The following is a 56,047-nucleotide window of genomic DNA, read 5'->3' as shown; positions in this document are numbered from 1 at the left end:
ACCAGCCATGACCGTGACCGACGAGAGGCCTGCTGTGCAGATCGACTTCCCTGACCTCCAGGAACTGACCTTCGAGGTGCTGCCCGGCGACATCGGCGTGCTGCGCATCAACCGCCCCGACCGGATGAACAGCCAGACCATCCGCATGTTCCACGAGCACGGCGAGGCGGCCTTCGTGCTGCGCGATGCTCCGCTGCGCGCGCTCATCATCACGGGAACGGGAACCCGGGCGTTCTGCGCCGGCTTCGACCTCGACGAGGTCGGCCAGATCGCTGAGATGGGAGTCCGCGAGTTCCTGAAGTTCCAGGAGGCCGCGACCGGTGGCATCCAGGGCCTGCACTTCCTGCCGTTCCCCGTCATCGCCGCCATCCACGGGCCCGCCACGGGTGGCGGTCTGGCGCTGGCGCTGGCCGCCGACATCCGGCTCTGTGACCCGGCAGCCAAGTTCAGCGCCGCCTTCGTGAAGGTCGGCCTGTCGTGCGGTGAGCTCGGGACGTCGTACCACCTGACCCGGCTGGTGGGTCCCGCCATGGCCGCCGAGATCGGCTTCACCGCGCGGATCGTCGGCGCCGAGGAGGCCGAGCGGATCGGACTGGTCAACCGCGTCGTGCCGACCGACGAGCTCTTCGACGCTGCGGTCGCGATGGCGCAACAGATCGCGGAGAACTCTCCGGCGGGTGTGCGGATGTCGAAGCGGGCCATTCAGCGCAACATGGAGATCTCTTCCTATGCCGCCGCCCTCGAGCTGGAGAACCGCGGCCAGGCGCTGATGACGCGCACGGCCGACATGCCCGAGGCGCTGGCTGCGTTCAAGGAGAAGCGGGCCCCTCGCTTCACCGGCGAGTGAGCCTTCGATGAGTGACTGGAACTGGTCTGCGGAGCAACAGGAAGACCTGGCCGTCTTCCTCGAGAAACGCGGCCTGACATCAGGGCCGGTGACGACGAAGCCCATTGGCGACGGGCACTCCAACCTCACCTACCTGGTCTCTGACGCCAGGGGCAGTCAGGTCGTGCTGCGGCGCCCGCCACCGCCGCCGACGCCGCCGGGCGGGCACGACATGTTGCGGGAGGCCCGGATCATCGGCGCCCTGGCCGACACGCCCGTGCCGGTGGCAGAGCTCCACGCCACGTCCGTGGCGGGCGAACTGCTGGATGTGGACTTCTACGTCATGGGCTTCTCGGCCGGCCCCGTGATCACCACGACCAGTCCGGCGCCGCTCGACGACCCCGCCGTACGTCGCCGCCTCGGGGAGTCCCTGGTGGACACGCTGGCCGACCTCCACGCCGTCGACTGGCAGGCCGTCGGCCTCGGTGGCCTGGGACGGCCGGAGGGCTTCAACGCCCGCCACCTCTCGCGGATGGCCCGTCTGGTGGCCGATGCGGACGGAAACCCGCCCGCGCACTTCGCCGCTGCCGAGGCCTGGTTGCGCGAACGCGTTCCCGCTGAGTCGGGCGCCACGATCGTCCACAACGACTTCCGTATCGGCAACGTGGTCTGCTCCGCCGAGTCGCCGGGGACGATCGCAGCAGTCCTGGACTGGGAGCTGGCCACCCTCGGTGACCCGCTCTTCGACCTGGGGTACTTCCTGGCCTCGGTGCCGGTCGGCGCTCCGGTCAATCCGACGCAGGAACTGAGCACCGCCCTGCTCGAGGACGGCTACCCCACGCGGGACGAGCTGGCCGCGCGCTACGCCGAGCGCACGGGCGCCGACCTGTCCGCCCTGAACTGGTACACCGCGGCGGCGCTCTGGAAGCTGGCGGTGCTCTACGAGTACGGCCGAAGGCGTGCCGTCCGTGGCGTCGGCGACCCGTACTACGCCGACCAGGCTCTCGTGCAGGCGTTCCTGGTTGATGCGCACCGCACAGCGGGCCTGCCCCCGCCTCCCGAACCCGAGCAAGAGGAATCCCCATGAGCACGCGCTTCCACGAGACGTTCCACGACCGGATCATCCGGGCCGAAGAGGCCGCGGGGCTGCCTGATCGGTTCTTCGACCGGTTCGTCTTCAACGTCCACCCGACCGATGCGACCGCACCGTCGGTGCTCTTCGGACTGGGTCTGCACCCTGTCCGGGACACGGTCGACGGCTTCGCGATCCTGTCGACACCGACCGAACAGCGCAACGCGCGCTACTCAACGGAGCTGTCGGCCACGGCCGTCGGAACGTGTGGCCCCTTCAGCTTCGAGGTCGTGGAACCCAACAAGACGTGGCGCGCCACGTTGGGCGAGAACCCGACCGGGATGACCTTCGACCTCACGTGGGAAGCCCGTACGCCCGCGTGGTGGGGTGACATCGACGTGACGAACTCGTCCGGCGAGACCACGTCGTTCTCGCACCTCTTCCAGTCGGGGTGGGCAACCGGCACGTTGACCATTGACGGCGTCGAACAGCAGGTCGAGCGCTGGTACAGCCAGCGCGACCGGTCCCGCGGCGTACGCACGATGGCCGGTGGCCAGGGCCTGCACATCTGGTACCAGGCGCAGTTCGAGGACCGCTCCGTCGGCTTCCTCCTGGTCGAGTCGCGCACCGGTGGCCGGATCCTGCTCGAAGGTGCGGTCATGCACACCGACGGCACCCTTGACGAGATCGTCGACGTCCGCCACGACCTCGTGTTCGACGACGAGCTCGACCTGAAGTCGGGAAGGGTGCAGGTCACCACTGCCTCCGGTGCGGTCTACCCGATCGACACCGACGCCTCTGCTGGTGGCGGTTACATGGCCGGAGGTGGGTACGGCGGCCACCACGGCAAGGCGCTCGGCCGCGACCACGTGGAGGGCGAGGTCTACCCGCTCGACGGCTCGGTCACCCAGCGGACCCTGGACTCCTCGCTGACGGACCGGCTCTGCTCGTTCGACTGGGCGGGCAGCCCCGGCTCCGGCATCTTCGAGTTCGCACTGACCCGCTCGTCGTCGTACAGCTATCAGGCGACGCTGGTCTGAACCGGGTCGTCGGTCGGACCGGGTTGACTGACCGACATGGACCTCGAACTCAACGGCTCAGGCGCGCTCGTCACCGGCGGCAACCGCGGAATCGGCCGGGCGGTGGCGGTCGCTCTGATCCGCGAAGGCGCCTCCGTCGTCATTCTCGGCCGCGACGAGGAGACGCTGGCTGCCACGGCTGCCGAGATCGGCGCGGCCGGATTCGTGGCTGCGGACACGACGGACGACGGCGCCGTGCGCCAGGCTGTGGCGGAGGCCGCTGACCTCCTCGGACGTCTTGACGTCGTGGTCAACTGCGCTGCGCCACGCGCCCTGCCCGACCAGGTCCCCGGGCTCGCCGGCCTGGTCGACGAGGACCTCTTGCGCCACGTGGACACCAAGGTCCTCGGCTACGCGCGGGTGGCGCGCGCCGCAGCGCCGTACCTCCGCCGCGCCGGCGGCGCGATCGTGAACGTCAGTGGCATGAATGCCCGGTCGACCGGGTCGATCGCGGGCTCGGTCCGCAATATCTCCGTCGTTGCGTTGACCAAGAACCTCGCCGATGACCTTGGGTCCGACGGCATCGCAGTGACCTGCGTCCATCCGGGGTTGACGCTGGCCGATCCGCACCAGGGCGACGCGGGCCTCGTCGATGTCGCGGCGCGCAATGCCCTGGGGCGGCCGATCACTGCTGCCGAGGTGGCCGACCTGATCGTCTTCCTCGCGTCGCCGCGGGGGCGGCCCGCCAATGGCGCCGTGATCACGGCCGACGGTGGTCGGCCTGGAGGCATCTGGGCCTGAATCCCATTTTGGTTGGACAATTTCGTGCATTGGGGGTTGATAACTGTCAAACGTCAGTCTAGGTTCATGTGCACCGGTCAGTGGTGTACGTCACTTTGCATCGGTGAATGGTCAGACCAGACGACGTTGATGGAGGAAGCCGATGAGTTCCACGGATTTCGCGGGTGAGTTCGCCGGCCAGGGTGTTGTCATCGCCGGCGGAACCTCGGGCGTCGGCCTTGCGACCGCCATCGAGTACGTCCGGGCGGGCTGCACGGAACTGGTCGTCATCGGCCGCAACGAACAGCGTGGCAAGCGCGCCGTCGAGGCCGTGCTCGAGCACGCACCCGCCGCCCACGTCGAGTTCATCTCCGCTGACCTCAACGACCCCGAGTCGGCGCTCGAAGCGGCCGAGACGGCGCACCGCCTGCTCGGCCGGATCGATGTCCTCGTCTGCTCGACCGTGGCGCCGTACCAACCGACGCTGCTGCACGACATCGCCATCGAGCAGCTGCGCGAGATCCTCGTCCAGCAGGCACTGGGCCCGCTGCTGATGAACCGGGCGGTGCTGCCCTACCTGCGCAGCCAGGGCTCCGGCGCGATCGTCAACATCGCCAGCGACGCGGCGAAGGTGCCGACGCCCGGCGAGACCGGAATCGGTGCCGCGATGGCCGCGATCGTCACCTTCTCCCAGACCCTCGCCGTCGAAGCGAAGCGCGACGGCATCCGCGTGAACGTCCTGACGCCCTCGCTGATCACGGACACCGCGTCCTTCGACCGGGCGATGTCCCAGGAGTTCAGCAAGAAGATCTTCGACAAGATCTCCCGCCAGGCTGCGCTCGGCATGACCGAGCCCAGCGACCTGGCGCACGCGGCGCTGTTCCTCACGTCGCCGCGCTCGCGCCGGATCACCGGACAGGTGGTCAGCGTGAACGGGGGGATCTCCGTTGTCTGAGCCGACCCTGGTCCGCAAGCGGATCCGCAGCGCCGAGGACGTCGCCGAGATCGAGGCGACGTACGACGCCAGCGACCTGCTGCCCGCGCAGACGATCCTCGGTTGCCTGCAGTACGTCGCCGCGCAGCACCCGGACAAGCCGGCGATCATCCAGATCGAGGCGCCGGACTTCCTCACGCCGAACCGGACGGTGACCTATCGCCAGCTCGTCGCGGACGTCGAAGCGACAGCCGGGCTGTTCCGCCGCATCGCCGGAAACGTCGACTCGGTCGTCGGGCTGATGCTGCCGATGGTGCCCGAGGGCCTCAGTGCGCTGTGGGGCGCGCAAACGGCCGGTGTCGGCGTACCACTCAATCCGTTCCTGGACCTCGCGCCCGTTGCGGCGATCCTCCACGAGACCCGGGCGACCGTGCTCGTCACGACGCGTGGCCTGCTCGAGGCCAAGGGCGGCATCGCCACTCTCCGGGCGGAGGTGCCCTCGCTCGTCGAAGTCCTGTACGTCGACGACGCCGATCCCGCGCTGGACCTCAGGAGTCGGGCCGCCGATCACGGCGGCCACCTCGACGCCGAGGCAGATCAGGACCCGCGACGTGACGCCCTGATGCAGCCGACGGGCGGCACGACCGGAACGCCGAAGCTGGTGCGGATGAGCCAGGCCGGACAGCTCCAGGTCGCGTGGAATGTCGCTTCCCTGATGGGGAACGAGCCCGATGGCGTCACCGCGCATGGGATGCCGAACTTCCATTGTGGCGGCACCATCTCCCTGGGCTTGCGCACCGTCATCTTCGGCGGCACCCTGCTGACCCTCACCGAGGTCGGCTTCCGTTCCCGCGAAGCGGTGGCGTCCTTCTGGGACATCGCCCGCCACTACCGGGTCACCTCGTTGCTGGCCACGCCGACGACGGCGCTCGCCCTGTTGCACGGTGACGGCGGCGCCGATGGGTGCGTCGTCCGAGACTTCCACTGCGGTGGTAGCGCGGTACCGATGGAACTGGTGCGCGCCTTCCACGATCGCTTCGGGATCTGGCTGCGCGAGAACTGGGGCATGACCGAGATGCACGGTACGACGACCGGCCACTTCAACGACGGAACCCAACCCCGGGTGGGATCGGTCGGTCGACCGTTGCCATTCGTCAGGGTCAAGGCCGTTGAACTCGACGCAGACGGTCACTGGCTCCGGGACTGTGCGCCGGGTGAACGCGGCGTACTCCTGACCGCGACCCCGACCGTGATGTCCGGCTATGCCAACGCCGAACTGGACCGCGACTACTTCCCGAGCGGAGTGCCCGGCGAGATGCCGGAGGACTGGCGGTGGGGCAACACCGGGGACCTTGGCAGCGTCGACGAGAGCGGCTACATCTGGGTGTTCGGCCGCGCCAAGGACCTGATCATCCGGGGCGGACACAACATCGACCCACGCGCCATCGAGGACGTCCTCGCCGAGCATCCGGACGTCCACCTCGTGGCCGCCATCGGCCGCCCGGACCTGGCCAAGGGCGAGTTGCCGATCGCCTACGTCGAGGCCCGTGCCGGGGCGACCCTCGATCCCGCGGAACTGCTCGAGTTCTGCCGGACCCACGTGCACGAGCGCGCCGCCGTACCTGTCGAGGTCGTCGTCATCGACGAGATCCCCCTGACCCCGGTCGGCAAGGTGTCCAAGCCAGTCCTGCGGGCCCACGCGGTGACCCGGGCTGCCGGGGACCTCGCCCGTTCCTTCGACCCGAGCGCCGAGGTCAGCCTCGACCAGTCCGGGTCCCGCCTCGTCGTCGACGTCGTCCTGCACGACGCCGCGGTCGAGGACGACCTGCGTCGAGCGGTGACAGGCTTCGAGTTCGCCACCCGGATCCGGCTGGCTGAGGTGGCCCGATGAGCGACACCGATGACTTCCGCGCGGCAGTCCGCAAGATGGCTGGAGCGCGGATCAAGCCGATGGCGGCGGAGGTCGACCGGACGGGAGACCTGCCCGAGCACGCGCGGGCGGCGTTCCGTGACATGGGGCTCTCCGGCCTTGCCTTCCCCGAGCACCTCGGCGGCTCCGGAGCCGACCTGCACACCCAGGTCGCGGCGGTCGAGGAGATCGCCCGCGTCTGCGCCAGCTCGGCGAGCGTGTTGCTGACTCCCTGGGCCGCGATGACTCCCGTCGTCCAGTACGCCGATCCGGAACTTGCCGCGAAGGTGGTGCCGGCCGTGGCCCGTGGGGAGGAGCTCGCCAGCTTCTGCCTCACCGAGCCCACCGGCGGGACCGACCTTGCAGCGCTCAGGACCCGCGCGGAGAAGGTCGACGGTGGCTGGCGACTCAATGGCGCGAAGCGCTTCATCTCCAACGCCGCCCATGCCAGCTGGTATGCCGTCCTGGCCCGCACGGGCGAGAAGCACTACGGGGTCTTCCTCGTGGAGGCCAACACCGAGGGCCTGGGCTTCGGCAAGCCCGAGGAGAAGATGGGCATGCACGGGTTCCCGACCGCAGACCTGCACCTCGACGACTGCGTCGTTCCCGACGACCGCGTCGTCGGCGACCCGACCCAGGGCTACCGCTACATGATGGACACCCTGACCTACACGCGCCCATTGATCGCCGCCCATGCACTGGGCATCGCGCAGGGGGCCTTCGAAGAGGCCCTTGCCTACACCTCCCAGCGCGAGCAGTTCGGCAAGAAACTGGCCCGATTCCAGATGGTGCGCGGGATGGTCGCCGAGATGGCGACGTCCATCGAGGCAGGACGTGCCCTGCTACGGCGGGCGTGCGACCTCGCATCGGACAACACCGGCGAGGCGCGTGCCGCGGTGTCGATGGCCAAGCTCTTCTGCTCCGACACCGCCATGTCCGTGACCACCACGGCGGTCCAGTTGCACGGCGGCAACGGCTACATGCGCGACTACCCCGTCGAGCGGATGATGCGCGACGCCAAGGTCACCCAGATCTGGGAGGGCGCGAACGAGCTCCAGAAGATGCTCGTCGCCAAGCACGCCTACTCCGCCCACGAACAGGTGCGCTGACCCGGCGCCGCCGCCGTTTCCTCCCTCGCCACCGCGGACCCGCCCGGGTCCCCGGATGGTTCACCCTGCCCACCCCACTCAGACCCATCTGTGTCCCATCCACTGGAGGCTCCATGTTTGTCCAGGTGCTGAACGGCCTCGCGTTCGGCGTCCTCCTCCTCGTCCTTTCCTCGGGACTGGCGTTGATCTTCGGACTCCGCGGTGTCGTGAACTTCGCTCACGGCGCCATCTACATGCTGGCGGCGTACGTCGCCCTCTCGATCTCTGACCGAACCTCGTTCTGGATCGCCCTCGTCACCGTGCCGATCCTGTTGGCCGTCGCGGGACTGCTGGTTGACCGCTACGGCCTGCGCTTCCTGGTCGGGCGCAGTCCGCTCGACATGGTGCTGCTGACTTTCGGCATCACCTTCGTGGTGGCCGATGTGGTGCAGACGGTGTGGGGGACCGAGGCTCGTACGATCGACCCGCCTGCCGTGCTCGCCGGAACGACCGACCTCGGGCTCGCGACCTACCCGACGTACCGCTTGTTCGTGATCGTGATGGGACTTCTTGTCTGCGCCGGCCTGATGGCCTGGCTCAAGTTCTCCCGCACCGGTCTCTTCGTGCGTGCTTCCGGCGACGACCGGGTGACCGCGGGAGCGATGGGTGTCAACGTCGACCGGGTCAGTGCCACCGTCGTGGCCCTCGGGTTCGGCCTCGCCGGTCTGGCCGGCGTGCTGGCTGGTCCGTACCTGACGCTGTCGCCCGCCATGGGCACCGAGATCCTGATCACCACCTTCATCGTCGTGGTCGTCGGCGGTCTCGGGAGCATCGGCGGGCCCATGATCGCCGCGCTGCTGATCGGCATGGCCAACGCGCTGGCCACGGTGCAGCTGCCCACGCTCGCCGCGTACGTGCCCTATTTGCTGATGCTCGTGGTGCTGCTCCTGCGACCGCAGGGCATCGCCGGAAGGAGGACGGCGCTGTGATCAGCTCCCCGACCGACATCACCGCTGGCGACGTCGCCGAGCCGCTGGCTGTCACTCCGCCGCCGACTCACGGCCCGACCGTCGCCGAGACCTTGCGGCGCGCCAATCGCTCTGCCCGCTGGCAGGTGCTGGGCTGGCTCGTCCTCGCCATCGCCGGCCTGGGGGCGCCGTGGGTGATCAGCCTCTACCAGCTCCAGCTGGCCCAGCAGGCGATGATCATGGGCCTCCTCGCCCTCAGCATCGGCTGGCTGTTGCGCCAGACCGGCCAGCTCAGCTTCGGTCACGCGGCCTTCTACGGCATCGCGGGCTATGGCACTGCCTACGTCGCGCAGCATGCCGACCTCCCTATCGGGCTGACCCTGCTCGCCGGGATCGGCGGCGGAACCCTTGCCGCCCTGGTGGTCGCGCTGGTGACGATCCGGGTCCCCGGCATCGCCTTCGCGATGCTCACCCTCGCCATCGGGATGCTCGCCTGGGTCGCCGGCGGACAACTGCACTCGATCACCCGCGGGGTCGACGGCCTCAACGTCCAGCTCGACGGTGCCCTCCTCGGCAAGGACGTCGTCATGTACGGCAACCCGGTCGAGGCCTGGCCGCTGGTCTGGGGCGTGCTGATGACCGTGATGGCCGCGCTCTGGGTGCTGAGCCGCAGCACGTGGGGTCGGCGCCTCGCCTCGATCCGCGACAACGAGGAGCGGATGCGCTTCTCCGGCTACGCCACCTACTGGCCACGGGTCGTGGCGTTCACTGTCTCGGGTCTCGTCGCCAGCATCGCCGGATCGCTCAACCTGGTGACGACCAGCTTCATCTCGCTCACCGCGCTGTTCTGGTCGACGTCCGGTCTCGCCCTCATCGTGGCGGTGATCGGCGGGGTGCGCAGCGTGCTCGGTCCACCCCTCGGCGCCGTGCTCTTCATCCTGCTCCAGAACTACCTCGCCGGCAGCGGCAACCACTACCAGGCAGTGCTGGGCGCCGTCCTGATCGTCGTGGTCCTGGTGGCACCGGGCGGCTGCGTCGAGATCCTCGAACGAGCCTTCACGGCGGTCACCTCCCGGTTGCGCGTCCGGCGCGACCAACCCGATCCATCCACCGTCCCGCACTCGACTCAAGGAGGCCGTCGTGCTCAAGCTCGATGATCTGACCTTCGCCTACGGCAGCGTCAAGGCCGTCAACCAGGTGTCGCTGGAGGTGGCCGAGGGTTCCATCCACGGACTCATCGGTCCCAACGGTGCCGGCAAGAGCACCTGTATCGACCTGATCTCCGGTCGGCTCCGACCGACCGCGGGGACGGTGCACTTCCAGGGTCGCGACATCACCCGGATGGCGGGACCACGCCGCCGCCACATCGGAATCGCCCGCTCCTTCCAGCGGATCAGCGTCTACCCGGAGCTCACCGTTGCCGATCAACTCGACGTCGCGGCCCACCTGGTGGGGGAGCGTGACGTGGACGCTGTCGTCGCTGCCCTGGCGCTGGGCCCCTGCCTGCCCCACACGCCCGCCGAGATCGGGTACGGCGAACAACGCCGCGTCGACATCGCGCTCGCACTGCTCGGCGCACCGGCCCTGGTGCTCCTCGACGAGCCGGCGGCCGGTCTCTCCCGGGAGGAGAGCATCGCGTTGGCCGATCACCTGGCTGCCCTGGTGCGCGAGCGCGGCATGACCGTCGTCCTCGTCGAGCACCACCTCGAGGTCGTCTACCGCGTGTGCGACCGGCTCACCGTGCTGGCCCAGGGCGCAGTGATCGCGGACGGCGACCCGCAACAGGTTCGTCGTGACCCTGAGGTCATGGCGGCGTACCTGGGAAGGAGTGCGGCATGAGTGACGTGCTGACCTTCGACGGCGTGCGCGCCTACTACGACGACGCGCTCATCCTCGACGGGCTGTCCTTCGCGGTCGCCGAGGGCGAGTCGTTCGCACTGCTCGGTCCCAACGGGGTGGGCAAGACCACCAGCCTCAACTCGATGTTCGGCATCGCGCACCTCAAGGGCGGGACCATTGCCGTCGGCGGCAAGCCGCTCCGTGGCAAGTCCCCGCACGAGGCGGCCTGCCTGGGTGCGGCGCTGGTCCCGCAGGGGCGATGGATCCTGTCCTCGCTCACCGTCGAGGAGAACCTCCAGATCGGGTCCGCCCCGAACCGGAAGGGACCGTGGGACCTCGCCGCGGTGTACCGGATGTTCCCCGATCTCAAGGAGCGCCGCCGCTCGCTCGGCACGCACCTGAGCGGTGGCCAGCAGCAGATGCTGGCCATCGGCCGTGCCCTGATGTCCAACCCGCGTGTGCTGCTCCTCGACGAACCTTCCGAGGGACTCGCGCCGGTGGTCATTGATCTTCTCGGAGACTGCCTCGCCGACCTCAAGATGGCAGGCACGTCGATGTTGCTCATCGAGCAACGCCTGGACCTCGTCACCCGACTCGCTGACCGGTACGCCGTACTGCTCAAGGGCGAGACGGTCGCCGAGGGCCGCATCGAAGACACCTCGAGCGAGACGCTTCGCGATCTCGTCGGGGTCTGACCCACCCCTGGCCCGGCCGTCCGGCCGACCTGATTGGAGAACCTGATGAAGAACACACGAGTCTGCCTCGGTGCTGCACTGACCGGGCTGATGATCAGCACCGCGGCCTGTTCGGGAGGGGCGGCCAGCACGACTGAGCAGGACGCCGACGGCCCGATCCGGATCGCGGTCGTCACCCCCGAGTCGGGGCCGTACGCCGCGTACGGCGCGGAGCAGCGCGAGGGCATCCAGTTCGCCGCGGACGAGGCCAACGCCAACGGCGGCATCGACGGACACAAGATCGAACTGGAGTTCGCCGACGACCTCGGGACCGCAGAAGGAGCGCTCGCGGCAACGCAGAAGCTGGTCCAGGAGAAGAACGCCCGGTTCGTGATTGGCCTGGTCTCCTCTCCTGAGATGGCCGCCGTCACCCCGAAGCTCGAAGCCTGGGACGCCCTGATGATCGGCACCCAGGGGCAGAGCGACGACCTGACCGGCAAGTCGTGCACGTCCCGGTACTTCCGCGTCACGGCCAATGACGCCATCGGGGTCAACACGCTCGCCTACTGGCTGACCGAGGAGGACGAGTCGCAGTGGGACAGCATCGCGGCCGACTACTCCTTCGGCCAGACCAGCACGGCCGGGGTCGAGAAGACCATCAAGGAGGAGGGCAGCAAGCTCAACTCCAAGCTCTTCTCGCCGCTGGGCACCGCGGACTTCGGCAGCTACCTGAGCCAGCTCAGCGGCAAGGGTGGTCTCGTCGTCTCGCTGGCCGGCGGCGACGCGGTCAACTTCCTCAAGCAGGGCCTCCAGTTCGGCGTCCTCCAGAAGTACGACACGGTGCTCGTCAACACCGGTCTCTCGGTGGCCACCCTCAAGGCCCTGGACGACGAGCGCCTGATCGGCGCGCTCGGCACCAACTCCTGGATGCCCACGGCTGACAACGCGGAGACCAAGGCATTCGTCGACGCGTACACCGAGAAGAACGGCCACGGTCCGGCCGAGAACGTCGGTAACGGTTACCTCGGCATGCAGACGCTGTTCGCCGGCATCGAGGAGGCCGGAAGCATCACCCCGGGTGATGTCGCGAAGGCCCTCGAGGGCCTGACCTACACCTCGATCCAGGGGGAGGTCACGATGCGCGCCGAGGACCACCAGATCGAGGCGCCGACCTACGTCGGAACGGTGAAGAAGGGCGACGACGGCAAGCTCGCTTTGGTGGCGACCGCCGCGATCCCCGCTTCGGAGAACAACCCGGAGCCGAACCCGGCCTGCCAGCTCGACTGACCAGGAACCGGAAATGACGAGGGCGGAGGTGACCAGATGAGCATCAGCGATGCACGGGTGTCGCCTCCGCCCGCGCCGGTCGTCGGAGCGGCGCTGCTGCAACCGCTTCGCGTCCCCAAGGCCAGCGACGTCCTGGCTGAGGAACTGGCAGGCAGGATCAGCCGGGGCGACCTTCGCGAGGGCGAGGTCCTCCCGCCGGAACGGGAAATGGTCTTGCAGACCGGCCTGAGTCGCACCTCGGTGCGCGAGGCGCTCCGGGTCCTCGAGATCAGGGGATTTGTGGAGATCCGCTCAGGTCGTGGAGGCGGCGCCTTCGTACGCCGGCCGAGCGGCCACGACATCGCCAGCACGGTGCGCCTGGTGGTGCGTGGTACGCAGGTGTCCCTTGCGGCGCTGCTCCAGACACGCGCAACGATCGAGCCCGCCTGTGCCGGCCTCGCTGCTGTGCGGCGTACCGAAGTCGACCTGCTCGAGATGGACACGAACAACCTCGTGATGGCAGAAGCGCAGGACGTCAACAGGTTCCTGCGGTCCAACGTCGACTGGCACATGGCCGTGGCGCGCGCCGCGGGCAACGAATTGCTGTCGGGCCTGATGGAGGCGCTGGCCGAGTTGATCTATGACTCCACCGGCTACGCCGGCAGCGTCGATGGACACGTTCGGGCGGAGACCTGCCGAGCCCATCAGGCCATCACTGCAGCTATTCGAGCCGGTGACAAGGAGTTGGCCCAGCGGCGGATGACCCGTCATGTCGAGGCCTACGTCAACGTGGTCGCCGACGGAATCTCCGTCGGCGACGGCGTCGTCGGCGGTCTCGACTGGACGGGCCACGCGCACTAGGTGGACCCTCCGACGAACAGGTAGCCCGGGCTGATTCGATGTCCTCTATGTCCGATGCACTTGTGTTGCCGAGCCAGCGGGGTGCGGACTCCCTGCTGCCCCCGCCGAGCGCGCGCTCGCTGCTGCTGACCCTGGCGGGTGAGATGCTGCCCGATCGTCCGGAGGGCGCATGGACGACCGCGCTGCTCAAGGTCCTCGGTGGCCTCGGCGTCGAGGACCACGCGGGACGCCAGGTGCTGGCGCGTTCAGCCGCGTCGGGCTGGCTGGAACGTGAACGGGTCGGGCGGGCCGTCCGATGGCGGCTGGCAGCTCACGGCCGTGAGCTGGTCGCGGAGGGCGTACGACGTTCCGAGACCTACCTCGGGACCGACGACACGTGGGACGGCAGCTGGCTGTTCCTCTGGGTGAGCGTTCCCCAGCAGCAGCGCACCACCCGCAAGCGCCTGTACGGCGGGCTCGACTGGCTCGGGATGGGCAATCCGACCCCCGGCCTCTGGGTCACGCCGCACAACGAACGGGCGCCCGAGCTTCGGCGCCTGGTCACTGACCTCGGCCTCGAGGACACGGCGGTCGCCATCACCGGGCCGACCGTGGGCGTGGGTCTGACCGACGCCCAGTTGGTGGAGCAGTCCTGGGACCTCAGCGAGCTGGCTGCTCAGTACCGCCGCCTCCTCGACCAGGAGAGCGCCGCGAAGGAGCCGACGGATCCGGACGCGATCCTGCTGACCTATCTCGACCTGCTCAACCTCCAGCAGCGGTTCATGCGTCGGGACCCGCAGTTGCCGGCGACCCTGCTGCCCGAGTGGGTCGGTCACGAAGCAGCGGCCCTCCTGGCTGAGCGACGGCACGCCTGGGAGAAGCAGGCGCACGCCCGCTTCTGGGAACTCGTCGACGAGTCGGCCTGAAGCTCAGAGGTTCTGGGCGGACACGGTGGTCACGCAGGCCACCTTGCCGTTCACCCAGCCGGTCACCTCGGTGATCCAGAACGTCCGACCGGCGTGTCGGGTCTCGGCCCGGAAGAGCACCTCCGACCCTGCGGGAATGCCGCGGGTGTGGGCGATGTGGATCGAGCTCGTCGGCAGGTCAACGCCGGCCGCCATACGGCTCAGGACGGCCGTCACCTCGGACGCGCAGAGGGACACCCCGCCGTGCAGCATGTGCCGGGGATTCTCGAGGTCCGGCGTGATGTTGAGCAGGGTCGTATGCCCGTCGACGGGCTGGAGGCCGATGAGTTCCGCCACGTCGGTCGCACCGGTGCGCACGTGGTACGTCGGCGGCTCGAGGTCGAAGGGGTTGTCCGGGATCGCGCGGCCCCGCTGGCGGCACTGCGCGATGCGGACTCCGCCGTCGTCGGCGACCCAGCCTTCGGTGAACGCCGACACCGTGGTCGCGTGGACGACCCGGGCACTCGCCGAGACCGTGCCGCTGTCAGGAAGTGAGCCGATCAGGTCCAGCCAGATCTCGGCACTCACCGACCATGCGCCGTCGACCAGGCCGTGGATGACGGCGTACCCGGTGACGTCGTCGACGAGCACCCCGAGGGCACCGACCGAGGGGCGACCGTCAGGTCCGACGAACGGCCGACCCGTCGGCATCGTTCCGTGGACACCGTCGGGTCCGAGCGAGACGGCCCCGACGCCGAAGGCGGCCTCGGGGCCGACCGGGAGGACGACGAGCGGCGCCGTGGGTGTGCCGCTCATGCGACCGAGACCCCGCCGTTGACGCTGATGGTCTGGCCCGTGATCCGTGCGGCGGCAGGGCCGCCGAGGTAGACCGCCATCGCAGCGAGGTCGTCGGGCTCGGCGACCCCGAGGTGTGCCTGGGTGGCAGCCTTCTCGAACAGCCGCTTGCTGAAGCCGTCGCTGAGGACGTTCGCGGCGGTCGTGGTTCCCGCGATCAGCGAGGGGGTCAGCACATTGACGCGGACGCCGTTGCGTTTGGCCTCGAGTGCGGCCACCTTCGAGAACATCACGATCGCCGCCATCGCGCCGCCGAGCGCGGCCTCGCCGGGCGTCGGCACCTTCGCCGCGTCGGAGGCGATGTTGATGATGCTGCCGCCACCCTGCTCCTGGAGGTACGGCAGGACGATGCGGGTGAGCAGCATGGGCGGCAGCGCCTGGCCGACGAGGATGGCCTCGAGGTCGGCCGGGTCGGTGCGGTGCAGGAGGTCGGGCCGATAGGCCGCCGTCGTTGAACTCACCAGGACGTCGAGGCCGCCTAGGAGTGCGTGCGCTCGGCCGACGGTGTCCTCGACCTGGGCAACCACGCCGGCATCGCACGCCAGGAACTCGACCCGGGCCTCCGGGCAGTGGTCGGCAACCTGCTGGCGAGCGGCTGCTCCCCGCCCGGAATCCCGCCCCAGGAGGGCGATTCGTCGTACGCCGGCATCGGCGAAGGCGCGGGCGGTGGCCAGGCCGACGCCCGATGTGCCGCCCGCAATGAGGACCGCTATGTCGGCGTAGGTTCGGACGAGGGGAGTGGGCATGGGAACCTCCTGTTGATTTCTACAGAAAGGGTAACTGAGTTCCCTTGCGTGTCCAGTGTTCTGTGTCTAGCGTAGGCGTGACACAGGTCACTCGACTCGGCGGGCGACGAACAAGGTGCTGCATTCAGGAGAGACCAATGTTGGAGACTTCCCACTGGCCCGCGGAGCCGGGTGAGGTTCGCGCTGTCACCGTGTGCGACCTGCTGCGGCATGCCGCCGAGACCGTGCCCGAGCGCCTGGCGCTCGTCGACTGCGTGGCCGATCCGGCGGAGCGCCGGACCTGGACGTATGCGCAGTTCGTGGGGGACGTGGAGCGCGTGGCTCGCGCCCTGACCCAGCGCTATGGACCCGGTGAGCGGATCGCGGTCTGGGCGCCGAACAGCGCCGACTGGATCGTCCTCCAACAGGGCGTAGCGATGGCCGGCATGGTCCTCGTCGCCCTCAATCCGGCCTACCGCACCCGGGAGATGGCCTTCGTCCTGAAGCAGTCCGGCGCGCGCGCCGTGTTCTGCGTCGACGACTTCCGTGACTTCGACATGCGCGCGATGGTCGAGAGCATCCGCGGGGACCTTCCCGAGTTGCACGACGTCCACTCGTTCAGCGACTGGGCGGCTTTCCTCGAGAGCGCAGATCCCGCAACGGTGCTGCCGGAGATCGACCCCGAGGACATCATCCAGATCCAGTACACCTCGGGCACCACGGGATTCCCCAAGGGCGCGATGCTGCACCACATGGGCCTGGTCAACGAGGCCACCTTCGTCGCCGACCGGGCCGCTTTCGATGACGGCGACGTCTACGTCAACGCCATGCCGATGTACCACATCGGTGGCGGCGCGGTGACGTCCTTCGGTGCCTGGGCCCGACGCGGAACCTTCGTGCTCCTGCCCGGATTCGACCCCGCCCAGTTGCTCGAGGCCTTCGAGTCGTACGGCGGCACGCACACGCTCGTCGTCCCCACCATGTTGATCGCGCTCCTCGACCACCCGGACTCCGCCACCCGCGACCTCACCTCGGTGAAGACCATCCTCAGCGGCGCGGCGGCCGTGCCCGCTTCCCTCGTTCGTCGTACGACGACGCAACTCGACTGCGGTTTCACGATCTTGTTCGGCCAGACCGAGACGCACGGCGTGATCAGCCAGACCCGCGTCACCGACGCGCCGCAGGACCAGGCCGACACCGTCGGTCAGCCGCTCCCCCAGCTCGAGGTCAAGATCGCAGACGCCGAGACGGGCCTGCCGGTTCCCCTCGGTGCCGAGGGCGAGATCTGCGTGCGGGGCTACCAGAACATGCGCGGCTACTACGAGATGCCCGCGGAGTCCGCGGACACGATCGATGCCGACGGCTGGCTGCACATGGGTGACGTCGGCTCGATGGATGACCGTGGATTCCTCAAGGTGACCGGCCGGGTGCGCGACATGATTCTCCGCGGTGGGATGAACCTCTATCCGGCCGAGATCGAGGCGGTGTTGATCGAGCACCCGGCGATCGAGACGGCCGCTGTGATCGGCGTTCCGGATGAGCGATGGGGAGAGCAGGTCGGGGCCGTGCTGCGCCTCCGCGCCGGCCACGAGCGGCCCACCGTGGCCGAGTTGAGGGCGTTCGTGCGCGAACAGATCGCACCGCACAAGACACCGACGTACTGGACGTTCGTCGACGAGCTGCCGATGACACCCACGGGCAAGATCCAGAAGTTCCTGCTCCGCGACCAGGCCGCGGCCGGCGCCCTCCAGTTCGACGAGGTGCGCCAGCCGGCGTCCTAGACGTGATCGACGAGCTCGCGGAGGTTCATTGCAACGCGGCGGCTCCGGGCGAGCGTATCCGCCCGCAGGCATGTCAGTGCGATTCACCCGGGCGCGGCAGTCCTGCCTTAGCTGGTGGATGGCCGGCGGCGAAGCGCCGGGGAGTCACCGGTGAGGTGCTGCCTTGCTGGGTGCTGCCGCGCACGACCATCGACATGAGCGCGCGCGTCAACATGGTCGAGAGATCCCTCAGGCGGCGAGGCCGTTGAGCACGATCGTCGCGGTGTGGAGGTCCGGACGCAGGTCAGAGTTGCCTCCGGCGGTGGGGCTGGTGACTCGTCTCGTGCCGGTCTGATCGACCAGGTAGTAGGCCCCGTAAGGATCTCGCCAGATGACGATCCCGGGGAAGGGTTGTCGTGCTTCCCAGCCTGCATGGGTCTTGATCCGGTGGTGGGTCCTGGTCATCGGTCCGAGGTTCCCGACCCTGGTCTCGCCACCTTGGGAGTAGGGGAGGGTGTGGTCGATGTCGACCTTGCGGCCGGTGTTGGCGGCGAAGGGGAAGATGTCGCCGCCATGGACGAGGTGCACTGCGTCGCGGAGACGGCTCGGGATCTCGTAGGAGTCGACGGGTGCCTGACCGGCAAGATCGATCACCGGCGCGATGCGGACCTGTCCGGCGATGTGTTCGATGAGCTGGCGGACCCAGGCGGTGGTCACGGGACCGTGGCCCTCCATCCGGGCGATGGATCCGATCCCGTCCTGGTCGCCATAAAGGTGGAGGTTGATCTTCACCTTGGGCTTGATCGGACCAGCGTCGAGATCAACATGCGCGTCCGGATTCGTCATCCGTGCGAACGCAGCCAACCGCCGCTCCATCAAGGTGGTGCCGGGCATCTTGTCGTCAAGGGCCTTCGCGACGGCCGTGATGGCGACGTCGGAGCTCATCAATGCGGCGACATGGTCGCGAACGGTGAGGGTCGCGATGCCGTGCTTGTTGACCCGCGACAGGCGCACGAACCGGTCCTTCTCGGCCGCTTCTTCCCTCAATCTCGCGAGCTCCGGCGCCGAAGCGGCGACCTTTCCCTCGACGAGCGCTTCGAACCGGGACCACGCCAGGCGCCCGTCGGCGGACTCGGCCACTTCGCCGTCGACCCAGGCGGCCTGTTCAGGCGACAGGTCCCGAGTCGCTTGGGCAACGTGGCGGGCGTGCCCGGCCCTCGTTGAACCGTCCCGCACGCCTTCCGCCAGCTTCGGCAATCGGTGGTGGATGTCCACGGAGTCTGCGATGAGCTTCTTCGCCCCATAGGGCGAGGTCTGGATGCGTGCCGCGAACGCGGCAGCGGCGTACTCAGTGATCAGAGGCGTCCCGACAGCACCGGCTGGTTTGGCGCGCTCCCGACCGCGCTTGTCCGTGGGCGGCAGCGCGTCGGGATTGTGCCGGACTGCCCACTGGTACGCGGCCTTCAGGATGTTCCGTTCAGCATCCAGGCGCTTCGCGTGCTCAACCTCAGCGAACACCAGGAGCTGCTCGGCAGACATGTCCACCAGCTCGTCCTGCTCGATCGCGAGGCCACCAACGCTCATACAGGTATTGGATCACCGACCTCCGACACTGCCGCCGGATCGAGGTGATCTGTCCACAGGCTGCGCTCCCACCTCGACCGGCGTGGGCGTTCAGCCGCCGAGGCGGACGGGCAGTCCGAGGTCCACGCTCGTACTGCTGCCGGTCCCGGTCAATGTTCCGTCGCACGACCCGCACGAGTGCGGTTCGCTCGGCCGCGGGAACAGGTGGTCGGCGCCCGCCACGTCGTCGACGACGACCCGACCGCGCTTGTCCGCGTCCCGAGCCAGCAGCGCGGCGCCATACGCACCGGTGATCTGCGGGTGTGCGGGGACGAGCACCTCGGTGTTCAGCGCGCGGGCCAGGAAGGCCACGGCTGCGGGGTTCTGGGCAACCCCGCCGGTGAGTACGACGGGCGTGTGGCGGCCCACCTGCGCAACCAGTGCGAGGGTGCGTGCCGCGATGGCGCGGTGGACCGAGGATGCGATATCCGCGATCGGTGCGTCCTGCGCGAGCAGCGAGACGATCTCGGTTTCCGCGAAGGTGGCGCACATCGTGGAGACCTCGAGGTCGTTGCTCCCGGTCAGTGCCAGGGCGCCGACCTCCTCGAGGGGCACGTCGATGGACTGGGCCAGCACCTCGTAGAACCGCCCGGTGCCACTCGCGCATCGGTCGTTCATCGCGAACTCCTGCACCAGGCCGTCGTCGTCGACGGTGATCGCCTTGGAGTCCTGGCCGCCGATGTCGATGACCAGGCGCACGCCCGGGACCATCGCGGCGGTGCCCCGCGCGTGGCAGGTGATCTCGGTGAAGGACCGCTGCGCGCCCGGCACCAGTCGCCGGCCGTAGCCGGTCGAGATGGTGCCGGACAGGTCGGCCGTCGTGATCCCGGCAGACGCGAGCGCCTCGTCGACCGCCTTCTGCATGCCGGCGCGCGACACCGCGCCCATGGCGATCGTGCTCGATGACACGATCGCCCCCTCGCCGTCGATCACGACGGCTTTGGCTGTCGTCGAGCCGAGGTCGGCGCCGAGATAGAACGGGCCCGCGGTCATGACGCCTGGGTTCGCTTGACGTCGATCCCCTCGAGCATCGCGGCGAGCCGGCTCTCGAGGATCTCCTCCTTGTAGAAAGAGGCGTCCGCGACGTCGCCCTCGAAGAAGATCGACGGGATGCCGAGGTTGTTCTGGGCCGACCGGGCCAGCAGCCGCTGGGGGCCGGTGAACGCCCGGCAGGTGCGGGTCGAGTGGAAGACGATGCCGTCGACGTCGTACTCCTCGCAGTCGCGCAGGGTGAGGTAGTCGAGCGTCTTGGTGCCGTGGTTGGTGGGGCACAACAGGTAGTGCTGGGCCATGCCGAGCAGCGGGTCCTCGGTGTCGATCAGCTGCGGCTCCTGCCAGAACGCGTTGGTGATGTAGCGGCCGGCAAGGACGGCGACGCCGTGCTCGGCGAACTTGCGTGAAAGGAAGCCGAGCTTGTTCCAGTTCATGATGCCGTCGAAGTACACCCGGTACTTTTCGTTCTCGACGCCGGAGATGCCCTTGTCGACGCGGTCCTGGATCTCGTCGCGCACCGACTGGAAGTAGTCGACGAGCTCCTGGTTGCCGGGCAGGAAGTTGATCGGGGCGATCGCGGAGATCCAGTCCCAGAAGGTCGCCGGCGCGGGCTTGGCCTTGCAGAGTTCGAGGCCTTCGCGGCGCAGCTCGGCGGCCTTCTTGATGTAGGTCATCGACTCGCGCAGCATGTCCCAGTCGAACGGGTTGCCGGTCTTCTCCTCGAGCCACGTTATCAGGTCGAGCAGCTGGTCGCGCACGTAGTGCGACGCCGACTCCCACTCCTCGCCCTTGAGGTAACCCGAGTCGGGCTTGTTGCCCCACAGGAACGGGTGGGAGATGTTGAAGATCGGCACCTCCTTGTCGAAGACCCGGTAGGAGATCTCGTCCCACTGCTGGCCGGTGCTGCAGCCGGCGTAGTTGTTGACGAAGAAGTCGGGGGCGGGCAGTCGGGAGGCGAGCTCGGCCTGGTCGTGCGCGCCGACAACGCCGGTGTTGATGCCCTCGTCGCCCTGCACGGTCAGGACTGCGCAACCCAGGTGGGTGCGGGAGTACGAGCAGAGCTCGGCGTTGTAACCGTGCTCCGCGCCGGCGAGTTGAGCCGGGCCCTCGAGCCCTTGGGCGGCGAGGCGGGCAGCGAACGCCTCGCCGTGGCACCAGGCCACACCGGCGGCCTGGAAGATCGGGTTCAGGGCGCCGCCGTTGTACCAGACGATCTGCTTGCCGCGCTCGCGCGCGGTGAAGAGGTCCTCCCAGTAGTCGGCGACCATCTGACCGCCCTTCTTGGTCGAGGTCAGGCGGTTCGTGCGGTCGGTCACGGGGGTAACGGGGGTGTTCAGGGTGGCTGTCATCGGTGGACTCCTCGGTCGGTCAGGCGTAGGCAGGACGGTTGCGGTGGGTGCGCTCGATCAGCGCCTCGAGCCGGGTGCGGAACGATTCGAGGGGGATGCCCTCGTGCTCGGTCTCGATGAGGAGCTGGGGGACACCGGCCTCGTCGAGGGCGCTGCGCAGTTCGGGGTAATAGAGCATGTGCGGCTCGCAGAACTTCGGCATCAGGTGGACGACGGCCTCCGCCCCGCTACGTCGTACGGCGTCCAGGAGCCAGGCGTCCCAGTCCACGTCGTGCTGCACACGGGTCGGGCAGGGCAGCGCAGTGTTGCGGCCGCCGTACCACTGGGCGAGGGCGTCCATCGGGGCAAGTGATTCGTCCATGCCCGTCTGGAGATATCGGCGCCCGGTCCACAGGTCGTCGTCGACGATCACCGCACCGACCTCCTCGATCACCTCGAGCAGTTCGCGGCGAGGGGCGTGGCAGAGGTGTCCGGACAGGTGCACGCGGATCCGGCCGTCGCGCGTCCGGGGAGCGCGATCGGCGACGACCTGGGCGAGCAGGTCGTGGTGCTCGTCGGGGTCCATGATCTGCGCCGAGGCGACGATGTCCTGCAACTCGACCGGGCTGAACGCAGTGTCCCCAGCAGTGCGTGCGTCGAAGATCTGGCGCATCAGGTCGCGGTCGCGATTGAAGGAGCGGATGCTCGCCGCCAGTACGTCGTCATCGATGGCCGCTCCGGCGAAAGTCTCCACCTCGGTGCGCAGCGTGACCATCATCTCGGTCGTCTTGCGGCCGGCCCACGGGTCGCTCATCGAACTGATGAGCTGCCCCAGGAACACCGGCCGGGTCGGCTCCAACGCTCGTACGACGTCGGCCGAGCCGAGCAACTGGATGCAGTGATCGGCGACGAACAGGGCGTCGTACTGGTCGAATCGACCGGTGGCTGCCTGGTCCGCGAGGTTGCGGGTGTAGCCGCAGTAGAACTCCGGCAGGAACGCACGGCCCTCGGTCACCGGCTCCTGGTCGTCGGGGACGATCACGGCCATCACGCCCGCCGCGTGGGCGAGTTCGCGCGGGAAGTTCATCGGCAGCACTCCCAGCACCTTGCGGTCCGGGTGGATCGATCGCCAGGCCTCGATGTGGCTCCGGGGATCACGGGCCACGGCCCGCAATGCCTCGAGCGCTGCTGCTCCGCTGCTCATCTGGTCCTCGCTCCCACGTCACTTGTGTGACGGATCTGGATATTCAGTCATCGAAAGTGTATAACATGAACCAACGTCCGTGAACCCCAGAGGAGCATTCCGATGACCAACGCCGCAGCGCCGATCAGCAACCGGTGGACCCGCCTGGTGGGCGTCCGACACCCGATCGTCCAGGAGGGACTGGGGCCGTTCCGCACCCCGCGGCTCGCTGCTGCGGTGTCCAACGCCGGCGGTCTCGGCACGGTGTCGATGCCCGGTATGCCCGAGGACATCGAGAGCGGCGCCCGCACCTTTCGGCAGCACATCGAGGAGTGCGCGTCACTGACCGACAAGCCGTTCGCGGTGAACATTCCGGTCGGGGTCGACGCCGCCGGCAAGGTCCTCCCCTTCACCGACAGCTACATCCGGATGGTGCTGGAGGCACGTCGTAGCGACAGCGAGATCGCGCGTCGGCTCACCGTGATGACGACCTCGGCCGGCTTCCCGGGTGACTACATCGGGATGATCAAGGACGCCGGGATGATCCACCAGCACAAGGTCGGCGCCACCCGGCAGGCCATCAAGGCAGCCGAAGCGGGGGTCGACGTCGTCCTTGCGGCCGGCTTCGAAATGGGCGGCCACGCGCCAGCAGCCAAGGTCCACACCTACGTGCTGGTGCCGAGCATCACCGAGGCGGTCGACGTACCGGTCCTGCTCACCGGGGGTGCCCGCGACGGCCGGGGCCTTGCGGCCGCACTGGCCATGGGCGCCGACGGCGTCGCGATGGGGACACGCTTCATCACCAGCCACGACAACTCCGACTGGCACCCCGGCTACATCCAGGCGCTACTCGATGCCAAGGAGGGTGACGACGTCGCGTTCGACGGTGTCTACGGTCCGTGCCGGGGCCTGCGCAATGCAGCGTCCGAGGCCCTGCTCGACCACACCTCGGGCGACGCGCCGCTCGACCCCGTGGCGCTGGTCCGCTGGAAGATCGAGTCGATGCAGCGCGCCCAGACCACCGGCGACACGATCAACAGCATCGTGATGACCGGTCAGGTGGCGTCGGCCATCAACGACCTGGTCGACGTCGCGGAGTTCGTGCCGCGGATGGCGCAGGAGGCGGCGGACGTGCTCAACGGCCTTGCGGCGTCGTTGACCGGAGCCGAGCCGGTTCTGGCCGGAGCCTGACGTAGGCCGACTCCCGGGCCACGGCCCGACCCGCCACCGCGGCGATGCGCGCACGCACCAGCTCGACCTCGCGTACGAAGTCCTCGCGGCGATGCCAGAGCTCCTCGCTCGTGGTTCCCTCCGGCGGGTCGATCAGCCCGCGGTGACGCGCGAGACGCAACGCGGTGCTGAACATCTCGCCGGAGAGTGACTCGGCGCTCGCGATCCGTCGCTGCAGGGCCCACTGCTGGCCGATGGTCAGGCAGCGAGCCACGAACTCGTCGGAGTCGACCCCGATCGAGTCCGCGTCGACCAGCTCGTGGGCAACGATCGCGTAGGCATCGATGAACGGCCGCAGCACCAGATGGGCCAGCAGCGGACGCGTCTGCGCGAGGTAGCAGTTGGCGTCCTCGGCGGTGGGCTCGGTGGCGGGCGACCGGGACGGGTCCATCAGGGTCAGCTCGTTGGCGAGCTCGACCGCGAAGGAGGCCCGATTCTCGAAGAAGAAGTCGAACTTGAGCAGGTCGCGCATCGCCAGCGCGCTCTCCCACGCCGGCTCCCCTTCGGCGTACACGCCGTCGGCTATGCCGCCCAGCACGATCTCGACGATGGCACGGTTGACCAGGGTGTGGATGGCGGTGTTGCGGTAGATGCCGGCGGTGAGGTGCTGGTCGGGCGCGATGCCCCAGACCGTCGTGGCCGCGGTGAAACTGGTCAGCACCCCGGAGGAGACCAGGTCCTGACAGGCCCGCCGGATGGTGGCGCGGTCGGTGAGGGTTGCCGCGCCGGCCGTGCGGGTGCCGCGCGCGGTGAGGTAGTTGGCGAGCGGGCGGACGGTGTCGAGGATCTCGTCGAGGCTGAGTGCGCGGTCGGCGCCGAGAAGTGCGATGCAGACGACGGCGTTCGGCGTCACCGGGGTCACCAGGTTGATCCGGTGGCACACCTCGACGGCGATGCGTTCCACGCGGGTCGTCGTCGCGTCCTCCTCGGTGAGTTCGGCCAGGCGCTGGCGCAACGGCAGTGGTTCGCCGAAGTCGACGTACACGCGACCGAGGCGCTCGGCCAGCCCGCGGAGGTAGCCGACGAACCACTGGACGTCCTCCGGGGTCTTCCCCTTGCCGCGGGCCTCGGAGGTCATCAGCTCGATCTCGCTGGTCGGCAACTGGTCGTAGATGACCGAGACCGGCACCAGGTAGACGTCGTCGGTGTCGTTGTTCTCCACGGCGTCGACGACGTAGCGGAGCAGGCCGAACCGCGGCGGCCGCAGCTTGCCGGTGCGCGAGCGACCGCCCTCGATCGACCAGATCAGGTTCGCGTGCTGCCCGACGAGTGAGGCGATGAACGACCTCAACGTGAACTTGTAGACGGGCAGGTCGCTGGTGGCGCGACGGATGTGGATGATGCCGGTACGACGGGCGATGTTGCCGAGCGGGAAGAAGTCGAGGTTCGCGCCGGCCAGGCCGTAGGGCGTCTTCACGCCCAGGCGGGCCAGGTTCGGCGGGATCACCCACTCGTCGAGGTACGACTTGTGGGAGATCAGGAAGATCAGTGAGTGGTTCCGGTTGAGCTCGCGCAGCGGTGCGGCCGAGTCCTCGTCGATGAGGACCTCGAAACCGCGCAACATCCACTTGCCGAAGCGGTCCCACCAGTCCATCACCGTCGGACTGTGGGTCGCCGACATCTCGCGGAGGTAGCCGCCGGCTTCGGCCAGGACGTCGTCGGCGGGCAGGCCCAGGTCGTCGGCCAGGACCGTTGCCGAGTCCCGGAAGTCCTGCTGCTCCATCAGGGCGCGGCCGAGGCCGTCGACGTCTGCTTCGCGGATGCGACGGATGCGGGCAAGGGTCCGGTTGATCACCACCGGGATCAGCCCTTCTCTGCGGGCCAGTTGGCCAGCGTGTCGACGTACAGGCTGTGGACACGGGAGACGGTCGTGTCGAGATCGGCCTTCGTCCAGTCAGCGGTGGGAATCGGCGGATGGACGACGACCTCGACGACACCGGCACGTGCCGTCTTCGCGTTGCGCCACATCAGTTCGCCGGCGTTGCGGATCACGATCGGGACGACCGGCACCTCGGCCTGCCAGGCCAGGTGGAAGGGGCCCTTCTTGAACGGACCCACCTGAGGGGTGATCGATCGCGTGCCCTCGGGGGAGATCACGATGGAGGTCCCGGAACGCAACTGTGCCTTCGCCTTCTCCATCTCCGCGAGGGACTTCTCGGTGTTGCCGCGATCGACGAAGCTGAAGTCCAGCCACTGCATGATCTGGCCCATCACCGGGATGTCCTTGACCTCCTGCTTGGCGACGCCGCTCAGGTTGGCGCGGAGCAACTGGGCAACGACGACGAGGTCGATCAGAGCGCTCTGGTGGTTGATCAGGAAGACCGCCGGTCGGTGCGACCAGAGGTTCTCCTCGCCGGTGACCTTGACCTGTACGTCGCCCAGCGGGCCAGAGAGGACGGCGAACGCCGACGTGGCGAAGTCCTTGCCCCGGCGGCCGTCTCCGAGCAGCTTGCCGATGGCCATGCCGGTCGCACACGAGCCGATCCAGGCGCCGTACAGCGCTGCGGTGCGCAGGGTGGGGCGCGGGTCGAGGCGCCCCGGCTTGCGCTGGAGGCTGATCGTCGACCAGCCCTGCTTCCTTGCATGCTCGGCGAGAGCGGGCTGCGGGTTGACCGGGTGGGGATGGCCCACGGTCGAGAGGAAGTTGACGTCCTCGTCCCCGTTGCCGTAGGCGAACGAGTCCTCGAGAACGATGTCGTGTGCGGCCGCGAAGGCGCGTACGGCGGCCTCCTTGCCGGGGCCCCAAGGAGCGCGACCGGCGACGCGGCCGGTGAGCAGGCCGCCCTCGGATTCGAGCTCCGTGCACAGCAGGTGCTCGACGCCGAGCTCGCGGGCAAGCGGCTCGACCTGCATGCGGGTGGCCGACGTGCTGATCACCACGGTGTGGCCCTGGGCCTGGTGCGCCTTGACCAGGCGGAAGGTCTCGTGGAAGAGCTGGCCGGCGATCTCCTGCTGGAACAGCCGCTCGCCCAGTTCGGCGATGTCCTCGACCGGCCGCCCTGCCCATCCGGCCAGCCCGCGTTCGAGCAGTTCGCCGAACTGTGCCTCGGTGAGGGTCTCGCCGCCGGCGAGGAGTCGGATGGTGTGGAGCAACTCGCCAGGACCCACCTCGAGATTGCGCATGCGGTGTCCGTAGAGCGCGGCTGCGGAGTAGCCGTCGATCAGGGTCCCGTCGAAGTCGAAGAAGGCGGCAACCGTTGGTCCGGAGACTCCGGACTGCAGGCGCTCGGTCAGGTCCGTCACTTCCACGAGAGCCATTTGGCTGCTCCTTTCCGAGCCGTAGCTCAGTCATTGGACTGAATGATAGAATGCTCAGACCATTTATGGAACCGGGCGAAGAGTGAGGCCGTCGTGGCACAGGGCACAACGTGGGGTGGACCCGAACGGATGAGCGCCTGGGAGGCGCTGATGTGGCGTGCGGAGGGCGATCCGCGGACCAGGTCGACCGGCATCCTGCTCGAGATCCTCGACCACGCACCCGCCCCGGCTGCGTTCACCGCCGTCCACGAGCGCGCTGTCCGGCGGATCCCGCGGCTGCGCGACCGCGTGGTCGAACCGATCGTCCCGGTCACCGAGCCGCACTGGTCACCGGACCCCGTGTTCGACCTGACCCGGCACGTCCGAACGGTCACCCTGCCCGACGGTTCGTCGGAGAGCGATCTCCTCGCCTACGCCGAGCAGGTCTTCGCCAGCACCTTCGATGTGGCCCACCCGCCGTGGGAGGCGATCCTCGTCGACGGTCTGCCCGAGGGGCGAGCGGCCTACCTGTTGAAGGTGCACCACAGCATGAGCGACGGCCTCGGGCTGGTCCAGTTGCTCGACGTCGCGCAGTCCGCCCACCCCGACGAGGATCTCGCTGACGTGGGTCCGGATGCGGCCGGCGCAGACCATGCCGCCGGCCACTACTCCTCCGTCGGTCTGGTCGGTACGACGGTCGCGAACGTCGTACGCGACGCACCCCGGCAGGCGCTCGGTCTTCCCGGCCGGGCGACGCGCTGGGGCAGGCAGGTCGCCGCCAACCCGCGTGGCCTGACCGACTACCTCCTGTCGGCGAAGCGGCTGCTGACGCCGCCCGAGGCTGATCGTTCGGAGCTCCTCGCCGGCAGGGGCACCGGCAACGGCCTTCTCTTCCTCGACATCCCGTTCGCCGACGTACGCCGCGGTGCGAAGGCCGTCGGCGGCTCGGTCAACGACGGCTTCATCGCCGCCATGTTGGGAGGTCTCCGGCTCTACCACGAGCGCCACGGCGTCCTGCCGCCCGCGACCCTCCCGGTCGGACTGCCGGTCAGCCTCCGGGCGGCCAACGACCCGATGGGTGGCAACAACTTCACCGGTGCCCAGATCGTTGCTCCGCTCGGAGAGCCCGACGCGGCCGAGCGGATCAGGATCATCCGCGAAATGGTCCTGACGGTCCGGGACGAGCCCGCGCTCGGCGTCGTCGGCGACCTCTCCACCGTGCTCGCCCGGCTGCCCACCCCCGCGCTCGTCGGCATCGCGGCGACGTTCACGACGACGTCCGACCTGCAGGTGTCCAACATCCGGGGGCTCACACGCACGACGTACCTCGCTGGTGCGGAGGTCCTGGGCATGTACCCCCTGGGTCCGCGGCCCGGCGTCGCCGTCATGGCGGCCCTGATCACCTACCGCGACACCTGTTGCCTCGGCCTCAATGTCGACCCCGAGGTCTTCACCGACATCGACGAACTTCGTGCGTGCCTGCGCGCCGGCTTCGACGAGGTCATCGCACTGGCTGACGAGGTTCTGGCCGACAAGGTTCTGGCTGACACGACCCCGGAGGGCGACTCATGACGATCACCTCGCTGCGCGGTGCCGAGCCGCCCGTACTCGACGACCAGATCCGGGCGGCCGAGGCAGCCACCTATCGCTACTACGGCGTCACGGCGACCGAGGAGCGGGCCCTCATCTCGACGACCGTCGGGTCGACCGGCGTTCGGCTGACCCGCATCGCGGCGCGCACGCCGTCTTCGCAGCCGCCGATCATCTTGCTGCACGGGATCGGCTCGGTGACGATCCTCGCGGCGTCCCTGCTGCCCTACCTCGCCGACCGTGACGTGGTCGCGGTCGACACTCCCGGCCACGGCCTCTCGGACCAGTTGATCCTGCCGAAGGGCGTCGACCTGCGTGCCTTCGCCGTCTCGCTCGTCGAGGGGGTGCGGGCCCACCTCGGACACGACCAGGTTGACGTCATCGGTCACTCCCTGGGTGGCCAGTTCGGGCTGTACGCCGCGCTCGACCTCCCGCACCGGGTGCGACGCCTCGTGCTGCTCGGCGCTCCCGGTGCGGCGCTCGCCGGGGCGAAGCCCGCGGCCGGCATGAAGCTGATGGCGCTGCCCGGCGTCGGCAAGCTGGTGCTGGCGATCAAGATGAGCGACGCGAAGTTCGTCGAGATCAACGAGCAGTACGCCGTCGGGCCGGGCGCGTTCGCGACCACACCGCCCGACCTGATCACTGCTGGCCGATTGATCGCCGGACGCCCCGGCAATGCAGCCAGCATCGCCAGCTACTTCCGCACCCTGCTCCGCCGGGGTGCGATCCGTCCCGAGGTCGTGCTGTCTGCGGCTGAACTCGGTCGTCTCGAGCAGCCGGTGCTCTTCGCCTGGGGCGATGACGACCTGTTCCTCATGCCCGACGTCGCGGCCCGGTCGATCGTCGCCGTCCGCGACGCCCATCTGGTGCGGGCGCGGGGAACGGGGCACGCTCCCTGGCTCCAGCAGCCGGAGCTCTACGGCGCCGCGGTGGCGGCGCACCTGCGCTGAGGCCCCCACGCGGCGTCAGCGCAAGTGCGCCGGCCCGTCAGCTGCGCTTCTGCAGCCAGCTGATGACGTCGGCCGTGATGGCGTCACGGTTGGTCTCGTTGAAGATCTCGTGGCGTGCTTCGGGGTAGAGAGTGACCGTGACGTCGGTGACCCCGGCGTCGCGGTAGCGCTGGCCGAGGAGCTGGGTCAGCTGGCCGGCTCCGGACAGCGGGTCGGCGTCACCCGACGTCACGAGGAGCGGCAGGTCGTCGCGGATGCCGGCCAGTGCCGCCGGGTCGCCCAGGCGGGGGGCGCCCGCGAAGAGCTGGGGTACGGCGGTGTCCGGCAGGTCGAAACCGCAGAGCGGATCGGCGACGTACTTGTCGACCTCGGCATCATCGCGTGACAGCCATTCGTAGCCGGTCCGGTGCTCGAACCCGGCGTTGAACGCTTCCAGCCCGACCGGGCCCTCGGACTTCGCCAGCTCGGCACCGAGGACGTCGAGTGCCGTCGAGCCCGAGAGCACGACGCCGGCGTACTGATCGGAGTGGTCTAGGATCACCGTCTGTGCGGCGAAGGAACCCATCGAGTGGGAGAGCAGGAACACCGGCAGGCCGGAGGTCTCCTTCAGCGAGGCGCCGAACGCCGCGACGTCAGTGACGAGAGCCGTGAAGTCGAAGTGCCCGAGGCCGTCGGCGGAGGCGGCCGACTGGCCGTGGCCGCGGTGGTCGACCGCGTGCACCCGGTACCCGGCCGCGACGAGCGCCTGAGCCAGTCGGTCGTAGCGCTGGCCGTGCTCGGCAAGTCCGTGCGCGATCTGGACGATGGCCCGCGGGTTCTCGAGGTCGGTTCCCCAGGCGTACGTCGCGATGGCGGTGCCGTCGGTCGGGGAGATGAAGGTGGCGTGCTCGGGCAAGGTTCCTCCTGGAGTCGGTCCCGCCATGGTGCCGTCCATCCGGTCACGGACGCACCCCGCCCGGTGCGGTCAGGGTGGAGAAACCACCAGCGCCCCGGCTTCCGCGTCGACGCGCCGCGTCTCCTTCATCAGGAACCAGGTGGTGATCGAGATGTAGCCGCCCCACACCACGACGGGCAGGTAGAAGGCCAGGAGCCCGTGATAGGCGAAGGGTCCGCTCTTGAAGAACGCCGGCCCGGCTGCGAAGAAGATCGACAGGGCGCCGGCCAGCGTCAGCCAGCTGAACCAGCGCGGGATCATCGGAGTGGCCCGCTTGTCCATCAACTCGACGACCGCCGTGGCCACCATCTCGATGGTCAGGTAGATCCAGCCGAGCAGGAAGGCGAACCATGCCCAGTCGTACCAGGCCTGGATGACGTCCGCACCGGCCTCCTTGCGGTAGGCCGCCACGATCCACGCGCAGCAGTTGAAGAAGATGATCAGGGAGATGAACACCCCGGAGACCGCCGTGGTGAACGACCACAGGGGGAGTCGCCCCTCGATCCGGCTCAGCATCAGGCCCATGGCAATTGAACCCGGGGTCAGCAGCCCGGCGCCGATGTAGAAGATCGTGCAGCCGACGAGCACTCCGGTGCGGTGGGTCTCGGTGAACCACTCCTTCGTGGCCTCCGCGCTGAGGTCAGCATGGGCAGGAGCCCAGAAGTGGGCGATGCCGAGCCAGCCGACGACGGTGAGAGCAACGAAGATCCAGTTGCACCACAGTCCGATTCTCATCGAGGTCATGTTCGTTGTGTCCTGCACGACGTCCTGCTTCCTGCGCGTAGGTGTTTGAGAGATGGGCGGTGGCCCAGCTAGGTGGCATGGGGGGAGGCGAACCAGAAGGCGAGGATGATCGTGGTCACCGCCACGATCCAGGTGCCGAACACGGCTCGTACCTGCCACGGTCCGAGGCGAAGCTCCATGAACTCCCTCATCACGAGGGCGACCTTTGCCGCCGCGATGACGAAGGTGCCCACGACGGCCAGTCCTGGGTCGAGCGAGTCCGTGCTCATTCCCCAGGTGGTGGCGCAGGTGAGGATGACGAGGCCGAGCCACGTCACCGTTGCGCGGTGCCGGAGCATCAGGCGGCCCTCATCAGGTAGAGCAGGGGGAAGATCACGATCCACAGAAGGTCGACGAGGTGCCAGAACGTGGCGACGGACTCGGGCACGGCCAGCCGGTTGGCTCCGTACCGGCCTCGGCGTACGCCGACCACGACGAAGACGAGGAGGCCGATGCCGAGCAGGACGTGCACGAGGTGGATCCCGGTGAGCACGAAGTACCACATGAAGAAGTCGCTCGTCGCCGGCGTCGTGCCTGCGACCAGCTTGTCGACGTACTCGAACGACTTGACCGCCACGAACACCGAGCCGGTGCCGACGGCCAGGATCAGCAGGCGTGAAGCGCGCCGCGGTACGCCGTCACGCAGTGCCTGGATGGCCAGGGCGACGACCCAGGAGCTGGTGAGCAGGACGAGAGTGTTCACTCCCCCCAGGTCGGCGTTGAGGCTTTGACGCGCCGCGTCGAACCCTCCGGGGTCGGATCGGCGCGCGTCCAGGAAGCTGGCGAAGAGCAACGCGAAGACGACGGAGTCGACACCGATCAGCACCCAGATGCCCTCGACTCCGGGGAGGCGTCCAGAGCGCGCCCCGCGGTTGGAGTCCACGTCGGTGCTGCCCGGACGGGTCGGGGTGGTGGTCGGCTTCATCGCACCTTCCCAGCGTCGGCGGTTCACGGCTCGGGCTCGCCCAGTCTCGACTCCACGGGCCCGGAAGGGCATCGGCCCCGGGTGGGAAGGTCATCCGTCGATCGGTCCGGGCAGCTTCGCGGGTCGGCAGCAAATGGTCAGCGCCCCGGACACAGCGGCGATGCTGCGTCCGGGGCGCTGGGCGTACGAGCCGATCGGCTCAGAAGATCGCCTTGGCGATGATCTCCCGCTGGATCTCGTTGGTGCCGCCGAAGATCGGCGGCGCCAGGGCACGACGCACCTGGAACTCCATGCCGTACTCGCGGGTGTAGCCGGCGCCACCCATCAGCTGCATGCCCTCGAGGGCCGCGGCCTTGGCGACCTCGGTTGCACGCATCTTCGCCATGGCGGAGGCCGAGGCGAGCTCGTCCTCCTGGCCGTTGTCGATCGCCTGCGCGATGTCGTAGATGAACGCGCGTGTGGTGGCGATGTCGGTGGCCAGGTCAGCGACCCGGTGCCGGAGTGCCTGGAAGGAGGCGATCGACTGGCCGAAGGCCTCGCGCTCGCGCATGTAGGCGACCGCGTCGTCCAGCGAGCGCCGGGCAGCGCCGATGCTGAAGGCGGCGATGATCATCCGCTCCACACTCAGGCCGCGCATCAGGTGCTTCCACCCCTGCCCGGCTTCGCCGACGACCGCGGAGGCCGGCACCCGGACGTCGGTGAAGAAGACGTCGTTGCAGGTGCGTGCCTCCATGGTCTTCACCTCGCGCATCTCGATGCCCGGGGTGTCGCAAGGAACCATCAACAAGGTGAGCCCGGTGTGCTTCGGGCCGGCAGCGTCCTCCCGGACCAGCACCAGCATGTGCTCGGCCACGTGGGCCACGGAGATCCACGTCTTCTGGCCGTTGATGACGTATTCGTCCCCGTCGCGCACGCCCTTGCAGGTGACGGCGCCGAGGTCCGAGCCGGTGCCCGGCTCGGAGAGGGCGATCGCCTCGACCTTGCCCGAGGCGAGGTTGGTGACGATCGTCTTCTTCTGCTCCTCGTTGCCCCACTTGAGGTACGTCTGAGCAGCCGTCAGGCCCGTCGTGTAGGCGAGCAGGCCAGGGATCAGGCCGCGGTGCGCCTCCTCGATGAACACGCACTCATCGACGAAGCCCGCGCCACCGCCGCCGTACTCCTCGGGCAGCGAGACGCCGAGCCAGCCGAGCTTCGCCATCTTGGCGAGCAACTCGAAGCTGGTTGCGTTGGTCTCGTTGTCGGTCAGGGCGTCACGCTGCGCCAGCGTGCCGCACTCGCGCTCACTGAAGTTGTGGACGTGGTCGGCGAACTCCAGCCGATCGCTGTCCAGCCTCATCGCGGGCGCTCAGTTTCCGCGGTACTGCGAGAAGTCAGGCTTGCGCTTCTCGTTGAACGCAGTGATGCCCTCCTTGGCCTCCGGCGTCTCGCCGAACAGCTTGAGGGTGGTGACCGCCGACTGGCCGAGGGCAACGAAGTGCTCGGTGTCCTGGTTGAACGACTGCTTGAGCACCTTGAGCGCGGTCGGGGAGAACGAGTTCATGTTGTCGGCCCACGCGCGGACCTCGTCCTTCAGGTCGGCGGCCGGGACGACCTTGTTGACCAGGCCCCAGTCCAGGGCTTCTTCGGCGCTGAGGCGACGCAGCATGAACCAGATCTCGCGGGCGCGCTTCTCGCCGACGACGCGCGCGAGGTAGCCCGAGCCGAGACCTGCATCGAAGCTGCCGACGCGGGGACCGTTCTGGCCGAAGCTGGCGGTGTCCGCGGCGATGGTGAGGTCGGCAAGGACGTGCAGGACGTGGCCGCCGCCGATGGCGAGGCCGTTGACGGCAGCGATGACCGGCTTCGGGACGTCGCGGATCACGCGGTGGAGGGCCTCGACCTCGAACAGGCCACTGGTCGAGGGGCCGTAGTCGCCGGTCTCCATCCGCTGCTTCTGGTCGCCGCCGGCACAGAACGCCTTGTCGCCCGCACCGGTCAGACAGATGGTGCCGACCTCGTTGCTGGCCCAGGCGCGCTTGAAGGCGAGGACGAGCTCGTCGACGGTCTGCGCGCGGAACGCGTTGAACCGCTCGGGGCGGTTGATGGTGATCCAGGCGAGGCCGTTCTCGACCTCGTAGGTGATGTCAGTGAAGTTGTCCATCGTGGCGGTCCTTCTCGTCGATTGCCGTCATTGGCAGGTCCGGGGTCGGCTTTGGCCTGACCATTTGTAACCATAGGCGGCGGAACGATCGTTCACAAGCCCCGTGAGGTGGATTTCTTCAGGAGCGCTTGAGGGCTCGCTTGATGCGAGTCTGCGCGTTGACCATCTTCTTCATCCCCTTGTCCATGCCGCTGCCGGCCGGCGGCATTAGGCCGATGACGCGCGCCATCTCGGTGGTGTCGAGGTAGGCGTCGAGGTGAACGATCTTGCCGTCCTGGATGACCAGGCGGTCGAAGCCCTGGACCGTGCCCTTGGCGCCGGTGTGGGTGAAGCCGTCGAACAGGCCAGGCCCGGTGAATCCCGCCGTCAGCCGCCAGTGGACAGCGGCGACATCGCCTTCGCAGGTGATGTCGAGAACTTCGACCTTCCAGTCGTGGAAGGCGTCGAAGAATGCGAGGAAGAACCCGCGCTGCTCATCGGGCACCGTCATCGTCCGGAACCCGGGGAAGGCGTCGATCGAGCCCGGCTTCCACACTGCCTGCATGCGGTCGATGTCGCGCTCGTGGACGGCGGTGAAGAACTCGCTCGCCACCGCGCGGTTCTGCTCGAGGGTCGATGAGGGGGCGGTTTTGGACGTTGTCATCCGCTCATCCTGAGGTTTGATCTCGCGGCTGACTACCGATCGAACCAAGGATGTACCGAACGGAGGACGCCCGACGGCCGAGGTGCGGATGCCCCATGGGCCGGGTGTCCGCGAGCCTTGGCGGCAGCGTTCCGAATGAGCGCGAAGCAACGTGACTGAGAGTGAGAAGACCGTGAGAGTCGAACAGGCAGACGTCGTGATCGTGGGGGCGCGCTGCGCTGGTTCGGCCGCCGCTGTTCCGCTGGCGCGGGCCGGCCACAAGGTCGTCGTCATCGACAAGGCGCGGTTCCCCTCCGACACAATGTCGACCCACGTGCTGGTGCCCAACGGTGTGCAGGAGCTGCAGCTGATGGGCGCCCTGCCGGGCATTCTGGCCCTCAACCCGACGAAGGTGCGCCGGCTCACGTTGCACGACGGTGACCTCGATGTCGAGGAGCGCTTTCGTCCGTTCATGGGCATCGACTACGGCGTCTGCGTGCCGCGCGATCTCCAGGACCAGGTGCTGGTCGAGGCTGCCCGTGCGGCGGGCGCCGATGTCCGCGAGCGCACGGCGATGAGCAACGTGGTGTGGCGTCACGGCCGCGCGGTCGGCATCGTCTGCCGCACCAAGGACGACGAGTACGAGATCCAGGCCAAGCTCGTGATCGGGGCCGACGGCCGCAAGTCCAATGTCGCAGGCGAAGTGGGCTCGTACCGGCCCTACCGTGCCTCGGCCAACGGGCGCGGTTTCGCGTTCCGTTACGTCGACGACCCCCTCGGGGATGCGGCCCCCAAGGCCTACGAGATCTACCGCTTCAACGGTCACCAGATCCTGGTCCTCCCGTCGGCGCCGGCCGGTCGCACCCTGGTGGTGAACATGACCGCGTGCGAGAACATCGCCGCCTACAAGGCCGACCCGGAAGGCGCCTGGGCAGCCCTGATCGACGAGGACCCGGTGCTCTCGAAGCGGATGAGCGGCGCCACCAACATGAGCAGCATCCGTACGACGACCGACCTGTCGTCGTACTACCGCGCGTCCACGGGCCCCGGTTGGGCCCTGGCCGGCGACGCCGGTCACTTCAAGGACCCGACGACGGGCAACGGCATGCGCGATGCGTTGAAATTCGGTCGCCTGCTCGGTGAGGCCGCCGCCACGACGCTGGATCGCCCTACGGTCCTCGACGCCGCCCTGCAGGTCTGGGAGGCCGCTCGCGACCGCGACACCATCTCGACCTACCACTGGGGCAACCGCGAGTCCCGGCCCGGAGCAAGCACCGCGCTGGTCAGGGAGGTCCTGCGGACCTTCGCCGGCAGCGACGAGCCGGATCTGTCCGACACGTTCAACCGGGCCCGTCCGATCGAAGCCATTATCACGCCCAAGCGGATGGTGACCGGTCTGGCGCGAGTTCTCCGGTCCGGTCCCGATGCACGGCGGGGTCTGCTCCACGAGCTCAGGACAGAACTGCCACTGGAGTGGGGATCGCGCCGGCACCGTCTTCTCGACGGCTTCCGTTCCACGCGACCGACCGCGACCGAGCGATCAGGCTGGGACGTGGGGACCGCACGCGAGTCGTCGTGGCGCCATGCATCGGACCCGGTGGTGCTACTTCGGGACGCTGTTGCGCCGGATGCCCATCGCGCCTGACAGGGGTAGCGGCCAGGACAGGCCAGCGCCGTCCCGGATGACCTCGTCCATCCGGACGGCGACGTCTTCGGCGAACTCTGCCGGTCGTCGCGTGTCCATCCCGACGCCGACCAGCAGGATCTCCACCGTGCAGGACAGGACCTCGGCGTCGCGGTCGAGGATCAGCGACAGCAGGTGCGCTGCGCGCGCCGACCGGTCGACGAGTGTGGTGTGGACCGTGAACTTCCCGCCCTCGTGCATCTCGGTGAAGTACCGGATGTGGTGTTCGGCAGTGAACACGCCCAGCCGCCGCTCGGCACGGTAGGCGTCGTCGATCCCGATCCGGCGGCACAGGACGTCGGCACCCAGAGCGCCGGCATCGAGGTAGTGCCGGATGTTCATGTGGCCGTTGAGATCGATGAAGTCCGGCGTGACCTCGCCCTCGAGGAGCGTGGGCAGTTCGCGGACGTCGTCGTACGACGGCAAGGCGGTGGTGCTCATTCCCGCAACCTAGATCGTCGTCACGTGAGTTGGGCCCTCGCGTGGGCCGCATCACTGTGGACCGCGACAGTGGCCGGATGGCACGGCCTTTGACCCGAGGTACCGCGCTGGCCCACCGTGGGGCCATGACGCTGGAGATCACTGTTGCCGAGCTCGCCGAAGCCAAGGACCTGGACCTGGGTTCCTCTCCGTGGCAGCGGCTGGAGCAGGACCGCATCGACACCTTCGCGACCGCGACCGACGACCACCAGTGGATCCACGTCGACGCCGAGCGTGCCGCCGAGGGGCCGTTCGGCAAGACGATCGCCCACGGCTACCTGACGCTTTCGCTGGTCCCGTCCATGCTGAAGAAGCTGATGGTCATCACCGACCACGGACGTGGCACGAACTATGGCCTCGACAAGGTGCGGTTCACCGCAGCTGTTCCCGTGGACGCGGACATCCGGCTGACGGCGTCGATCCCCGAGGGCGTGCGGCGCGAGGACGGTGGCGTCCAGTACCGCGTCGCCCTCAAGGTCGAGGTCAAGGGTCAGGACCGCCCCGCTATGGTCGGGGAGTCGATCTACCTGACCTACCCGCTGGCCTGATCGCTGCCTGCGAGGGACAGGGTCGGGCTGTCGGCCTGCTTCTGGCGGTCCAGGAACCGCTCGCGCGTGACCAGGTAGACCGGGAACGCCATCGAGACACCGATGTAGGACAGCACGACGAAGAACCAGCCCCACTTCTGTCCCATGCCGATGCGGACACTGTCGGTGACGACCCAGACCATGAAGACCGCCCAGGCGATCAGCATGTCGATGCTGAGGAAGGCGGCGGTGCCGCCGGCATCAATCGCGTCGCCGAAGAAGTCCAGCGGGTTCAGGATGTTGCCGCCGTCGTCCATCCAGTCGAACGCGTGGGGCCAGGTGAGCACGAGCGCGACGATTCCGGCGATGAGGTACGCCGCGTGGCGGATGTTGGTGGTCATGTCCAGCACGCTACGGACGGCGCAGGTGCGCTGAATCTGCCCGTGGAGGTGGAGTCCTCCACCCTTCGGTCCGCCCATCAGCCGACGGTCAGCGACTGAAGGCCTCGATGATGGCGAAGGTGTTCTCCCGGACCCGCTCGGCGGCCATGGTGAAGCTGGGGGAGTAGAGCGCGGCGTGGTCGTAGCGCTTCTCCAGGAGCGCGACGCGGTCCCGCACCTCCTCGAGAGTGCCGGCAGCCGCCATGTCGTCGAGCATCCGGTCGGACACTGCGGCGATCATGGCGTCGTGGTCCTTGGCGCGGAAGGCTGCCTGGATGGCCGCCGCCTCGTCGCCGTAGCCGGACGCCTCCATCACCGGGCCGTAGGCCTTGGGTGCGATGTAGAACGCGAGCTGCGCCGCGGCCTCGCGCCGGGCAACAGCGGGGTCGTCGTGGATCGAGGTGATGATGACGCCCTTGAGGTGGACGTCGGCCGCATCGCGGCCCGTCACCTGCGCCCCCTTCTCGATGGCGGGGCGCGCGATCTCGTCGAGGTACTGGTCAGTGAGCGTGGGGTGGCAGATCAAGCCGTCGGACACGCGGCCGGCGACCTCGATCATCCGCGCGTTGACACCTGCGGTGTAGATCGGGATCTCGGTCCGGAGTGGCGCCTCGATGTCCGCGGTCGGGGTGATGTCGCAGGTGTAGAAGCGCCCCTCGTGCTTGACCGGGCCCTCGTGCAACTTCCACAGCCGGCGCAGCAGGGGAATGAGCTCCTCCATGCGGCTGGCCGGCCCGTCGGGGTCGGTGACGCCGTGCCAGCCGACCATCATTCCGCGGGTTCCGGTGCCGAGGCCGAGGGTGAGTCGACCGCCGGCCAGCTCGTCGAGGAAGCGGGCGTCGTTGGCGAGCACCAGCGGCGAGCGGCCGACGGCGTACGCGATCGCGGTGCCCACGCCGATCCGCTCCGTCGCCGCAGCCATCGCGGCCACCGACACCACGGCGGAGCGGTTGAGGAACTCGCCGGACCAGGCGCCGTCGAATCCGGCCTGATCGGCTGCCTTGGTGATTTCTACCGTCTCCGCGAGCCCTCCGGCCAGCACGGTGATGCCTCGTGTCGTCATTCGATCACTGTCGCCCAGGGGCAGGCCCTTCGCAACGCGATCGACCTCGTCCTACTGGAGATCTCGCCACCCTGCAGTCGGTGCCCGCAACCCTCCGTGGGCCCAACGGCACATGCCGATCTGCCTGAAGGGGGATGCCCGGTGAATGTGACGGAGGAAACACTTCGAGGAGTTCCTGGCGCGGCATCGGCCGCCCGGCACCCTCACCACTTTTGAGCTTTCACGAAGGGAATCCGCCATGCAGATCAAGGCAGCCGTCATTCACGAGATCGGTGGCGACTTCGTCATCGAGGACGTCGAGATCGGCGACCCGCAGTCCGGCGAGGTCCTCGTCGAGATCGCGTCCGTTGGCCTGTGCCACACCGACGTCGCGGCTCAGCACGGTCACCTTCCCTTCCCGATGCCGGGCGTCGTGGGCCACGAAGGTGCCGGCGTCGTCAAGGCGATCGGCGAGGGTGTCACCAAGGTCGCCGTCGGCGACAAGGTCGCCCTGTCGTTCAACAACTGTGGTGAGTGTGCGTCCTGCAAGAAGGGCGAGCCCGGCTACTGCGCCAGCTTTATGGCCCTCAACTTCGGCGGCGTCCGGCCCGACGGAACCTCCGCGCTGTCCCAGGGCGGGACTCCGCTCGGCAGCAACTTCTTCGGTCAGTCGTCCTTCGCCACGGCCGCCATCGCCAACCAGCGCAACGTCGTGAAGTTGGCCGACGACGCGGACCTGAGCATCGTCGGGCCGCTCGGCTGTGGCGTGCAGACGGGCGCCGGTGCCGTGATGAACAGCTTCGACGCCCAGGCGGGCGAAGCGCTCCTCGTCATGGGTGGTGGTTCGGTGGGCCTCTCGGGCGCCCTGGCCGGCGTGGTCCGCAACCTGAGCACGATCATCGTCGTGGAGCCGGTCGCTTCGCGTCGCGAGCTCGCGCTCGAGCTCGGCGCGACGCACGCCATCGACCCGGCCGCAGGCCCGGTCTCGGAGCAGGTTCGCGCGATCATCCCCGCCGGTGTCGACTACGTCCTCGACACCACGGCGAACGTCGCCGTACTCGGTGAGGCCTTCGCGTCGCTGGGTTATCGCGGCACGATCGGCCTGATCGGTGTTCCGGCCGACCCCGAGGCCGTCATGTTCCTTCCGATGATGGGCGCGCAGGTGCTCGGCGCCAAGGTGATCGGCATCGTCGAGGGTGACTCCAATCCGGACGAGTTCATCCCCGAACTCCTCGCTCTGCACGCCGCAGGCAAGTTCCCGTTCGACCGCCTGATCACCAAGCGGCCGTTCGGCGAGCTCAACGAGGCCATCGCGGCCCAGCACGCAGGTGAGGGCATCAAGATCGTCCTCACTCACGGCTGACCCCCCATCCCACGACTTCACGAGGTGACCAGATGAGCACGATGGAATACGACAAGCTCTACGTGGCCGGAGACTGGCGCACGCCCGCCGGGTCGGACCGGATCGACGTCCGCTCGGCAACGACCGAAGAGAAGATCGGCTCCGTTCCCGAGGGTGTCGAGGCCGACATCGACGCGGCCGTCGACTCCGCCCGCCGCGCGTTCGACGGACCTGACTCGTGGGGCAACTGGGAGCCGGCTCGGCGCCAGGAGGTGCTGCTCCGGTTCGCCGACGAGCTCGAGAAGCGCGGACCCGAGACGGCGTCGCGGGTCAGCCAGCAGAACGGCATGCCGATCGTGGTTGCCGAGGCCTTCGAGATCCCGTTCCCGCCACTCCTGCTCCGTTACTACAGCCAGCTGGTCGTCGACCAGGCCGACGAGCGTCGTCCCGGCATGCTCGGTGGCACGGCGGTCATTCGCCGCCAGCCGATCGGTGTCGTCGCTGCGATCGTTCCGTGGAACGTGCCGCAGGGGATCACCTTCCTCAAGATCGCGCCCGCGCTGGCCGCAGGCTGCACCGTCGTCCTCAAGCCTGCGCCCGAGACCGTCCTCGACGCCTTCCTGATGGCGGAGGCTGCTGTTGCTGCCGGCCTGCCCGAGGGTGTCCTGAACATCGTCCCCGGCGGCCGCGAGCTCGGTGCCTACCTGGTCGAGCACCCCGGTGTCGACAAGGTCAGCTTCACGGGCTCCACGGCCGCTGGCCGCGCGATCGCCGAGACCTGTGGGCGTCTGCTCCGACCGGTGACCCTGGAGCTCGGCGGCAAGTCCGCTGCGATCGTCCTCGATGACGCCGACCTGCTCGGCAACATCGAGAGCTTCTTCGCCTCCACCCTGCTCAACAACGGTCAGATCTGCTGGCTCGGCACGCGCATCCTCGCGCCGCAGAACCGGTACAGCGAGGTGGTGGACACCATCGCCGGCCTCGCCTCCAACCTGGTGATCGGTGACCCGCTCGAGCGGACCACCCAGATCGGGCCCCTGGTCTCCGCTCGTCAGCGCGACCGGGTCGAGTCGTACATCGCCAAGGGCTCCGCCGACGGCGGGCGCCTCGCTGCGGGTGGTGGCCGTCCGGCCGACCGTGACAAGGGCTGGTTCGTCCAGCCGACCGTCTTCGCCGACGTCGACCCGAACCACACCATCGCCCAGGAGGAGATCTTCGGGCCCGTGCTCGCAGTGATCCCCTACAGCGACGAAGCGCAGGCCGTGCAGATCGCCAACGACACCGACTACGGCCTCGGCGGGTCCGTGTGGACCGCCGACATGGAGCGTGGCGAGGCATTCGCGCGCAAGGTGCGGACCGGAACGATCGGCGTCAACCACTACGTCAACGACCCGACTGCCCCCTTCGGTGGCATCAAGTCCAGCGGGATGGGGCGCGAACTGGGCCCTGAGGGCCTCGTCGCGTTCCAGACCCTCCAGACCATCTACCTCCCGCCCGCCGCGGCCAACTGAAGTCCAGGAGCATCACGATGACTGTTACCGACGAGACCACGACGTACGTCGTACCGGCGGAGATCGCCGCCCAGATCGTCCTTCCCGAGGGACACGTCGACCACGAGAAGCTCTTCGCTGCCTACCAGTGGCTGCGCGAGAACATGCCGGTCGGCAAGGCGGTCGTCGAGGGCTTCGACGACCTGTGGCTGGTGAGCAAGCACGCCGACATCATGGAGGTCGAGCGGAACACGGAGCTGTTCACCGCGGGTGGCCACGAGGAGCCGGGCGATCACAACCCGATCCTCAGCAACCAGGCCGGTGACGCGTTCACCAAGAGCCTGACCGGCGGCAGCCTGCGAATCATGGACGCGCTTCCTTACCTCGACCCGCCGGAGCACACCGCGGTCAAGGACATCGCGGGTGCCTGGTTCCGTCCGACCAACCTCAAGCAGTGGGAGGACCAGATCCGGACCCTCGCCACCGAGGCGATCGAGAAGTACCTGAAGCAGGGTACGAACGAGATCGACTTCATCGAGGACTTCGCGCTCTACTTCCCCCTCCACGTCATCATGACGCTCTTCGGTGTCCCCGAGGAGGAGGAGCCGCGGATGATGAAGCTCACCCAGGAGTTCTTCGGAGTCGCTGACCCCGACCTGCAGCGTGACGACGTCGTCCAGAGCCCCGAGGCCATGGCCCAGCAGTTCGCACAGGCCTTCCAGGACTTCTGCGGGTATTTCGAGGGCATGGTCGCCGACCGCCGCGCCAACCCGCGCGACGACCTGTCGTCGCTCATCGCCAACGCGAAGATGGAGAACGGGGAGTTCTACCCCAACACGTTCGCCTACGGCTGGTTCATGGCGATTGCCACGGCCGGGCACGACACCACGTCGGCCACCATCACCGGCGCGATCGAGGCACTCGGTCAGAACCCGGACCAGCTCGCCAAGGTCAAGGCCAACCCGGCACTCATCCCGGACCTGGTCAACGAGGCGCTCCGCTGGGCATCTCCGGTCAAGCACTTCATGCGCCGCGCCCGTGTCGACACCGTGCTCAGCGGCGTCGAGATCAAGGCCGGCGACCGCATCATGCCTCTCTACCAGTCGGCCAACCGGGACGTTGACGTCTTCGAGGCCCCGGACTCGTTCGACCTCGAGCGGCGTCCCAACAAGCACATTGCCTTCGGCTACGGCCCGCACATGTGCATCGGCCAGCACCTGGCCAAGCAGGAGCTCAGGATCATGTTCGAAGAGCTGCTGCCTCGCATCGAGTCGATCGAGCTGCTCGAGGGTCGCAAGCTGACCCAGACCAACTTCGTCGGGGGCATCAAGCGCCTTCCGGTTCGCCTCGAGCTGAACTGAAGTCTCGAAGCAGAAGGAGGAACGACGATGAAGGTCGTGCACACGCAGGGCATGTGCGGTGGCGTGGAGACATGTGTCGAACTCGCCCCGGACTACTTCGTCATCGGGGACGACGGCCAGACCCAGGTCGCCGTCGCCGAGGTCGCCGACGAGGATCTCGAGCGGGTCACTCATGCAGTGAATGAGTGCCCCACGGGTGCCCTCCGGTTCGCCAGGGACACGGAGAGCAGCCATGCCTGAGGTGACCTACGTGCTCGCCGACGGTCGGGAGATGAAGATCGACGTCCCGTGTGGCCAGAGCGTGATGGACGGCTCGGTCCGGAACAACCTTCCGGGCATCGTCGCCGAGTGCGGCGGGAGCTGTTCCTGCGCCACGTGCCACGTGTACGTCGACGCTGCCTGGGAGGGTCACTTCGACGAGGTGACCGACGAGGAGCGCGACCTGCTGGAGTTCGCTGACGGTTCGCAGCCGAACTCCCGGCTGGCCTGCCAGCTGATCATGAGTGACGCCAATTGCGGGGCCCGGGTCGTCGTACCGACGAACTGAGGCAAGCCGTACGACGAACGGTCCCGATCCCTCCTCCCAGGGCTCGGGGCCGTTTGTCGTGTCCAGGAGATGTCCAGCAGGCAGGGCAGAACAAGACCCCGAAGCCTCCGGCTCCGGGGTCTTGTGGACTGTCGGGTCAGACGGTGACGCCCGGGCGCTGGAGCCAACGACAGACGGCCTCGGCGCGGTTGGCGGCGTTGAGCTTGCGCAGGATGTGGCGCACGTGGGACTTCACGGTGCCTTCGGTGATCACCAGACGGCTGGCGATGCGCCCGTTGGTCTCACCGAGCGCCATCAGCTTGAGCACCTCGCGCTCGCGCTCGGAGAGCAGGCGGTCGATCTCGGGGGCGCCGGTGAGGCGCTGGCCCGTCATGGGCGCCAGTCCGGCTGGGTGGGCGGAGACGCCGGTGACCTGCTTCTCGCTGACCAGGTTCATGGGACCGTCCAGGCAGCCGTCGACCATCCCGCCGAGCGAGGTACGCAGGTTGTCCATCGTGGTGCGGAGCCGGTCGAAGCGCTCGCGCAGGCTGGCGGCCGCGACGAGCGTCCCGAACTCCTGGGCGAACAGGGCGATGATCTCGCGGTCGAAGTCAGTGACCGGCGCAGCGCACAGGCGGTCGGCGTGGAAGAACCCCACGACTTCGCCGTCGGGTGCGATCGGTGCAGCGACGTAGGAGTGCGAGCCCGTCATCGCGGCCAGCCGCGGGTTCACGCGGGGCTCGCGGCTGACGTCGACCACCAACAGCGAGACCCTGCGCCGGACCATCTCCAGCTCGATCACGTTGGGCCCCAGGCGCTGGTTCTCCGTTCGCGCCGCGGTGGTGATCTCGGCTGCTTCGGCCGGGTCGACCTCGCTGTGGAAGCGCTCGACCACCCAGTCCGAGTCGACGACCCGGGAGATCATGGCCCGGTCGAAGCCGACCCGGCACAGTGCCACGGGTGCCCGCTGCACCAACTGATCGACCGTGGTGAGGGCCCGCAGGTCGTCCAGAGCCCGGCTGACTCGCCGGAGGGTGGCCGCAGGGGAGTGGTCGCGCCGGTCGACCTGATCGAAATGCATGGGCGTGGACACGGGGAGCGCGGTCACGATTCCTCCTGCTAACTGTTGGACCAAACAACTGTGACGACCGTCACGATGCTCCTCTACAAGTCCTTTCGACACGTGGAGTCACCCCGGAGAGGTACCCGAGTAGGATTTCCAGGTAGTCCCGGGTATGGGCTTGTTTGGTCCAACCATTTAATGCAAAATGGGGTTCGGGGCCCGGGGGAGGTTCACCCGGATGTGTGGAACGAGGTGGCTGATGCCCGGTCTGGAGTCGGAGCACCCAGCGGTGTCGGTCCTTCCCGCTTCTACCGGGGCCGCTCAACTGCTGCCTGCCGACCTGACCAGTTTCGAGGGGCGCCGATCCGACCTCAACCACGTGAAGCAGTTGATCGGCGAGACCCGGCTCCTCACGCTGACTGGTTTCGGCGGCATCGGGAAGACGAGGCTCGCACTGCGAGCGGCGCGCGAGCTCGCGCGGACTCACCCGGATGGGGTGGCCTGGGTCGAACTCGCCAATCTCCGCGATCCGGGTCTGCTGCGCCAGAGCGTCGTCGAGGCGTTGGGCCTGCCGGAACTCCCCGGCCGCGACACCTGGGCCGCTGCCCTGCAGCACATCGCCAGTCGCCGGATCCTGCTCGTTCTCGACAATTGTGAGCACGTCCTGAACGACGTTGCCGAGCTGGTCGCCGAGATGCTGCGCCACGGCCCCGGGCTTCGCGTGCTCGCCACCAGTCGGCAGATCCTCGCCGTGCCGGGGGAGACGGTGCTGTGCGTGGCCCCCCTCCCTGTGCCGCCTCCGGAACTGGCGTCCGAACCCGGCGTGGCCTCGCTGTTTCCGTCGCTGGCGCTGTTCCGGGAGCGTGCCGCTGCCGTCGTACCCGGCTTCGAGCTCACGCCTGCCAACCAGGAGGCCGCGGTGGAGTTGTGCCGCAAGCTGGAGGGCATCCCGCTCGCGATCGAGCTCGCTGCCGTCAAGCTCCGGGTCCTGGGGCTCGACGACCTGGTCGCCCGACTTGACGCCCGGCTCGACGTGCTGCGGCATTCGGCGCGGGTGGGCCCGTCGCGGCACCGCACCATCGAGGCGACGATCGACTGGTCCTATGACCTGTGCACCGAGGACGAGCGCACTCTCTGGGCGCGGGCGTCCGTCTTCACCGGCGGCTTCGGTGTCGAGGCCGCAGAAGCCGTGTGTTCCGGCGGGTCGTTGCCCCGGCACGCCGTGCTCGAGGTGATCCAGGGCCTGATGGAGAAGTCGGTGCTCACCCGTACCGAGAGCCAGGGCCAGGTGCGGTTCCGGATGCTCGAACCCTTGCGCGAGCACGGGCACCAGCGCTTGCAGGCCGCGCAGGAGCACGACGCCCTGCTCCACCGCCACCTGACCTGGGTCGAGAAGTTGCTGGAGGAGGCCTGTCTGCAGTGGTTCAGCCCTCTCCAGGAGCTGTGGTGCATCACGCTGCGCCTCGAGCAGGCCAACATCCGAGCGGCCGCCGAGCACTGCCTGGCACACGAGGAGTGCCGTGAGCGCTCGCTACGGCTGGTCGGCGCGCCGTGGTTCCTCTGGATCGCGCTCTTCCTCGACGAGGGCCGGCAGTGGCTGGAGCGGGCTGTGACCGCCTGCCCCGACCCGACCCTCGACCGCGCTGTGGCACTCGGCACCCTCAGCTACGTGGCCAGCCTCCAGGGTGACCAGGAACGGGCCGATGACGCTGCTGAAGGTGCCCACGAGATCGCCGTCGCCGAGGGTGATGTCCGGGTCGAGGCGTACGCCACCCATGTCGCGGGGCTCTCTGAGCTCTTTCGCGACTCACCCAAGTCAAAGACACTGCTGTCGAAGGCACTTGCCCTGTATGAGGGACAGGACGTGCTCGACGACCAGGTGGTGGGCCTTCGGATCCAGCTCGCTCTGGCACATCTGTACTGCGGTGAGCTCGACGAGGCACGCTCCCATTTCGACTGGTGCCGCGACCTGTGCACCCTCACGGGGGAGCGGTGGTTGCTCTCGTACGCTCTCTACGGTCTCGGCTTCGTCGAGAAGCTCGAGGGCAACACGGAAGTCGCGATCACCCTGGCCCGCGAAGCCATGGACATCAAGTGGTTCTTCCGCGACCTGTGCGGTCTCTCGACCACGATGGACCTGCTCGCGTGGGCCCAGGCCGATGCCGGGTGCTACCAGGACGCTGCCTGCCTGCTTGGTGCTGCGGACAGCCTGTGGACCAGCTTCGGTGTCCGGCTTTTCGGTTCCGAGGACTGGCTGGCGAACATGCACGACGCCGAGCAGACGAGCCGCGGTCAGCTGGGTGATCGGGTCTTCGACTCGGCCTTCCGTGCGGGAGCCGAGATGGATCGCCCGGACGCTATTGCCTTGGCCCTCGGACGAAAGCAGGCCCCCACCGCGGTGACCCTCGCGGACACCGGCGCCGTGAAGCTGACCCGACGCGAGCAGCAGATTGCCGACCTGGTCGCTGACGGCCTGTCCAACCGGGCCATCTCCGAGCGTCTCGTGATCTCCCAGCGCACCGCCGAGGGCCACGTCGAGAACATCCTCGCCAAGCTCGGCTTCCACTCCCGCTCCCAGGTCGCCGCCTGGGTGGGGGAGCGGCGGACTCCCAGCACGGTCTGATCACCGATCGACGTACGTCTTTCCGCCCCACGGGCGATTCGGTGTGACCCTCTGCGCACCTAGCGTGCGGAAGGTGCCTGTCCCTGCGGACGGCACTCCCGGCGGGGACCCCGTTCGGGGGACGCCGACGAGACCGGAACACCGCCATGTCCTTCTTCGCCAGTGCTGCCGAAGTCGACTGCTATGTGGGCGGGGTGTTGCGCCTGGCCGGCATCGACCCCTGCCTCGGGCCGCAACTTGCTGAAGCTTCGCTGACCCTGCGGCTGGTCTGCTCGGACCTTCCGGCCCGCCTGACCGTCGACCTCTTCGACCCCGTCGCTGTGGTGCTGAACGACGGCCCGATCGAGGTCGACGTCGAGCTGACCTGCGAGGCCGACTTCCTCGACGCCTACTTCCGCGGCCGCCGCAACCTCGTCGAGGCGCTGGCGCACGGCGAGGTCCACGCGCGCGGACGGGTCAGCAAGGTGCTCAAACTACTGCCCGTCATCGAGCAGACCTTCCCCTACTACCGCCAGATCGTCGCCGTGAAGGACCGCGCGGCGGGCTCGGCACCAGGAGCGTTCTCATGACCCATCCAGATGTACGCCGCGTCGTCATCGTCGGAGCCGGACACGGTGGTGCGAATGTCGCCGCCCTGCTCCGCCAGCACGGATACGACGGCACGATCACCCTCGTCGGTGACGAGACCGTGTGGCCCTACCAGCGGCCCCCGCTCTCGAAGGACTACCTCAAGGGGGCGATGAGCGACGACGACCTGCTGATCAAGCCCAAGGACTTCTACGCCGAGCAGCGCATCGACATCCGCTTCGGTGATGGTGTGCAGGTCGTCGACACCTCGGCTCGCACGGTCACTCTCGGGGGTGGCGAGGTCATCGGCTACGACGCCCTCGTCATCGCCACGGGCGCGGCTGCTCGCCAACTCCCTGTCGACGGGGCCGACCTCGAGGGCGTGCACTACCTGCGCAACCACGACGACGCCCTGCGGCTCGGCAACGCGACCGTTCCCGGCGCCCGGCTGGTGATCGTCGGTGGTGGGTACGTCGGCCTCGAGGTCGCCGCATCCGCACGACACCTCGGTGCCGCGGCCGTCGTGCTGGAACGGGAGGACCGCGCACTCGCCCGCGTCGCTGGCGCGGACCTGGCGGGATTCCTGGCGGGCTACCACGCGGAGCGCGGGACCCGGATCTGCACCAGCGCTGACGTCGTACGACTGGACGGGGACGAGGCGGGGAAGGTCACCGCGGTCGTCCTCGCCGACGGAACGCGACACGAGTGCGACGCCGTCCTGGTGGGGGTGGGTGCCATCGCGCGCACCGAGATCGCCGAAGCCGCGGGGATCGCGTGCGACGGCGGAGTCCTGGTCGATGAGCAGGGTCTGACCTCGGTCGCCGGCGTCTACGCGGTCGGTGACGTCACCCGACGTCCCCTTGACCACTTCCCTGGCCGGCACCGGCTGGAGAGCATTCCCAGTGCAGTGGAACAGGCCAAGCAGGTCGTCGGGCACATCCTCGGCGAAGCGGCAAGGCCGCACGAGGTTCCGTGGTTCTGGTCCGACCAGTACGACCTCAAGATCAAGATCGCGGGGCTCGTCGGGTTCGCCGATCGTGCCGTCCTGCGGGGCGATCCGGCTTCCGGCAAGTTCGCGGTGTTCCACCTGTCCGGCGATGCCGTGGTGGCCGTCGAGACGGTCAACAGCGCGCCGGAGTTCATGGTCGCGAAGAAGCTGATCGCCTCGTCGGCGCACGTCGATGCGGCCCAGCTCGCTGATCCGTCGGTTTCCCTGCGGGACCTGGTCTCGTGACCGCCGTACTCAGGCGCGCAGAACCGCTCGGGGGAGTCACCTCTGCCCGAGGGGGGATGCCGTCACCCCCCTCGAGAAACGAGATTGGTGACGGCGGACACATCTGCCCGATCCGCCTCGAAGGAGAGTCATGACCGCGACGATGCCCCCACCGGTGGCCGCCGGCTCCGAGCCCACCGGTCACGCCGCGAAGCGGCGCAGTGGATCGAAGCTGTTCGACACGGTTCTGGTGCCTGCCGGCGAGATGGGCGTGCTCCTGGGCGTCGTCGTCTGGAGCGCAGTGCGCCACCCCCGGGGTTACTGGGGCGAGGTTCGCGACCTCATGTACAACATGCTCAAGCTCTGCTGGATCCCGATGGTGATCTCGACCGTCACGTTCGGCTTCGGAGCCCCGGGGCTCCAGGGCGGCAACATCTACAACCTCTTCGGCATCCCGGAGCGGCTCGGCTCGTTCTTCATCATGGCCAGCGTCCGCGAGTTCGCCCCCTGGATCAACGCCATGGTCGTCGCGGGCGTCGTGGGCGCTGCGATGACGGCCGACCTCGGGGCACGAAAGATCCGCGAAGAGATCGACGCCATGGAGGTCCTCGGCGTCGACCCGATCCGCGACCTCATCGTTCCCCGGGTCATCGCCGTGACGATCATGACGGGTCTGCTGGACCTCGTTGCCCTGATCTTCGGTTGCATCGGCGGCTACATCGCCGCGGTACCCATCCTCGGAGCCTCCTCAGGAGCCTTTCTCGCCAGCTTCTTCGCCAACGCCACGGTCACTGACCTCTGGGGAAGTGTTCTGAAGACCACCATCTTCGGCCTCGTGATCGCCGTGGTGTGTTGCTACAAGGGCCTCACCGTCAAGGGCGGGCCGATCGGCGTGGGCCGCGCTGTGAACCAGGCCGTGGTGATCTCCTTCGCCGCGATCTTCATCATCAACTCCCTCTTCACCGCCATCCTGCTCGGGCTCAACCCCGACATGCAGGTCTACAAGTGAGGCCGGCTCCGTGACCATCGAGCTCAATCGCCCCGTCGACGACAACGCGCCCCCGCCGCCTCCGAAGAAGGAGGACATCGAGGTCACCGCGTCTTCCATGATGGCCAGCATCAAGGCCGGGTTCGGCACCGCGGGCGAGATCGCCCAGTTCGCCGCTCAGACGTTCCGTGAGCTGCCCCGGGTGCGGATGTACACCGCCGAAGTGTTCCGCCAGTGCGGCATCCTGATCCTCGCCAGCGCGCTGATCATCTGGATGATGGAGTTCGTCATCGGTACCGTCTGCGGCACCGAGGCCAACTACACCCTCCGCGCGATCGGAGCGCCGCTGTACTCCGGCGTCTTCACGGCCTACTGCAGCCTCCGCGAGATGGCGCCCTACATGTGGGGCTACATCCTCGCTGCGAAGGTCGGCTGCGGCCTGGTCGCAGAGATCGGCTCCATGCGCATCGCTGAAGAGATCGACGCGATGGAAGTCATGGGCATCAAGTCACGCAGCTATCTCATCGGCACCCGCCTGGTCGCTGCCTGGGTCGCGATGCCGTTCCTGTACGTCGTCGGCCTGGGCTTCATGTACCTCTCCCAGTGGCTGATCGTCGTCTTCCAGTACGGCAGCGTCTCGCCCGGCGGGTACTCACTGATCTTCTGGCTCTTCCAGAACCCCTACGACTTCCTGTTCTCGCTCATCAAGGTGATGTTGATGGGCACCGTCATCGTGATCGTCGGCTGCTACTACGGCTACACCGCCAAAGGCGGTCCGGCGGGCGTCGGCATCAACACCGCGAAATCGATGATGGTCAACATGGTCCTGATCCACGTCATCGGGTTGCTGACCACCCAACTCTTCTGGGGCTTGTCGCCCAACGCTCCGATTGCGAATTAGCGGCCGGGTACTCCGGCCGCCCCGCGCATGTCCGACCTCCGACCTCCGACACCTGGAGTCTCCATGAACACCACACTTCTCGACACCACCGCAGCGGCGACCGCCGGTCTCCACGCTGCGATGGAGGGTCGCACCGCGACCATGCAGGTCCACAACCTCCACAAGACGTTCGGCGACTTCAAGGTGCTCCAAGGCCTCGACATCGCGTTCGTGGACGACGCCATCACCACGGTGATGGGTCCGTCCGGCACGGGAAAGAGCGTGCTGCTCAAGCACCTCGTGGGTCTGCTCGAGCCCGACCAGGGTGAGGTGGTCGTCTTCGGGCAGGACATCTGGAAGGCCAGCGAGGACGAGCGCTACGAGTTGCGCAAGCGTTTCGGCGTGCTGTTCCAGGACGGTGCCCTCTTCGGGTCGATGAACATCTTCGACAACGTCGCGTTCCCGCTGCGCAAGCACACCGACATGTCCGAGTCCGACATCGGCGACCTGGTCATGAGCCGGCTGCAGGAGGTGGGCCTCGAGCGGTCGGCCCACAAGCTGCCCACCGAGGTGTCGGGTGGCATGCGCAAGCGCGCCGGGTTCGCCCGCGGACTCATCATGAACCCCGACATCGTGCTCTTCGACGAGCCCGACTCCGGCCTGGACCCGGTCCGGACGAGCCTGCTCTGTGACCTGATCCAGCAGATGCACGAGGAGCACGGCGGGACCTACCTGCTGGTGACCCACAACATCGCCGCCGCGCGTGCGGTCAGTGACTACGTCGGCATGATCTGGGGCGGCAAGCTCGTCCACTACGGCGACTGCGACGAGGCGTTCAACAGTGAGGACCCGTTCGTCCGGCAGTTCCTGGCCGGCAAGTCCGCCGGTCCGCTCGGGATGGACTGACATGCCTCGACCACTCATCGCAGCACTCAGCGCCGGCGCGATCCTCGCGGTGTCGGCCGTCGTCATCACCGGCGCCGGTGACGACTACACCGTCGACGTCGTCCTGCCCGCCGCGACCAATCTGGTTCCCGGCTCGGAGGTCGAGATCGACGGTGCCACGGCCGGCCGCGTCAAGGAGCTCGACACCCGCGACGGCAAGGCCGTCATCACGGTTGCCCTCAACGAGGACTACGCCCCGTTGCACGACGGTACGACGGCGCGCGTGTCCTACAAGGCATTGCTCGGCGAGCGCATTCTCGAGCTGTTCCCCGGCAAGGACGCCGCCCCGGCCCTGGCCGACGGCGCTCTCGTCGAAGGCTCGGTCGACCGGGTCGAGCTGGACCAGGTCCTGGCCGCACTCGACAAGCCCACCCGCCAGAAGCTGCAGAGCCTTCTCGACCGGCTCTCCGGCACGCTGAAGGGCAAGGAGGGCGACGTCCAGTCCACCCTGCAGACCCTCGGCCCGGCAGTGGAAGCGCTCGGCCAGGTGCTCGACGCCGTCGGCAACGACGGTCCGACGATCCGCAAGCTCATCACCCGTCTGTCGGACCTGATGGGAACCCTGGAGGCGCATGATCGCGACCTCGGGTCGACGATCACGGACCTGACGACGGCAACCGGCACCATCGCTGCCAACCGCGCCCAGCTCGCCAAGGCGCTCGCTGAGCTGCCTGAGACGCTGAAGACGGCCGAGGCAACGCTGAGCGAGGTCCCCGGAACGGTGGAAGCCGCCAGCCCGCTGCTCCGCGCCCTCGCGCCCGGGTTGCAGCAACTGCCCGGCGTCGCCGAGCAACTGGAACCGGTCCTTCGCGACCTGCGGCCCACCATCGCTGAGTTGCGCCCGACCCTCGCGTCGGCCCGCACGCTGCTCGACTACACACCGGACCTGCTCGATGGCGCGGAGAGTGTGCTGCCGCAGGCGAACCAGGTCCTCGGTGACCTCGGTCCCGCGCTGACCTATCTCCGTCCCTACACGCCGGAGCTCATGGGTTGGCTGTCGAACTGGGGATCGGCTGCGTCGAACTATGACGCGAACGGCCACTACCTGCGGGCGTTCGTCCAGGAAGGCCCGACGAGCCTGGTCAACAACCCCGGCATCCTGCCGCCGGGAGTCACTCAGCACCTGACCCGGTACCCGGGCGAGTCCGAAGGACAGCGCTGGACCGATGCCCACGGAAATGAGATGCAGTGATGAGCGCGACCCGGACCAGATTTGCGGCGGTGGCCATTGCTGCTGTCCTCGGCCTGGCCATCACCGGCCGGACCACGATCGACATGCTGTCGCCCGAGGATCCGGACATGTATGTCTACTTCACCGACGCCAGCCCGCTGATCAAGGGCAACGACGTCAAGGCCTCCGGCGTGAAGGTCGGCACCATCGGCTCGATCGAGGTGGAGGACGGGATCGCCAAGGTGGGGCTCGTGCTCGACGACGAGGTGCTCCCGATCCACGAGGACGCGACGGCTCGGGTTCGGCCGGTCGGCCTGCTCGGCGAGCGTTTCATCGAGCTCGAGCGTGGCACCGCCGACGCCGGAGTTCTTGCCGACGGTGGGTCGCTGCCGCTCGACCAGACCTCGCGGGCGACGGACCTGGACGAGGTCCTCAACATGGTGGACGCGCCCACGGGCACTGCCCTCTCCATGCTGGTCACCACGCTGGGCCAGGGCATGCTCGGACACGGCGAGGACGCGGACCGCGCGATCAAGGCACTCGCCCCCGCCCTGCAGGACACCGATCGGCTGGGCCAGATCCTCGCTGATCAGAACACCGTTCTCCAGCAGTTGATCGACTCCGTCACCCCGGTGGCCGAGCAGCTCGCGACCGACAACGGTGAGCAGCTCGACACCCTGATCGGCGCAACGGACAAGACGCTCGGTGCCACCGCGCGCAGCGACCGCGCGCTGGGTGACACGCTCGAGCGGCTGCCGGCTGCGCTGCGGGAGGCACGCACGACCCTGGCAGCACTGTCAGGCGCTGCGGGTGCCACCGCACCGGTCCTTGCTGCGCTGCGTCCCGCGACCGAGAACCTGGTCAAGATCAGCGGTGAGCTGGAGGCGTTCGCCAGGAGCGCGGAGCCCGCGCTCAACGGCCTCGATCCCGTCCTCGACAAGGCTGAGGTGCTGCTCGAGCGGGCGCGGCCCGTTGCGCAGTCCCTGGCCAGTCTGTCGCCGGACATGAGGACGACCGCCCACAGCGGGCGACGGATCGCCACCGGTGCACTCGACAACCTGACCACGATCCTCGATTTCGTGAAGTACTGGGCACTGACCACCAACGGCCAGGACGGGTTGTCGCACTACTTCCGGGCTCACGTCCTGGTGACCACGGACGTGTTGACCGGCCTGATTCCCAAAGGCGCAGCAGCACCGCCGACGACTGACGGGAAGGCGGCAGGCGGCAAGCCCGCACCGCCGCTCGCCGGACTGCTCGGCAACCTGAACGACACGTTGAGTGGTCTGACCGACCCGCTGAAGGGCCTGCTCGGTGGCAAGTCGCCCAGTAAGGCCGCCACGGGCGGTAGCGCCACCGGTCTCACCTCGTCCCAAGAGGGAAACCTTCTCTCCTACCTGCTCGGAGGGCTCTGAGTCATGCGCCTCGCACGAACCAACACGATCCGCATCGTGGGCCTCGCCGTCGTCCTGGGGTTGGCACTTGCCCTCTACCTCTCCCTGACGGCGAGCACCGGGCTTCCGGGTCAGTCCTTCCGCACCACCAGCGCGTCCTTCGACGACATCGGTGGCCTGCGTGAGGGCGACGACGTCCGGACGGCAAGCGTCCGGATCGGCCAGGTGCGCACGATCAGCTACGAGAACGGCAAGGCACGGGTCGACATGCAGCTCGACACCGACCAGGACGTCTACCGCGACGCGAAGGCAGTGATCGTCGCCCGGTCCGCACTGGGTCAGAACTTCGTGATGATCGACCCCGGTAAGGCTGAGTCCGGGCAGATGCCGCAGGACGGAAAGCTGGACGACGCTGGCGTCACGTCGCCGGTCAATCTCGACCAGGTGCTCTCGGTGCTCGACGGTCCGACCCGCACGTCGACGGCTTCCTTGCTGTACGAGACGGGGACAGGCGCCGCCGGACATGCGCCCGACCTGGCGGACTTCCTCAGCCACGCTCCCGAGCTGCTCGCAGACCTGCGCGTCGTGGCGAAGACCCTTGCTGCTCCCGAGGCGGACCTCGATGAGTTCCTCCAGTCCTCCGAGAAGTTGTCGGGCCGCTTCGACGGCCGCACCGAGAAGGTGGGCCAGTTGATGGAGGACCTGGCGACGACCATGGACGCCCTCGCGGTCGACGGAGGTGCGCCGCTCGAGCAGACCATCGAGGAGGCAGCGCCTGCTCTGGACAGCACCACACAGGCCATGAAGGACCTGCGGGTGCCGCTCCAGGAACTGAACACCGGCATGCGTGCCCTCCGGCCCGGCGCCCGGTCGCTGGGCGAGGCCACCCCGACGCTGCGCGCAGTGTTGCGGGAGAGCAGGCCGGTCCTGGACAAGGTTCCCGGCGTTGCGAAGAAGGCTGTCCCAGCCGTCAACTCGCTTGCGGGGGCCATGGACGACGCCCGTCCCCTCGTGTCCCGCCTCAAGAAGACGTTCGACAGCACGGCTGAGCCGGTCGCGGTCCTCGCGCCCTACACGCCGGAACTGATCCGCTTCTTCGAGCGCTGGGGCAGTGCCAACCGGTACGGCGACAAGTCGGGCAACGCCCTGCGCATCGCGCTGGTCGTCCGGCCCGAGGCAATCACCGGCGCAGTGCCCGTGAGGGAACCGTTCGTCCACCGCAACCCGTACCCGGCGCCTGGTGAGGCTGAGACCGACCGCGCCACGACCCTCTTCGGGAGCCGATGATGTTGCTCAAGGCACTGCACCGCTTC

General features: G+C 68.2%; 55 protein-coding genes (2 of these 55 cut by a window edge). 36 read left to right on the top strand and 19 right to left on the bottom strand.

The annotated features are described in order from the left end of the window. The 15 genes from HRC28_RS01030 to HRC28_RS00960 all read left to right on the top strand — a co-directional run. On the top strand, position 1 holds a 1-nt sliver of the coding sequence (locus HRC28_RS01030; RefSeq protein WP_182378244.1) for an enoyl-CoA hydratase-related protein. It extends 812 nt beyond the left edge of the window; just 1 of its 813 coding nucleotides falls inside the window; its start codon lies off the left edge, out of view; only part of the stop codon is in view: it crosses the left edge, with 1 base visible at position 1. 6 nt (positions 2-7) lie between these two features. Further along, positions 8-847, top strand: a complete 840-nt coding sequence (locus HRC28_RS01025) for an enoyl-CoA hydratase-related protein (RefSeq protein WP_182378243.1) — start codon at positions 8-10, stop codon at positions 845-847. A gap of 7 nt (positions 848-854) precedes the next feature. Continuing rightward, positions 855-1,913 carry a phosphotransferase family protein gene (locus HRC28_RS01020; RefSeq protein ID WP_182378242.1) on the top strand — a complete coding sequence of 353 codons (1,059 nt, stop codon included), beginning with the start codon at positions 855-857 and terminating at the stop codon, positions 1,911-1,913. Continuing rightward, positions 1,910-2,938 carry a hypothetical protein gene (locus tag HRC28_RS01015; RefSeq protein WP_182378241.1) on the top strand — a complete coding sequence of 343 codons (1,029 nt, stop codon included), beginning with the start codon at positions 1,910-1,912 and terminating at the stop codon, positions 2,936-2,938. Before HRC28_RS01020 ends, HRC28_RS01015 begins: the two co-directional genes overlap by 4 nt. A 36-nt stretch (positions 2,939-2,974) precedes the next feature. Continuing rightward, entirely contained in the window at positions 2,975-3,718 is a 744-nt protein-coding gene (locus HRC28_RS01010) for an SDR family oxidoreductase (RefSeq protein WP_182378240.1), read from the top strand. A 142-nt stretch (positions 3,719-3,860) separates the two neighbouring features. Beyond that, positions 3,861-4,652: an SDR family oxidoreductase gene (locus tag HRC28_RS01005; RefSeq protein WP_182378239.1), complete on the top strand. Its 792-nt coding sequence runs from the start codon at positions 3,861-3,863 to the stop codon at positions 4,650-4,652. Further along, on the top strand, positions 4,645-6,522 hold the full coding sequence (locus HRC28_RS01000) for an AMP-binding protein (protein ID WP_182378238.1): 1,878 nt from the start codon (positions 4,645-4,647) through the stop codon (positions 6,520-6,522). The genes HRC28_RS01005 and HRC28_RS01000 overlap by 8 nt, the downstream gene beginning before the upstream one ends. Continuing rightward, a complete protein-coding gene (locus HRC28_RS00995) occupies positions 6,519-7,649 on the top strand; it encodes an acyl-CoA dehydrogenase family protein (RefSeq protein WP_182378237.1) in 1,131 nt (376 codons plus the stop codon). Before HRC28_RS01000 ends, HRC28_RS00995 begins: the two co-directional genes overlap by 4 nt. 113 nt (positions 7,650-7,762) lie before the next feature. Next, a complete protein-coding gene (locus HRC28_RS00990; RefSeq protein ID WP_182378236.1) occupies positions 7,763-8,617 on the top strand; it encodes a branched-chain amino acid ABC transporter permease in 855 nt (284 codons plus the stop codon). Beyond that, positions 8,614-9,753, top strand: a complete 1,140-nt coding sequence (locus HRC28_RS00985) for a branched-chain amino acid ABC transporter permease (protein WP_182378235.1) — start codon at positions 8,614-8,616, stop codon at positions 9,751-9,753. Before HRC28_RS00990 ends, HRC28_RS00985 begins: the two co-directional genes overlap by 4 nt. After that, the gene (locus HRC28_RS00980) at positions 9,737-10,435 is read left to right on the top strand and encodes an ATP-binding cassette domain-containing protein (protein WP_182378234.1); all 699 of its coding nucleotides are present in this window, start codon (positions 9,737-9,739) and stop codon (positions 10,433-10,435) included. Before HRC28_RS00985 ends, HRC28_RS00980 begins: the two co-directional genes overlap by 17 nt. After that, on the top strand, positions 10,432-11,130 hold the full coding sequence (locus HRC28_RS00975) for an ABC transporter ATP-binding protein (protein ID WP_182378233.1): 699 nt from the start codon (positions 10,432-10,434) through the stop codon (positions 11,128-11,130). The genes HRC28_RS00980 and HRC28_RS00975 overlap by 4 nt, the downstream gene beginning before the upstream one ends. 45 nt (positions 11,131-11,175) lie before the next feature. Further along, the gene (locus tag HRC28_RS00970) at positions 11,176-12,396 is read left to right on the top strand and encodes an ABC transporter substrate-binding protein (RefSeq protein WP_182378232.1); all 1,221 of its coding nucleotides are present in this window, start codon (positions 11,176-11,178) and stop codon (positions 12,394-12,396) included. Between the two features lie 36 nt (positions 12,397-12,432). Beyond that, positions 12,433-13,236 (top strand): FadR/GntR family transcriptional regulator, encoded by an 804-nt coding sequence (locus HRC28_RS00965; RefSeq protein ID WP_182378231.1) that lies wholly within the window; start codon positions 12,433-12,435, stop codon positions 13,234-13,236. Between the two features lie 47 nt (positions 13,237-13,283). Next, on the top strand, positions 13,284-14,141 hold the full coding sequence (locus tag HRC28_RS00960; RefSeq protein WP_182378230.1) for a PaaX family transcriptional regulator C-terminal domain-containing protein: 858 nt from the start codon (positions 13,284-13,286) through the stop codon (positions 14,139-14,141). A 3-nt stretch (positions 14,142-14,144) separates the two neighbouring features. Here the strand turns inward: HRC28_RS00960 and HRC28_RS00955 are convergent, their stop codons facing one another. Continuing rightward, positions 14,145-14,936 (bottom strand): hotdog domain-containing protein, encoded by a 792-nt coding sequence (locus HRC28_RS00955; RefSeq protein WP_182378229.1) that lies wholly within the window; start codon positions 14,934-14,936, stop codon positions 14,145-14,147. Continuing rightward, positions 14,933-15,721, bottom strand: a complete 789-nt coding sequence (locus HRC28_RS00950; RefSeq protein WP_182378228.1) for an SDR family oxidoreductase — start codon at positions 15,719-15,721, stop codon at positions 14,933-14,935. Before HRC28_RS00950 ends, HRC28_RS00955 begins: the two co-directional genes overlap by 4 nt. 137 nt (positions 15,722-15,858) lie before the next feature. On the opposite strand from HRC28_RS00950, the gene HRC28_RS00945 reads away from it, so the two are divergent. Beyond that, complete coding sequence (locus tag HRC28_RS00945) at positions 15,859-17,481, top strand: AMP-binding protein (protein WP_182378227.1); 1,623 nt, start codon at positions 15,859-15,861, stop codon at positions 17,479-17,481. Between the two features lie 228 nt (positions 17,482-17,709). On the opposite strand, the gene HRC28_RS00940 is transcribed toward HRC28_RS00945, so the two are convergent. The 4 genes from HRC28_RS00940 to HRC28_RS00925 all read right to left on the bottom strand — a co-directional run bounded on the left by HRC28_RS00940 (position 17,710) and on the right by HRC28_RS00925 (position 22,608). Further along, the gene (locus tag HRC28_RS00940) at positions 17,710-19,044 is read right to left on the bottom strand and encodes an HNH endonuclease signature motif containing protein (RefSeq protein ID WP_182378226.1); all 1,335 of its coding nucleotides are present in this window, start codon (positions 19,042-19,044) and stop codon (positions 17,710-17,712) included. 90 nt (positions 19,045-19,134) lie between these two features. After that, the gene (locus HRC28_RS00935; RefSeq protein ID WP_182378225.1) at positions 19,135-20,076 is read right to left on the bottom strand and encodes an acyl-CoA dehydratase activase; all 942 of its coding nucleotides are present in this window, start codon (positions 20,074-20,076) and stop codon (positions 19,135-19,137) included. Continuing rightward, entirely contained in the window at positions 20,073-21,425 is a 1,353-nt protein-coding gene (locus tag HRC28_RS00930; RefSeq protein ID WP_182378224.1) for a 2-hydroxyacyl-CoA dehydratase family protein, read from the bottom strand. Before HRC28_RS00930 ends, HRC28_RS00935 begins: the two co-directional genes overlap by 4 nt. Positions 21,426-21,444: 19 nt before the next feature. Further along, a complete protein-coding gene (locus tag HRC28_RS00925) occupies positions 21,445-22,608 on the bottom strand; it encodes a 2-hydroxyacyl-CoA dehydratase family protein (protein WP_182378223.1) in 1,164 nt (387 codons plus the stop codon). A gap of 102 nt (positions 22,609-22,710) precedes the next feature. Here HRC28_RS00925 and HRC28_RS00920 point away from each other — a divergent pair, with 102 nt between their 5' ends. Beyond that, positions 22,711-23,778 (top strand): nitronate monooxygenase family protein, encoded by a 1,068-nt coding sequence (locus tag HRC28_RS00920; RefSeq protein WP_182378222.1) that lies wholly within the window; start codon positions 22,711-22,713, stop codon positions 23,776-23,778. Here the strand turns inward: HRC28_RS00920 and HRC28_RS00915 are convergent. Further along, entirely contained in the window at positions 23,723-25,615 is a 1,893-nt protein-coding gene (locus tag HRC28_RS00915; protein WP_182378221.1) for a 1-acyl-sn-glycerol-3-phosphate acyltransferase, read from the bottom strand. The genes HRC28_RS00920 and HRC28_RS00915 overlap by 56 nt on opposite strands. Before the next feature lie 5 nt (positions 25,616-25,620). Then, positions 25,621-27,075, bottom strand: a complete 1,455-nt coding sequence (locus HRC28_RS00910) for an HAD-IB family hydrolase (RefSeq protein WP_182378220.1) — start codon at positions 27,073-27,075, stop codon at positions 25,621-25,623. Between the two features lie 129 nt (positions 27,076-27,204). Here HRC28_RS00910 and HRC28_RS00905 point away from each other — a divergent pair, with 129 nt between their 5' ends. Together HRC28_RS00905 and HRC28_RS00900 are read left to right on the top strand one after the other, a co-directional pair. Next, complete coding sequence (locus HRC28_RS00905; protein WP_182378219.1) at positions 27,205-28,626, top strand: wax ester/triacylglycerol synthase domain-containing protein; 1,422 nt, start codon at positions 27,205-27,207, stop codon at positions 28,624-28,626. Further along, on the top strand, positions 28,623-29,594 hold the full coding sequence (locus HRC28_RS00900) for an alpha/beta fold hydrolase (RefSeq protein ID WP_182378218.1): 972 nt from the start codon (positions 28,623-28,625) through the stop codon (positions 29,592-29,594). The genes HRC28_RS00905 and HRC28_RS00900 overlap by 4 nt, the downstream gene beginning before the upstream one ends. A 37-nt stretch (positions 29,595-29,631) precedes the next feature. On the opposite strand, the gene HRC28_RS00895 is transcribed toward HRC28_RS00900, so the two are convergent. The 7 genes from HRC28_RS00895 to HRC28_RS00865 all read right to left on the bottom strand — a co-directional run bounded on the left by HRC28_RS00895 (position 29,632) and on the right by HRC28_RS00865 (position 35,019). Continuing rightward, complete coding sequence (locus tag HRC28_RS00895; RefSeq protein ID WP_202033186.1) at positions 29,632-30,489, bottom strand: alpha/beta fold hydrolase; 858 nt, start codon at positions 30,487-30,489, stop codon at positions 29,632-29,634. Positions 30,490-30,558: 69 nt separating this feature from the next. Continuing rightward, complete coding sequence (locus HRC28_RS00890; protein WP_202033185.1) at positions 30,559-31,263, bottom strand: hypothetical protein; 705 nt, start codon at positions 31,261-31,263, stop codon at positions 30,559-30,561. Between the two features lie 77 nt (positions 31,264-31,340). Then, the gene (locus tag HRC28_RS00885; RefSeq protein ID WP_182378215.1) at positions 31,341-31,610 is read right to left on the bottom strand and encodes a cytochrome C oxidase subunit IV family protein; all 270 of its coding nucleotides are present in this window, start codon (positions 31,608-31,610) and stop codon (positions 31,341-31,343) included. Continuing rightward, positions 31,610-32,236, bottom strand: a complete 627-nt coding sequence (locus HRC28_RS00880; RefSeq protein ID WP_182378214.1) for a cytochrome c oxidase subunit 3 family protein — start codon at positions 32,234-32,236, stop codon at positions 31,610-31,612. The genes HRC28_RS00885 and HRC28_RS00880 overlap by 1 nt, the downstream gene beginning before the upstream one ends. 199 nt (positions 32,237-32,435) lie before the next feature. Further along, positions 32,436-33,572: an acyl-CoA dehydrogenase family protein gene (locus HRC28_RS00875; RefSeq protein WP_182378213.1), complete on the bottom strand. Its 1,137-nt coding sequence runs from the start codon at positions 33,570-33,572 to the stop codon at positions 32,436-32,438. Between the two features lie 9 nt (positions 33,573-33,581). Beyond that, entirely contained in the window at positions 33,582-34,376 is a 795-nt protein-coding gene (locus HRC28_RS00870; RefSeq protein WP_182378212.1) for an enoyl-CoA hydratase-related protein, read from the bottom strand. Between the two features lie 118 nt (positions 34,377-34,494). After that, entirely contained in the window at positions 34,495-35,019 is a 525-nt protein-coding gene (locus HRC28_RS00865; RefSeq protein WP_182378211.1) for a nuclear transport factor 2 family protein, read from the bottom strand. Positions 35,020-35,170: 151 nt separating this feature from the next. On the opposite strand from HRC28_RS00865, the gene HRC28_RS00860 reads away from it, so the two are divergent. Continuing rightward, entirely contained in the window at positions 35,171-36,643 is a 1,473-nt protein-coding gene (locus HRC28_RS00860) for an NAD(P)/FAD-dependent oxidoreductase (protein ID WP_182378210.1), read from the top strand. Here the strand turns inward: HRC28_RS00860 and HRC28_RS00855 are convergent. After that, positions 36,602-37,123, bottom strand: coding sequence for a thioesterase family protein (locus tag HRC28_RS00855; RefSeq protein ID WP_182378209.1), 522 nt, complete (start codon positions 37,121-37,123; stop codon positions 36,602-36,604). The genes HRC28_RS00860 and HRC28_RS00855 overlap by 42 nt on opposite strands. Before the next feature lie 125 nt (positions 37,124-37,248). Here HRC28_RS00855 and HRC28_RS00850 point away from each other — a divergent pair, with 125 nt between their 5' ends. Then, the gene (locus HRC28_RS00850; RefSeq protein ID WP_182378208.1) at positions 37,249-37,710 is read left to right on the top strand and encodes a MaoC family dehydratase; all 462 of its coding nucleotides are present in this window, start codon (positions 37,249-37,251) and stop codon (positions 37,708-37,710) included. Here HRC28_RS00850 and HRC28_RS00845 read toward each other — a convergent pair. Both HRC28_RS00845 and HRC28_RS00840 read right to left on the bottom strand, forming a co-directional pair. Further along, the gene (locus tag HRC28_RS00845; protein WP_182378207.1) at positions 37,695-38,090 is read right to left on the bottom strand and encodes a DUF2834 domain-containing protein; all 396 of its coding nucleotides are present in this window, start codon (positions 38,088-38,090) and stop codon (positions 37,695-37,697) included. The two genes, HRC28_RS00850 and HRC28_RS00845, sit on opposite strands and share 16 nt — an antisense overlap. A gap of 88 nt (positions 38,091-38,178) precedes the next feature. Then, positions 38,179-39,192 (bottom strand): LLM class flavin-dependent oxidoreductase, encoded by a 1,014-nt coding sequence (locus HRC28_RS00840; protein WP_182378206.1) that lies wholly within the window; start codon positions 39,190-39,192, stop codon positions 38,179-38,181. Positions 39,193-39,430: 238 nt separating this feature from the next. Here HRC28_RS00840 and HRC28_RS00835 point away from each other — a divergent pair, with 238 nt between their 5' ends. The 5 genes from HRC28_RS00835 to HRC28_RS00815 are packed head-to-tail and all read left to right on the top strand — an operon-like array spanning position 39,431 to position 43,911. Beyond that, complete coding sequence (locus tag HRC28_RS00835) at positions 39,431-40,534, top strand: NAD(P)-dependent alcohol dehydrogenase (RefSeq protein WP_182378205.1); 1,104 nt, start codon at positions 39,431-39,433, stop codon at positions 40,532-40,534. Positions 40,535-40,566: 32 nt separating this feature from the next. Next, positions 40,567-42,024 carry an aldehyde dehydrogenase gene (locus tag HRC28_RS00830; RefSeq protein ID WP_182378204.1) on the top strand — a complete coding sequence of 486 codons (1,458 nt, stop codon included), beginning with the start codon at positions 40,567-40,569 and terminating at the stop codon, positions 42,022-42,024. 17 nt (positions 42,025-42,041) lie between these two features. Next, positions 42,042-43,364, top strand: coding sequence for a cytochrome P450 (locus tag HRC28_RS00825; RefSeq protein WP_182378203.1), 1,323 nt, complete (start codon positions 42,042-42,044; stop codon positions 43,362-43,364). A 27-nt stretch (positions 43,365-43,391) separates the two neighbouring features. Next, positions 43,392-43,604 carry a ferredoxin gene (locus HRC28_RS00820; RefSeq protein WP_182378202.1) on the top strand — a complete coding sequence of 71 codons (213 nt, stop codon included), beginning with the start codon at positions 43,392-43,394 and terminating at the stop codon, positions 43,602-43,604. Further along, on the top strand, positions 43,597-43,911 hold the full coding sequence (locus tag HRC28_RS00815) for a 2Fe-2S iron-sulfur cluster-binding protein (protein WP_182378201.1): 315 nt from the start codon (positions 43,597-43,599) through the stop codon (positions 43,909-43,911). Before HRC28_RS00820 ends, HRC28_RS00815 begins: the two co-directional genes overlap by 8 nt. Before the next feature lie 136 nt (positions 43,912-44,047). Here the strand turns inward: HRC28_RS00815 and HRC28_RS00810 are convergent, their stop codons facing one another. Beyond that, the gene (locus HRC28_RS00810) at positions 44,048-44,998 is read right to left on the bottom strand and encodes a LuxR C-terminal-related transcriptional regulator (RefSeq protein ID WP_182378200.1); all 951 of its coding nucleotides are present in this window, start codon (positions 44,996-44,998) and stop codon (positions 44,048-44,050) included. Between the two features lie 214 nt (positions 44,999-45,212). Here HRC28_RS00810 and HRC28_RS00805 point away from each other — a divergent pair, with 214 nt between their 5' ends. The 10 genes from HRC28_RS00805 to HRC28_RS00760 all read left to right on the top strand — a co-directional run. Then, positions 45,213-47,576, top strand: a complete 2,364-nt coding sequence (locus HRC28_RS00805) for a LuxR C-terminal-related transcriptional regulator (protein ID WP_182378199.1) — start codon at positions 45,213-45,215, stop codon at positions 47,574-47,576. Positions 47,577-47,722: 146 nt separating this feature from the next. Continuing rightward, positions 47,723-48,145 (top strand): hypothetical protein, encoded by a 423-nt coding sequence (locus HRC28_RS00800; protein ID WP_182378198.1) that lies wholly within the window; start codon positions 47,723-47,725, stop codon positions 48,143-48,145. Beyond that, a complete protein-coding gene (locus tag HRC28_RS00795; protein ID WP_182378197.1) occupies positions 48,142-49,377 on the top strand; it encodes an FAD-dependent oxidoreductase in 1,236 nt (411 codons plus the stop codon). The genes HRC28_RS00800 and HRC28_RS00795 overlap by 4 nt, the downstream gene beginning before the upstream one ends. Before the next feature lie 130 nt (positions 49,378-49,507). Then, the gene (locus HRC28_RS00790) at positions 49,508-50,365 is read left to right on the top strand and encodes an ABC transporter permease (protein WP_202033184.1); all 858 of its coding nucleotides are present in this window, start codon (positions 49,508-49,510) and stop codon (positions 50,363-50,365) included. Between the two features lie 10 nt (positions 50,366-50,375). Continuing rightward, complete coding sequence (locus HRC28_RS00785; RefSeq protein ID WP_202033183.1) at positions 50,376-51,245, top strand: ABC transporter permease; 870 nt, start codon at positions 50,376-50,378, stop codon at positions 51,243-51,245. Positions 51,246-51,308: 63 nt separating this feature from the next. Next, entirely contained in the window at positions 51,309-52,130 is an 822-nt protein-coding gene (locus HRC28_RS00780; protein WP_182378196.1) for an ATP-binding cassette domain-containing protein, read from the top strand. A gap of 1 nt (position 52,131) precedes the next feature. Further along, positions 52,132-53,361 (top strand): MlaD family protein, encoded by a 1,230-nt coding sequence (locus tag HRC28_RS00775; protein ID WP_182378195.1) that lies wholly within the window; start codon positions 52,132-52,134, stop codon positions 53,359-53,361. Next, complete coding sequence (locus tag HRC28_RS00770; RefSeq protein WP_182378194.1) at positions 53,361-54,755, top strand: MlaD family protein; 1,395 nt, start codon at positions 53,361-53,363, stop codon at positions 54,753-54,755. The genes HRC28_RS00775 and HRC28_RS00770 overlap by 1 nt, the downstream gene beginning before the upstream one ends. A gap of 3 nt (positions 54,756-54,758) precedes the next feature. Continuing rightward, on the top strand, positions 54,759-56,021 hold the full coding sequence (locus HRC28_RS00765; RefSeq protein ID WP_182378193.1) for an MlaD family protein: 1,263 nt from the start codon (positions 54,759-54,761) through the stop codon (positions 56,019-56,021). Beyond that, positions 56,021-56,047: the start of an MlaD family protein gene (locus HRC28_RS00760; protein ID WP_182378192.1), read on the top strand. It continues 1,275 nt past the right edge of the window; only the first 27 of its 1,302 coding nucleotides appear in the window; its start codon is at positions 56,021-56,023; the stop codon falls past the right edge of the window. Before HRC28_RS00765 ends, HRC28_RS00760 begins: the two co-directional genes overlap by 1 nt.

Source organism: Nocardioides sp. WS12 (genome assembly GCF_014108865.1).
Classification (GTDB): Bacteria; Actinomycetota; Actinomycetes; order Propionibacteriales; family Nocardioidaceae; genus Nocardioides.
Note: the sequence above shows the minus strand (reverse complement) of the source record. Positions and strands in the feature narration are given on the sequence as shown.

Excerpts from the sequence above, each read along its gene's own strand:
- HRC28_RS00885 (WP_182378215.1), bottom strand. The coding sequence starts at position 31,610 with ATGCTCCGGCACCGCGCAACGGTGACGTGGCTCGGCCTCGTCATCCTC.
- HRC28_RS00870 (WP_182378212.1), bottom strand. The coding sequence starts at position 34,376 with ATGGACAACTTCACTGACATCACCTACGAGGTCGAGAACGGCCTCGCC.
- HRC28_RS00855 (WP_182378209.1), bottom strand. The coding sequence starts at position 37,123 with ATGAGCACCACCGCCTTGCCGTCGTACGACGACGTCCGCGAACTGCCC.
- HRC28_RS00830 (WP_182378204.1), top strand. The coding sequence starts at position 40,567 with ATGAGCACGATGGAATACGACAAGCTCTACGTGGCCGGAGACTGGCGC.
- HRC28_RS00820 (WP_182378202.1), top strand. The coding sequence starts at position 43,392 with ATGAAGGTCGTGCACACGCAGGGCATGTGCGGTGGCGTGGAGACATGT.
- HRC28_RS00955 (WP_182378229.1), bottom strand. The coding sequence starts at position 14,936 with ATGAGCGGCACACCCACGGCGCCGCTCGTCGTCCTCCCGGTCGGCCCC.
- HRC28_RS00945 (WP_182378227.1), top strand. The coding sequence starts at position 15,859 with ATGTTGGAGACTTCCCACTGGCCCGCGGAGCCGGGTGAGGTTCGCGCT.
- HRC28_RS00920 (WP_182378222.1), top strand. The coding sequence starts at position 22,711 with ATGACCAACGCCGCAGCGCCGATCAGCAACCGGTGGACCCGCCTGGTG.
- HRC28_RS01020 (WP_182378242.1), top strand. The coding sequence starts at position 855 with ATGAGTGACTGGAACTGGTCTGCGGAGCAACAGGAAGACCTGGCCGTC.
- HRC28_RS00880 (WP_182378214.1), bottom strand. The coding sequence starts at position 32,236 with ATGAAGCCGACCACCACCCCGACCCGTCCGGGCAGCACCGACGTGGAC.
- HRC28_RS00975 (WP_182378233.1), top strand. The coding sequence starts at position 10,432 with ATGAGTGACGTGCTGACCTTCGACGGCGTGCGCGCCTACTACGACGAC.
- HRC28_RS01005 (WP_182378239.1), top strand. The coding sequence starts at position 3,861 with ATGAGTTCCACGGATTTCGCGGGTGAGTTCGCCGGCCAGGGTGTTGTC.
- HRC28_RS00940 (WP_182378226.1), bottom strand. The coding sequence starts at position 19,044 with ATGAGCGTTGGTGGCCTCGCGATCGAGCAGGACGAGCTGGTGGACATG.
- HRC28_RS00840 (WP_182378206.1), bottom strand. The coding sequence starts at position 39,192 with ATGACGACACGAGGCATCACCGTGCTGGCCGGAGGGCTCGCGGAGACG.
- HRC28_RS00835 (WP_182378205.1), top strand. The coding sequence starts at position 39,431 with ATGCAGATCAAGGCAGCCGTCATTCACGAGATCGGTGGCGACTTCGTC.
- HRC28_RS00775 (WP_182378195.1), top strand. The coding sequence starts at position 52,132 with ATGCCTCGACCACTCATCGCAGCACTCAGCGCCGGCGCGATCCTCGCG.
- HRC28_RS01015 (WP_182378241.1), top strand. The coding sequence starts at position 1,910 with ATGAGCACGCGCTTCCACGAGACGTTCCACGACCGGATCATCCGGGCC.
- HRC28_RS00790 (WP_202033184.1), top strand. The coding sequence starts at position 49,508 with ATGACCGCGACGATGCCCCCACCGGTGGCCGCCGGCTCCGAGCCCACC.
- HRC28_RS00935 (WP_182378225.1), bottom strand. The coding sequence starts at position 20,076 with ATGACCGCGGGCCCGTTCTATCTCGGCGCCGACCTCGGCTCGACGACA.
- HRC28_RS00970 (WP_182378232.1), top strand. The coding sequence starts at position 11,176 with ATGAAGAACACACGAGTCTGCCTCGGTGCTGCACTGACCGGGCTGATG.
- HRC28_RS00770 (WP_182378194.1), top strand. The coding sequence starts at position 53,361 with ATGAGCGCGACCCGGACCAGATTTGCGGCGGTGGCCATTGCTGCTGTC.
- HRC28_RS00780 (WP_182378196.1), top strand. The coding sequence starts at position 51,309 with ATGAACACCACACTTCTCGACACCACCGCAGCGGCGACCGCCGGTCTC.
- HRC28_RS00825 (WP_182378203.1), top strand. The coding sequence starts at position 42,042 with ATGACTGTTACCGACGAGACCACGACGTACGTCGTACCGGCGGAGATC.
- HRC28_RS00995 (WP_182378237.1), top strand. The coding sequence starts at position 6,519 with ATGAGCGACACCGATGACTTCCGCGCGGCAGTCCGCAAGATGGCTGGA.
- HRC28_RS00900 (WP_182378218.1), top strand. The coding sequence starts at position 28,623 with ATGACGATCACCTCGCTGCGCGGTGCCGAGCCGCCCGTACTCGACGAC.
- HRC28_RS00965 (WP_182378231.1), top strand. The coding sequence starts at position 12,433 with ATGAGCATCAGCGATGCACGGGTGTCGCCTCCGCCCGCGCCGGTCGTC.
- HRC28_RS00950 (WP_182378228.1), bottom strand. The coding sequence starts at position 15,721 with ATGCCCACTCCCCTCGTCCGAACCTACGCCGACATAGCGGTCCTCATT.
- HRC28_RS00990 (WP_182378236.1), top strand. The coding sequence starts at position 7,763 with ATGTTTGTCCAGGTGCTGAACGGCCTCGCGTTCGGCGTCCTCCTCCTC.
- HRC28_RS01025 (WP_182378243.1), top strand. The coding sequence starts at position 8 with ATGACCGTGACCGACGAGAGGCCTGCTGTGCAGATCGACTTCCCTGAC.
- HRC28_RS00795 (WP_182378197.1), top strand. The coding sequence starts at position 48,142 with ATGACCCATCCAGATGTACGCCGCGTCGTCATCGTCGGAGCCGGACAC.
- HRC28_RS00850 (WP_182378208.1), top strand. The coding sequence starts at position 37,249 with ATGACGCTGGAGATCACTGTTGCCGAGCTCGCCGAAGCCAAGGACCTG.
- HRC28_RS00925 (WP_182378223.1), bottom strand. The coding sequence starts at position 22,608 with ATGAGCAGCGGAGCAGCAGCGCTCGAGGCATTGCGGGCCGTGGCCCGT.
- HRC28_RS00905 (WP_182378219.1), top strand. The coding sequence starts at position 27,205 with ATGAGCGCCTGGGAGGCGCTGATGTGGCGTGCGGAGGGCGATCCGCGG.
- HRC28_RS00890 (WP_202033185.1), bottom strand. The coding sequence starts at position 31,263 with ATGAGAATCGGACTGTGGTGCAACTGGATCTTCGTTGCTCTCACCGTC.
- HRC28_RS00910 (WP_182378220.1), bottom strand. The coding sequence starts at position 27,075 with ATGGCTCTCGTGGAAGTGACGGACCTGACCGAGCGCCTGCAGTCCGGA.
- HRC28_RS00845 (WP_182378207.1), bottom strand. The coding sequence starts at position 38,090 with ATGACCACCAACATCCGCCACGCGGCGTACCTCATCGCCGGAATCGTC.
- HRC28_RS00930 (WP_182378224.1), bottom strand. The coding sequence starts at position 21,425 with ATGACAGCCACCCTGAACACCCCCGTTACCCCCGTGACCGACCGCACG.
- HRC28_RS00865 (WP_182378211.1), bottom strand. The coding sequence starts at position 35,019 with ATGACAACGTCCAAAACCGCCCCCTCATCGACCCTCGAGCAGAACCGC.
- HRC28_RS00815 (WP_182378201.1), top strand. The coding sequence starts at position 43,597 with ATGCCTGAGGTGACCTACGTGCTCGCCGACGGTCGGGAGATGAAGATC.
- HRC28_RS00960 (WP_182378230.1), top strand. The coding sequence starts at position 13,284 with ATGTCCGATGCACTTGTGTTGCCGAGCCAGCGGGGTGCGGACTCCCTG.
- HRC28_RS00875 (WP_182378213.1), bottom strand. The coding sequence starts at position 33,572 with ATGAGGCTGGACAGCGATCGGCTGGAGTTCGCCGACCACGTCCACAAC.
- HRC28_RS01010 (WP_182378240.1), top strand. The coding sequence starts at position 2,975 with ATGGACCTCGAACTCAACGGCTCAGGCGCGCTCGTCACCGGCGGCAAC.
- HRC28_RS00765 (WP_182378193.1), top strand. The coding sequence starts at position 54,759 with ATGCGCCTCGCACGAACCAACACGATCCGCATCGTGGGCCTCGCCGTC.
- HRC28_RS00800 (WP_182378198.1), top strand. The coding sequence starts at position 47,723 with ATGTCCTTCTTCGCCAGTGCTGCCGAAGTCGACTGCTATGTGGGCGGG.
- HRC28_RS00805 (WP_182378199.1), top strand. The coding sequence starts at position 45,213 with ATGCCCGGTCTGGAGTCGGAGCACCCAGCGGTGTCGGTCCTTCCCGCT.